The sequence below is a fragment of the Flagellimonas hadalis genome, from assembly GCF_007785775.2.
Classification (GTDB): Bacteria; Bacteroidota; Bacteroidia; order Flavobacteriales; family Flavobacteriaceae; genus Flagellimonas; species Flagellimonas hadalis.
Genome location: NZ_VNIK02000016.1, coordinates 1 through 57,671, shown reverse-complemented (window position 1 = coordinate 57,671; position 57,671 = coordinate 1). Strand labels below are relative to the sequence as shown.

The window sequence follows — 57,671 nt, the reverse complement described above, 5'->3', positions numbered from 1 at the left end:
CCGAGAAAGCCTCGTTGAATTCAAAATAATCGATGTCCCCAATGGAAACCCCGGCCCGATCCAGTGCTTTGGGAAGTGCTTTTGCAGGGGCGGTGGTGAACCATTCCGGTTCGTGGGCGGCATCGGCATATCCTTTGATGACAGCCAATGGTCGTAGGCCCAGTTCCTTGGCTTTTTCCTCGCTCATGAGCACCAGGGCCGCAGCACCGTCGTTTATGGTGGAGGCATTGGCCGCCGTGACCGTGCCATCTTTGGTGAAGGCGGGTCGTAGCGAAGGAATTTTGTCCAGTTTCACGTTCTTGTACTCTTCATCCTCGCTGACCACAATGGGCTCTCCCCTTCTTTGGGGAACTTCTACAGGAACAACTTCATTGTTGAACTTTCCTGCTTTCCATGCATCCGCGGATCTTTGGTAGGATTGGATGGCATAGGCATCTTGATCTTCACGGCTGAATTCATATTTGGTGGCACAGGCATCGGCACAGACGCCCATGGCATTTTGGTCATAGGCATCCACAAGGCCATCCTTTTGCATACCATCAAGCAATGTGGCGGGTCCAAATTTGGTCTCGCTCCTCAAATAGGCATAGTGTGGGATAAGGCTCATATTTTCCATGCCGCCCGCCACCACGATGGAATTTTCGCCGAGGGCAATGGATTGGGCTGCCTGCATTATGGATTTCATTCCAGAGGCACATACCTTGTTTACCGTGGTACAGGGAACGGTATTTGGGATACCGGCATAGATGGCTGCCTGTCTTGCAGGTGCCTGCCCTGTCCCGGCCTGTACCACATTTCCCATCAGCACCTCCTGCACAAGTTCGGGCTTCAAATTGATTTTGTCCAGGGCACCTTTTATGGCCACGGCCCCCAATCTGGGTGCCGGAACGGTGGAAAGCGACCCCATAAAGCTCCCGATCGGGGTCCTGGCGGCTGAAACGATGACGACTTTTTTCATATGTGCATTTTTACTTCTGCGAAAATACTAAAATTAAATGCAAAGCTATAAGAGGGTACAAGCCCATCATGTTCGTTAATATTTTCTATTTTTGATGTTGACAGCACTCGGCTATGGGAAAAACACTGGATAATATCTACAAACACCAATCACTGGTTTACAAGTATTTCCTCTATTTTGTTTCCGTTGCCTTGATTGTCTTCTTTTTTCCGAAGGGAGGAAAGTTCAAATATGATTTCCAAAAGGGAAAACCTTGGCAATACGAGAACCTATATGCCCCCATCGATTTTTCCATTCAAAAGTCGCAAGAGGAAATAGCCCAAGAACAACTCACGATCCGAAACAACAAAACGGATTACTATGCCTTTGAGTCCAATGTGGTGGCAAATGTCAAATCCGAAGTGGAAAAAGGACTTGGTGCCATGTTTTCTTCACAACAAAGGCGGGAACTCTGGGGCTTGGCCGAAGAAGCTATAGATGAAGTGTATGCGGCTGGAGTTTTTGAAGAACTCCCCAAAGCCAGTTCCATTGTGGTAGTGAAGAACAATGAGGCCCTTCCACTGGGTAGCAATGGTTATCTGGATGTTACCGGGGCCAAGCAGAAAGTGTCCAAAAAGTTCTCCAATAGTGGTAATTCAGGGGCCTCCGGAGCGGAGGAACTGGTGAAGCGAAGCATAAAGTCCAATTTAGTGCATGACCGATCCTTGACTGAAAGCGCGTTGAACGATGAACTTTCCAAGATTTCCTATACGCGGGGCGAGGTCTTGCAAGGAAGGCTCATCATTGCAAAGGGCGAGATTGTGGAAGCAGAGGATTTTAAGATCTTGAACTCACTGAAGGATGAATACGAATCTGAACTTTGGAGGGGCAACAATTACTATTTCATTTTGCTGGGGTATATCATTTTGGTGGCTTTGGTGCTTATCATGCTCTTTCTCTTCTTGAAACGTTACCGGAACGATATTTTCAAGAACAACAATAAGGTCACCTTCATTTTTTTCAACATACTGCTCATGGTCATTGCCACGACCTTGATGGTGAAGCATTATGAGAACTATGTTTATATGGTGCCCCTGTGTATCCTGCCATTGGTGCTCAAGAATTTCTTCGATGCCAGATTGGGTCTTTTTGTCCATGTGCTCACGGTACTCATCCTTGGTTTTGTGGTGCCCAACAGTTTTGAATATATCTTTTTGCAGATCATTGCCGGTATCGTGACCATTTTGACGGCATCAGAGCTTTATAAAAGGGCCAATCTCTTCATTTCAGTGGGTCAGATCACTTTGATCTATATCATTGGCTATTTTGCCTTTCATGCCATCCATGAGGGCAATCTGGAGAATATTGAATGGATCTTGTTCGGGGTTTTTGTCGTGAACGGACTTTTGACGCTTTTTGCCCAGCCCTTGATATATATGTTCGAAAAGCTTTTTGGTCTTATCTCAGATGTTTCATTGCTGGAACTTTCGGATACCAATTCCAAATTGCTCAAGGAATTGTCCGACAAGGCTCCTGGAACATTCCATCATTCATTGCAAGTGGCCAATCTTGCAGAGGCCGCGGCCAACGAGATCGGGGCCAATGCCATGTTGGTCAGGGTAGGGGCCCTGTACCATGATATTGGTAAAATGGAGCATCCGACCTACTTTACCGAAAACCAGATCACGAGTGTAAATCCACATGATGACCTGCCCCCCATGGAAAGTGCAAAGATCATTGTGGACCATGTCATTGATGGCATCGAGATTGCCCGAAAGAACAATCTGCCCGATCGTATCATTGATTTTATAAGGACCCATCACGGAACCACTTTGGTATATTATTTCTTCAAGAAGCAGCAAGAACTGGACAAGGATGTGGAAGAGGATGATTTTAGGTATCCCGGCCCTATTCCCTTTTCCAAGGAAACAGCCATTCTGATGATGTCAGATGCAGTTGAGGCCGCTTCCAAGAGTCTTAAAAACCCAACTTTTGTGGTCATAGATGAGTTTGTGGAAAAAATTGTGAAGGGGCAGATGCAGACCAATCAGTTTTTGAATGCCAATATTACCCTGAAAGAAATAGAAATGGTCAAGAAAGTCTTGAAGCAGAAGCTCACGAATATCTACCATTTGAGGGTGGAATATCCAGAATAGCAGAGGGATGCAAACTATTGGGTCAAAAAAATGGAAAAATAGTTGCGATCTATTGGATGAAAAGGTACATTTGCATCCGCATTTTTGGAGTGCACGTTCAGGAAAAAAATTAATAGGAGAGGTGCCGGAGTGGTAACGGAGCAGATTGCTAATCTGTCGACGGGTAACCGTCGCCTGGGTTCGAGTCCCAGTCTCTCCGCTTTTCCCAACTACTAGTACGGGGTGTAGCGTAGCCCGGTTATCGCGCCTGCTTTGGGAGCAGGAGGCCGCAGGTTCGAATCCTGCCACCCCGACTTAACTTATTTAAGTAAAATCAAAACACTGTTAATCTTATGATTTTCAGTGTTTTGTGTTTTTAAGCATATCGTTTGAATTCATTTAATACCATTTAAAATCATATCAAGCGTGTTCCCATCGGGAGCAAACACCTACAGTTCTTGTTGTAACTTTAAATGACTTTTAGAACCATTTTTCTTGTGTTTTGACTTTCACAGTATTCACACTCTAAAAGGTTACAACATGCAGAAAAACAATCGTTTAACAATCAATTTCTTTACGAGGAAGCACAAGGTTCAATCCGAGAACCGGATTGTCTATTGTAGGATCACCATCGATGGTGAGCGCACCGATTTTAGCATAAATCGGGAGATTAAATCTAATTTATGGGACAATAGCCGTAAAAGGGGAAAGGGATTTTCCAGTTATGTAATCTCCCTTAACAAGTACCTGGACCATATTTATACAGGTCTACATGAGGCCCATAGGCTATTGATGGTGGAAGAGAAGGTAATAACTCCTTTAGCCATAAAAGCAAGGTTCTTTGGGGAAGATGATGGGGGTAAAACATTGAAACAATTGATTGCCTACCACAATGGAACCATGCACACCTCATTGCGCCCCGGAACCAGAAAGAACTACCATATTACCGAACGGTGCATAAATCTCTTTTTAAAGGAGGAATATGGTGTGGAGGATATAAAGCTCAAAAAATTGAATTACCGTTTTATATCCGACTTTGAACAGTATCTAAGAAAATACAGGCCATCAACCCGTACCAAGTGTACCAATAACGGGGCCATGAAGCACATGGAACGGCTTAAGAAAATGTCAAGGTTAGCAGTAAGGATGGAATGGCTTTCAAAGGATCCCTTTGAGAACTATAAACTGCACTTTGTCAAAGCCCAAAGAGAACATTTGACGAAAAGGGAACTTGGACTCATAGAAGAAACCAGTTTCACAAAACAAGGCGTTGAAAAGACGAAGGATGTATTCCTGTTCTCCTGTTATACAGGCCTATCCTATATAGATGTAAAAGCACTTAGTCCCGACAATGTTATCAAAGGAATAGACGGCAATGATTGGTTGTTTACCACAAGGACGAAGACAGATGAAAGACTCAAAATACCATTGCTGCCTCAGGCAAGGGATATCATCAAGAAGTATGAAGGATCTTCTGAAAGGAAAATAAACAATATCCTTTTACCCGTTTTCAGTAACCAGAAGGTGAATTTCTATCTAAAGGAGATCAGTAAAGCCTGTGGAATCCGTAAAAGGGTCACATTCCACACAGCAAGGCACACTTTTGCGACAACGGTAACCTTGTCCAATGGAGTCCCAATAGAAACAGTCTCCAAACTGCTCGGCCATACCAAACTGTCCACTACCCAGATCTATGCAAAGGTACTGGAACACAAGATTGGTGAGGACATGCAGAATCTAATGGAACATATGCAGACAAGCCGATCAGCCGAAGGATGATTAGGTAGTATTCATTCAGTCCCGCTTGCGGGACGTAGGGAATAGCAAGAGGGTGATGCGCAGATTGCGCCATCACGGTTGTTTTCGGGCTTTCAACAAGTTGAAAACCAGTTGATTGAATAGATTTTGGAATACTGTAGAAAATCAGGGGCTACAGTAGACTTTTCCGAAATCTACAGTAAACCCTTAGGGAAGTCCTATAAACACTGGAAATTTTTGACGCAAAAATTGATGCAATTTGACGAAAAAACAAAATCGCACCTATGGAAAAGCAAAAAACAAACGGCAGAACAAAGAAAGGGACAGGAGGTTATTCCAATATCACCGTAAATAAAGAAACGGCCACACGCTTTCGCGCTTATTCCAAACAGTTCAACAAGTCCCATAGCGAGGTATTGGATGGAATGGTACAATACTTCAAGGAGAACAACCTTTATCCTTTTGGGGAGGGAACCAAGATCATCGTTGACAGTATCAAAAAGCTGGAGCGTCAGATGATGAAAAAATTCGATAGGCTCATCGCCATTATCAAGAATATGGAAAAGACCAGTATCAGGCCGACCTATGAAATGATGCTCATACTTTACGAGGCGTATGTAAAGGATGGGAGGAAACCTAAACGTGAACCCGTCAAGATACAGGAAGAGCGAATAGATTTTTTGGAGCCTAGGAATACCGTTCCGAAAACAGAACATGACAGAATGCTAAAGGAATTTGAAAGCTATAAAAAGCATTGCAATGAAATCCTCAACAATGTGGAGAAGGTGGAACCCATGATGGGCAAGACCTATCTCAGGGTCAATATGGACATCGGGGAGTTTGAAAAATTAAAGTACCATTTAAGATAACGGCTATGTACCTTACCATCTCGGCACAGAAAATGGGCAGCACCTACGACTCCAGTGTAGGGAACTATGTGGATNAAAGAGAATTACAGGCAATTGGAAATGATCCAAATATGCTAAGGGAATACACAAGGAAGCTCATGGAGGACTATGCCAAGAGTTTCCATCGCAACCAAGAGGTAAAGGCCGAAAACTTGAAATATTATGCAAAGATAGAGCATGAACGCACCTATCGAGGATTTGATAAGCAGGTGCAAGAGAATGCACCGTACCGGGGAGAAATAGCAAGGCTCAGGAACGAGATACGGAAAGTGGAGCGTGGAGAATCCATCGGGAATGTCAAGGAGCTTGAAAAAAGAATCAAAGAGCAAACGAGATTGGCCCCGCATAAACAGAACGGACAATTGGTGGCCGCAGGGATGCAAAAGGAAGGGCCACAGACCCACATCCACATCATAGTAAGCAGAAGGGACGTGACGAACACCTATACGCTTTCCCCAATGGCCAAGCACAAGGCATCCGAAGTGGAACTGAACGGAAGGACGGTCAAGAGGGGATTTGATAGGGACAGTTTTTATCAAGCAGCGGAGAAAACTTTTGATAAAACAACGGGGTTCAAACGAAACTATGTGGAATCCTATGCAGGGAGAAAGGCCCATGCCAAGGAACCGGGGAAGTTCTTTGCCAAGGTCATGGGACTGCCCACCAAGGAAAAGGATATGGCCTTTAAACTACTTAAAACAATGGGGGTCAAAGCTCCCAGTATCCCGACCAATAAAGTGCAGATTGCGGCCAAGATTATAAAGGCACTTGGGAGGGGTATCGATAAAGCTAGGGGCACAGGTGAGGACATGGGTTATTGAAATCCAAAAAGTAGGTGCGCCCTATCGTGTTTTTGCTTTACGCTTATCTACCGGAACACTACAAAAACCCGATAGGATCCATGCGCAAAAGTTGGGGTAAGATTTGGGGCTATTATAGTTCTATATTTAAACAGTTCGGCTTTAAGTGGGACCTTACAGTATATGGAAAATAGATATTTTAGGACACATTGACACGATTTTAATGTTTTGATTGAATTTTTGTCAGTGTTTTCGTGAAAAACAATAAAATCATCAGTTGGTCTAACAATTGACTTAAAAAAACAAATTAATGGATTTATGAGCACTGTAGTTGTAATTGGAACCTATCATGTTGAAGAAGGGGCATGTACATCTGAAAAATTGCTCAAAATCATAGAGGAGATTTCACCTGAGGTAATTTTTTGTGAAGCAGCACCAGAGGTATTTCCTGAAATGATAGATGCAACGGAGAAATTTAACCCTCCTGAAATAAAAATCATTAGAGAAATTTTAGCAGACCACTCCATTAAAATAGTTCCTGTTGATATTCATGGTATTGTTGTAGGTGATGAACGCATTGATGAAATTTTTGATTGGATCATTGAAAAAATGGAGAATTATAAGAATGCAACGCGTATTCAAATAGATGAAACTTACAAAGAGGGATACAAATTTTTGAATAGTAAAAAAAACGATAAAATCAACTTTGACAAGGCATTAATGGAGAGAGAAATAATAGCCAAAGAAAACAATAGAGAACTCACTTTGGACTATGTTAAATGGGTAAATTGGAATAACTATCGTGAAAATCACTGGATAAAATTAATTCTTGAAAATTTTCATGAAAATAAATTTAATACTGCTGTTTTAATGGTAGGCTCAGCACATAGAGTTGGGTTGCAACATAAGACAATTGAATTAGGGTTCACTGGTAAATTAGATCTAACCTGGAAATTCGATTATTTGAGTAATTGATTTCTTTCCGATTTTGGGTATCATATAATTTTTTCCCAAAAAGAGACTTATAGAAAGGAGCGTGTAAATCTAAAAGTGTTTAAAGACAATAGGAATTTTTCAATATTAAAAGAATACCTGTTATTCGCAGATTCTACATGGCCGATTTTATGAATAAAAGCACGTTGTAAGTCGCTCATTTATTATGATTTATCTTTTCCAGTTAAAAATCCTTTTTCTTTGGCATAAAAAATTATAGTGCCAAAGGATATTGTTGATGGTAAATCCAACTTCCTATTGTTATAACAATATTGAAGGATATTTTTACTTTCAATTTCATCGTGCTTATCTTTATCTAGTTCACACAATTGCAAATAATATTTTTCACCAAGATCATAACTAAAGGTAGCGGCAATAGCAACTGCAACTCTAAACCACTCATCAAAGGTATTAGTAATTGATAATTCTTTCCTTTTCAAATATTTAATGATTTGCCCAATAATTCTTCTATGCTCTCTTTTATTCAGACCTTCCGTTGCGTATGCACTTTTTGTAAGTGATACATTTTTTCTAGTTGTTTTTATTCTATTGTTTTTGCGCTCTATTATTGGGTTGAATTTATCAGTAAAAACTTCGGAATTATTATTGTGATACAAGTTCTCATCCCATGAAACAAAACACAGTCTTGTCACATCACTTCCACTGTTATCTAGTTCAATGTTGTAATTTAATTTATAGTAATTTTTTATTGCCTGAAAACTTGCCCTGTGTTCTTCGGGACTACTATCAATTCTAACTAAGGCTTTCAAACCTTCTCCTGATGGAGATAGCCAAACTGCAAAAGTGTATTTATCGCTCTCTATTTCTCTTTTAAACTTAAATATGTCTTTAGCTTCAATATGATCCACATCCAATATCATCAAATTGTTGTATTGCACTAAATGTTCAAGCTTTCTGCCGTTTACAAATGTTCCACAAAAAGTTACTAACGGTAATTTTATTTTTAATGAATTGTAAGAATCATAGTTGTTTTTAGAAGTAAAATATCTACACTTTTCAATGATATTTTTGTATTTTCCTTTTTTAATATCCAAAAGTTCCCCCATCAATTCAGACTGGATTGCACGTTTTGAATAAATATTATCGAATTTGGAAACATTCATATTTAAACTTAAAAAATAAAATAATAAATTTAGTTCATTTTGATTTAAGGCGTAAGGAAGGGTGGGAACTCTCTCATCATATTGAACAGGTACGGAGGTTTTACCTCCTAGGTGCGAGTAAGGCGTAAATTATTGCTTTGAAAGTGCTGAAACAATTTACAAGACCTAATAATCCTGATGCTAATGGTCTTCGCTGTATTTTTTTGTATGGCCATGTATCTCAATCAAATTGATTACTACGCTTACGCCTTATTTCAATAGTGGACGATTTCTTAGAATATTATGCTGAATCTTCTCTTGTAAAAATGCTCTGCAAGCATAGGGCAAGAATATCTCATCAAAGACATAAAAAACATATGATTAGAGATATAAGCCTACATGATAGAACAAATAAAATATCAATTCCGAAAACTGATAAAGAGTTCATTTTCTTACAATCAATTTTTCCATCAAGAAGAAATTGGAAAAAGCTTAATCAATACGAAAGATTGCATAAAACAAAGTTTACCAATAGTATTGAACGAAATCAGCACAGACTTTGGAAGTCATACAAACACGAAAAATACTTAGTTGAAAAAAAAGCTAAGAAGCCTGAAAATTGGTATCAAAACCTGACTGATTTTTGTAAATCAATTAGGGAAAAGGTCGATAAAATAGAAACTAATGGCTATAAAATTGACAAGCCGACTATATTTCCATTACCTAAATCGTTGAAAAGCGGAATTTTTGAATACCGACCAATTGCCAAATATAAGATTGAAGATAAGATAATTACATCGGCCTTTGCAAGGTATCTTACCGTTAAGTTTGATGATATCTTTTTGGATTGCTCTTATGCGTTTAGAGCAAGAAGAAATGGTGAAATTCCAAATCACCACGATTCAATTATTAGAATATTGAAGCATAAAAAAAAATTCAAAAAACTGTGGGTAGCGGAATGTGATATTCAAAAATTCTTTGACACGGTTCAACATATTCATTTAGAAAAGATTTTCATTGAGGCAATTAATCGTCTAAGAAAGAATGGCATAGATATTTCACCAAAGGCAATGAGATTGTTTCATTTGTTTTTAAATTCATATTCCTTCAATAAAGACGTCCTTCCTAAAAATCTTGATCCTAACTATTTTAAAAAGAATGGAGTGCCACCGGGTATATTTAAATGGGTAGGCGGCTATTTAAAAACATGTTACGATAAAGATTATGTTAACAACTATAGGATAGGTGTACCCCAAGGAAACGCCGTTTCATGTTTCATTTCAAATCTCATTTTAAGCAAGATAGATGAAGAAGTTCTTAGAACGGATGAAAATCTTATGTATGTAAGATATTGCGATGACATGGTTATTGCTCATACTGATAAGGTGATTTGTAAAAAAGCCCTTGAAACATACAAGAAAGGCATAAAAGATAATTTTTTGTTATACCATGATTCTGAAAAAATTCAGGACTACAAAAAATCACCAAAGGTTTTTTGGAAATTCAAATCGAAAGAACCTTATTTCTGGGGCAATAAACATGAAGGCGTGAACAATGTTCCATGGTTGTCATTTGTTGGTTACCAAATAAATTATAAGGGAAATATACGGGTTAGAAAGAGTTCGATTAATAAAGAAATAAGAAAACAAATTAAAGAAACCCAAAGGATTTTACATGCCTTGGGAATGGATAAGAATAGAGAATTAGCCGATATTGATAAATTTTCAAGGAAGAGTCAAAACCAAATTATTTTTAGCCTTCAACAGCGCCTTATTTCAATGTCAGTTGGAAGAATGACACTCTATAATTATGAACTTGAAGATTTTAATCAGGGATTATGTTGGACTAATGGCTTCTTTCTATTGTCAAATAATACTATATCAAAAAAGCAACTGAAAAAACTGGACAAATCAAGAGAACAACAGATTTCATATATAAAAAGGAAGATAAAGAAATTACAAAAGGAAACGGAAGATATAGATGATATTCCAAAACATTTAAGAGATATTTATTTCGGCAAACCATTTAGTTATTTTCAATATATAGATAAATAAAATTGAAAGTGAAGGCTAGACGAATATGCCTGCCAGAGGGGGGTATTGAATTTGTGGCTATTACAAAGAGATATTGCCTTGGGCTTTGTGTGGATAAACCGGACATAATATACCACCTTCGCCGGATAAAATTGAGCACCCTCAATCACGACACAAAAATATGGATTTCAAATCACTACCACCAAATATTGGATGGCTAAAATTTTTCGTTTTTGGTGGCCTCAACAATTCGGCTCATCCACACTTTTATTGGAATGACAAAAAAAGTTGTTGGCCGAAAGAAATTATTTCTTGCCCAAGAGTTTTTCCAAGTATTCAACCTTATCCTTTTCAGCTTGAACAAGACGCTCATAAAGTTCAACTACTTTATCAATTGGATTAAAGGTTGGTTGATGTAAAATTGCATTTAATGCTGATTGGTCATGGAAAGAATTTGAAATAATGTTTAAAACAGATTCTTCGGAAAAATTCTCGATACCTTCTTTAGTAACTCCCAACGCCTTTGCGATTTCTTCAAGTTTCTTATCCTCTAAGGTTTCACTTTTTTCCAAGGTTGAGACACTCTGCTGACTGATTCCCAATTCCTCAGCTAGGGTTTCTTGCTTCATTCCCTGGAGTTCCCTGATTCGGGCAATCTTTCTTCCTATATGATTAGTTTTTGTCTCTGTCGGCATAACTTAAAGATATTTAAAATATTCCTTTGTTTACCCCTTTTGGTAAAATACAACCTCATACGGGTAATTTACAATGGGTTGTGGTGGGTTACATTTTTCTACACGACTAATTTAAACGAAAATTTCAGCTTGGAAAAATTCCAAACTAAAGAATAAGAAATTCATCAATACCTAAGAATCTCAAAAAAACAAATAAATGGAAAATCAACATTTCCTAGAAGAATGCTATGAACGCCTAAAAAAGGGTTGTGCCATTTCCTTTTCTGAAATCTACACAAAATATAACAGACAGATTTTCTGGTTGGGCAAGAACTTTCTCGATGATAGTTTTGTTGTGGAGACATTGGTTCAGGATGTATTCTTGAAGTTGTGGGTTAATAGGGACAGTTTGGAATCACCCAAGCACATTTATTTTTTCCTGAGGTTTGTGATGAAAAGGGAGTGCATTACATACTATATACGCCCAAGGAACAAGTTTTTCAGGAAAGTCCACTCGTTGGAGAGTTTTGAGAATTACCAAGACTATATGGTCGGGTATGACCCCGCTGAAGACAATAACAATGTTAAACTACAGGAAGGGGAACAAAAGAAGTTCCAAAGTATCGAACGCGTCCTGCCCCTATTGGATGACAGCAAAAGACATGTAATCAATCTTTGTTTAAAATACGGCTTTCAATATAAAGCCATTTCCAAAGTAATAGGGAAAAGTATCAATGAAACCTGTAGAGAAATAAAGGAAGCTATTGAAGACATTAAAAACATCCTTCATCAAGGTAGTAGGCTCGATTCCAGAAATAACAATACGGGTGAGATAAAGTTTACAGGCGAGATGACGGCAGAGCAGACAAGGGTGCTTAAAATGCGTTGTGAACTAAGATATTCCTTTTCCAAAATAGCCAATGAGCTTAACCTCTCCCAAAAGGAGGTGCATCAGGAATTCATGATAGCCTATAGGCTAATGGAAGCAAAACATCAATTGCAATCAGCCTAGTATGGAAAAGTCAACCCTAAAACTCACTCGAAAGATCCAAATACTGATCGACCTCCCTACCAAGGAAGAGAAAAAAGAGGCCTTGGATAAACTTTACCAGTGGCAGAACCGATGCTTTAGGGCGGCCAACCTTATAGTGACCCACCTTTATGTTCAGGAAATGATAAGGGAATTCTTTTATCTATCAGAGGGGATAAAATATAAATTGGCTGATGAAAAGAAGGATGAACAAGGAATGCTTAACCGTTCTAGAATAAACACTACCTATCGAGTGGTATCAGACCGTTTCAAAGGAGAAATCCCCACAAACATATTGTCCAATTTGAACCAGGCCTTGATTTCCTCTTTTAAGAAGAACCAACCAGAGTATTGGAACGGTGAACGTTCTTTGAAAAATTTCAGAAGGGATATGGCCTTTCCCTTTGACTTGGAGGGTATGAGTGGATTATCCTATAACGATGAGAAAAAAGCCTTTTGTTTCCGATTATTTCAAATTCCATTTAAAACCTACTTGGGAAAGGATTTTACGGATAAACGGACATTGTTGGAGCGGGTAATGGAGGGCAAGACTAAGCTGTGCACATCACACATAAAGCTAAAAGATGGCAAGATTTTCTTATTGGCAGTATTCGAAATTGAAAAAGAAAACCATGACCTAAGACCTGAGATTATTGCAGAAGCCTCTCTGTCCCTTGAATATCCCATTGTCGTAAAGGTTGGGAGGGCAAGGCTTACCATTGGCACAAAGGAAGAATTTTTATACAGAAGACTGGCGATACAATCTGCACACAGACGGGCAAAGATCGGTGCAACCTATTCCAAATCGGGTAAGGGAATCAAAAGAAAACTAAAGGCAGTTGAAAGACTTGGTCAAACGGAACGTAAATATGTCCATAACCGTTTGCATGTCTATAGCCGGAGGTTGATCGATTTTTGTGTTAAACATAGGGCAGCAACTCTCATACTTTTGAATCAGGAGGAAAAAACTGAGATTGCTAAGGGAGAGGGATTTGTGATGAGAAATTGGAGCTATTGTGATTTGATTACCAAAATAAAATATAAGGCCAATAAAGCAGGTCTCGAAGTTATAATTGATTAACAAAACCGATGGAGGGTGCTTGTACACCCGTAAGGTGAGGTCAATGACACTCACTAAATGCTAACTGCATATACAACGCGTGGGCTCTCTTATTTTAAAGAAGGTGCTTGAATTCGAGGCCTCGAAAATAAATTTATAACTTTAAAAAATTGAAGGCCTTTTAAAGCTTACTTTCCGCAACTAAATCACTTCAAAGTTTAAATATCACTGTGCAAATAGTGGTTAGGTAAATTGTCCTGATAAAAACACAAAGTAAAACGGTGTGTTTATACAAAGTAAATTCTATATTTAGAATTTAAACTCTCCTATGAATCGTATTAAAGAAGTTTTAGAAGAAAAGGGCATTAAACAAGTATGGTTGGCGGAAAAGCTCGGCAAAAGCTTTAATTCGGTAAATGCCTATGTCCAGAATCGTACTCAACCAAGTTTGGAGGTACTTTATGAAATAGCAGAAATATTAAACGTAAAAGTGACTGATCTTTTAATAGAGAATTAATTGAAGAAGAAATAATATGTCAAATATAGACCAAACAGACTTAACGTTTTTTACTAATGAAGAAGGTCATAGTTTATTAAATAGATTCAAATCAACTTTACGTGATACACAATTGTTCGATGTGTTAGTTGGCTATTTCAGGTTAAGTGGTTTTCATAGATTATATGACTCTCTTGAACCTTTAGAGAAAATTAGGATACTGGTAGGGTTAAATGTAGATAAGGACTCTTATGATATTATTTCACATCACCAAGAAATGGCGATGTTGGATTTAGAATCACATAAAAGAACCAAGAAAGTATATCAAAAGAATTTACTTGAAGAAATTGAATATACTGAAGAACCTGAAAACAAACTACAAGAGGGTATTGAAAAATTCATAGCGTTCTTAAACGCAGATTGTTTAGACCCTGAAATAGATAAAGCATATCACGGAAATGGTAAAAAATTAGAAATAAGAGCTTATCCGTCTAAAAACATACACGCTAAAGTGTATATCGGAAAGTTTAAACCAGAAGATAGAGACTACGGATTTGTTATTACAGGTTCAAGTAATTTTTCTGAATCTGGATTAATTGCAAATCGTGAATTTAATGTAGAGTTAAGAACAAAACGAGATGTGTTATTTGCTGAAGACCAATTCAATAAATTATGGGCTGAATCTGTAGATATTTCAGAAGATTTTATTGATACTATTGAAAATAAAACTTGGTTAAGTGAAAATATCACACCTTATGAATTGTACTTAAAATTAATTTACGAATATCTTGAAGAAGATATAAATCTAGAAGATGAGTTCGACCCATTTTTACCTGATGGATTTATGAAACTCAAATACCAAAGTCAAGCGGCCATTCAAGCAAAAAAAATACTAGATAGGTATAACGGAGTTTTTTTAGCTGATGTAGTAGGTTTAGGTAAAACGTTTATTACAGCCTTATTGTTACAACAGTTAATAGGTAGAACATTAGTGATTTGTCCACCTGTATTAAAAGAATATTGGAAGGATTCTCTTTTTGATTTTGGTATTAGAAGCTTTGAAGTAGAATCACTAGGTAAATTACCTCACATTCTTAAAAAAGGCACAGAGAGGTATGATTATATCGTCGTGGATGAAGCGCACAGGTTTAGAAATGAGGGTACTCAAGCCTACGCAGATTTATTAGAGATTTGTAACAACAAAAAAGTAATTCTTGTTACCGCTACGCCACTTAACAATACCATTAACGATATTTTTGCTCAACTTAAATTATTTCAGTCGCCAAAAAACTCAACCATTCCTGGGGTAGTGAATCTTGAAAAGTATTTTGCAGGTTTACGTACACGTTTGAATAAAGTAGATAAGGCAGACGTAGAATACAAACATCTTATTAAAGAAATATCAGATGACATTCGTAACAACGTATTACGTTATGTAATGGTACGTCGTACCCGTAATGATGTTATGACCTATTTTAAAAACGATATGCAAAAACAGGGTTTAGTATTCCCAACACTAAACGACCCCAGTAAAATTGTATATGAATATGAAGGGGATTTAGAAAATATCTTTAAATCTACCATTCAACAACTGTTAGAGTTTACTTATGCTCGATATACACCATTGTTATTTTACAAAGGAAACAAACAGCTAACCGAGTTTGAAAAGCAACAACAACGTAACGTTGGTGGCTTTATGAAAGGTATTCTCGTAAAGCGTTTAGAAAGTAGTTTTTTCGCCTTCCGAATGAGTATTACGCGTTTTATTAAGTCTTATGAGAATTTTATCGATATGTATAAATCAGGTACAATCTACATTAGTAAAAAAGTAGATGTATATGATTTGTTGGAAAACGACGATATTGATAAACTAGAAGAGTTGGTAAATGAAGATAAAGCGCATAAATACAAATCAGATGACTTTACCAAAAATTACCCTGAATTACTTCAAAAAGACCTTGATATTCTTAAAGGCATAAACGAGTTATGGTCAAAAGTTGATGAAGACCCTAAACTGGAAAAGTTTATCGAAACTTTAAAAACCGATAAAACCCTTAAAAAAAATAAGCTGGTCATTTTTACCGAATCTAAAGAAACTGGCGATTATTTATATGAAGCTTTATTACAAGAATTTCCAGAAAAAGTAATGTTCTTTTCAAGTAAAGGTGGTAGACATACTAACGATACTTTGCTATCCAATCACAATGTGTCAAGAGATATTATTCAATGTAACTACGACCCAAACCGAAAAAAGAAAGACTGGGTTAATGATATCCATTTCTTAATTACGACTGATGTATTAGCAGAAGGTATCAACTTACATCGTTCTAATGTCTTGGTTAATTACGATTTACCTTGGAACCCAACACGTGTATTACAACGTGCTGGTCGTGTAAACCGTTTAGGTAGTGCGTTCCCTTTTGTCTACATCTACAACTTTTTCCCAACTACGCATTCTGATGCGCATTTAGGACTAGAAGTAAACATTACAAATAAAATTCAAATGTTTCATGATATTTTAGGAGAAGATGCTAAATATTTAAGTGATGGTGAAGAATTTGGCAGTCAAGAGTTATTCAACACCTTAAACAATAAAAAAGCGTATTCAGGAGAAGATGAGGTAGGTGATTCCGAGTTAAAATATTTAGAAATCATTAGAAACATTAGAGATAATGAAGCCGACTTATTCGAGCGTATTAAAAAGCTACCGAAAAAGGCTCGTAGTGGTTTTAATAATAATGATGTTGAATTACAGACAATGCTAACTTTTTTCCGTATTGGCAAACTCAAAAAGTTCTATCAGTTTCAAAGTGGTAAATCTAATGAGGTGACTTTCTTCGATGCTGTTCAAGAATTGGAGTGTACACCAAAAACGCCAAGAGCTAAAGTCCCCGAAAACTTCTTTACAATGTTGCAAACCAACAGAGCAAAATTTACGCTCGACACTACATCTAAAGAAGAAACAGGTGGTAACAAAGGACGCTCTAATGCTAAATACATTGAAGACCGCATCATAAAAGATAAGCTATTTAAAAACTTTAAAGGCTTTACTGAAACCGATGAAGAATTTATAACGGCAGTAAAGGCAACGCTTAAAGAAGGTAAAATGGCAAAGAAAACGGCTCAAATTGTAAAAAAAGAATTGGAAAAAGTGATAGAACCTTTACAGGTATTGCAAGTATTACGCAAGTATGGTCGTATTCAGTTGGATATTACCAACAAGGACAATAAAAAATTTCAGAAAAGAGAAGTCATTCTTTCAGGATATATTACCAATAAGTAATTATGGATAAAAATTCAGCTATTAACCTAATTGATAAAACGTTTAACAACGCGTTTGATGAAGCACAGTTTACAAACTTCATTCAAAACCTATTAAACGACTTTGAAATAAAACCGAATAAATATAGTGGCAATACCATTTGGGAAGACCAACGCGAACACGTAAGCTATTATAAGCGCATTGGTAAATACATAGACCCAGAAGGCGAAGCTTTAGATGTCTTGATTGTTCAAGTAAAAAATGTTTCTAAACTGGAAAGAGCCAGAACGGCATTAAGAAACTTTGTGATTAAGCATCTTAATAATTTTGAAAAAGACTATGCTTTAGTGGCGTTTTATTCTAAAGAAGATGATGGATTCGACTGGCGTTTTTCTTTTATAAAAATGGAGCATCAATCCTATTTAGATGAAGAAAAGCAAAAAGTAAAAATGCGTAAGGAGTTTACACCTGCAAAGCGTTATTCCTTTCTAGTTGGTAAATACGAGAAATCGCATACCGCAAAAACGCAATTATTACCGCTTTTACAAAATATTGCTAATAACCCAACCATTTCAGAGTTAGAAAAAGCGTTTAGTATAGAACGTGTAACCGATGAGTTTTTTGAACAATACAAAAGCTTATACATTAAAGTCTATGAGTATTTTGAAAAACAAGATTTATCTATTTTTCAAGACAGCCAATTAGATGCGTCAGGCTTTACTAAAAAGTTATTAGGTCAAATAGTATTCTTATACTTCTTACAGAAAAAAGGTTGGTTAGGTGTACCTAAAAATGAAAGATGGGGTGCAGGTAAAAGACATTTTCTGCAACAACTTTTTGATGAGTCTTTAGAAAAAAATAAAAACTTCTTTAAAGACTATTTACAATATTTGTTCTATGAAGCATTGGCAAAAGAACGGGATAATGAAAATTCATATTACCCACGTTTCAATTGCCGTATCCCATTTTTAAATGGAGGGCTTTTTGAAGCACAATACGATTGGAGAAATGCCAACATTAGTATTCCAACCGATTTATTCCGTAACGATGAGAAAAACAAATCTGGAGATATAGGTACAGGTATTCTCGATGTGTTTGACCGTTACAACTTCACCATAAAAGAAGACGAACCTCTTGATAAAGAAGTGGCGGTAGACCCTGAAATGTTGGGGAAAGTCTTCGAAAATATGCTAGAGATAAAAGAACGCAAAAGTAAAGGAGCATTCTATACACCTCGTGAAATTGTACACTATATGTGTCAAGAAAGCTTGATACATTATTTAGATAATGCACTAAATAATTACAATAACACTTACCAAGAGTTAGGTAATAACCAAGCAAATATGTCTGGAAATCAGGGTGAAAAAGGGCAGCAAACTATACAAGCAGAAACTAATGAAATTATTGTACCCAAAGAAGATATTGAGCAATACATACGCGAAGGGCATTTAGCATTAGAAAACGATGTACGAGTGGCAGAGCGTGGCGAAACCAAAACCTACAAATTCTTATTGCCAGAAAGTGTGCGTAATAATGCCGATGTTATTGATAAAAAATTAACCGAAATACGCATTTGCGACCCTGCTATTGGTTCTGGGGCATTTCCTGTTGGTTTGTTACACGAGTTGGTAACTGCACAATTAATATTAAAACCACATTTAAGCTACAATTACTTAAATAATAAATTAAAGGAGTTTGACTTTCACGAACGAGAAAGCGTTAGCGAAAGTCGTTATGTGTACCGCTTAAAAAAGCACATTATTCAAGAAAGTATTTATGGGGTAGATATAGACCGTTCTGCTATAGATATTGCACGTTTGCGTTTATGGCTCTCTTTAGTGGTAGATGAAGACGATTTAGAACCCATAGAAACTTTACCAAACCTGGATTATAAAATTGTTTGTGGTAACTCGTTAATAGGTATGCCAGATGGCACAATGCGAGATTTGGAGGTTGAAAAAGAGTTAGAAACTTTAAAGGAAGAGTTTTATACAGTTACTAACGAGCAACGCAAAAAAACGTTACGTAACAAGATAAACACTAAAATAAGAGAGCTTTTAGGTACAGCCGAAACTTTTGCCGGTTATAAAATTGATTTTGATTTTAAGCTCTACTTTTCTGAAGTATGGCGTGAAAAAGGTGGTTTTGATGTGGTGATTGGTAATCCACCATATGTTCAGTTACAGGATAAAGAAAGAATTTCCTCCAATTTATTGAAATATTATGGTTTACAAAACTTTAGAACATTTGTAAGGTCTGGAGATATTTATAGCTTATTTTATGAGCAAGGCTTAAAATTGTCATCACCTGTAAATGGAATATTGTCATATATAACTTCAAATCGATTTTGTTTTACAAATTATGGGGAGTCAACGAGAAAGTTTTTATCTGAATATAACTTAAAACAAATCATAAATCTTAACAAGGTAGAGGTATTTAAAGAGGCCAATGTGGGGACCATAATTACCATTGTAGAAAACAATAAATATAGGAAGGGAAAATTAAGAGCTGGAGAATTCAATAGCTATAATACAAACGTTTCATTTATTGATCAACTCTTTGAACAATCTAAAATAATTGATAGTAAATATTATAATTCTTCACAATGGGCATTTTATGATGAAACCATCCTAAATCTTAGGGAAAAAATAATCGGGCAAGGGACTCCCTTAAATAAAGTGAAAGACTTATCAATAAACAGAGGCATTACTACTGGATTAAACAATGTCTTTTTAATACCTGTAGAAAAAGCATTTTCTGTATTTAAAAACGAAAAAAGTTTTGAAATTTTAAAGCCAGTTTTCAAAGGCGCAGAAATCAAAAGGTGGAAATGTAAAGAGCATAATTATTTCCTGTTTTACACTTATTCAGGAATAAAAATAAGAAACTATCCAGAAGTATTTGAGTATTTGTCTGATTATAAAGAAAAACTTAGTAATGTTTATGAGGCTAGAAAAGGGAAAAAGGAATGGTATGAACTGAGGAAATGTAGGTATTATGATTCTTTTGCAAAAAGAAAAATTATCTGGACGCGACTTTCGAATATAAACTCCTTTGCTATTTCAGAAAACGGTGAATTTTCTATTGACTCTACATCCTTTGCTGTCGGAAAAAATCTTGAATATTATTGCGCAATCCTCAACTCAAGAATAGTCTATTTCTATTTTGTGCTTGGTGGAGTAATATGGGGTAAGGACGGAATTAAATGGTTTGGAGATTATTTCGACAAAATACCTGTGCTACTCCCAACAAGTGAGACAGTTAACATTTTTGAAATCCCTTATTTATACCTTAAAACACTTGCTCATAAAGAAGGTTTTAGGTCGCAATTTGATTTTTTTGAAGAATTAATCGATGCGATGGTGTTTGAATTATATTTTCCTACTGAATTGAAATTTTATAAAAAAGAGATTCTTAAACACCTTTCAGACCTAAAACCTATTACAGTAGGTATAAGCGAGGAAGAAAAGTTAGGCGTTATACAAAGCGAGTATGAGCGTTTATATCACCCAGACCATCCCGTACGCTATGCAATAGAAACTTTAGATAGTATAGAAGAGGTACGTATTATTAGAGAGGCATTAAAATAATTAAAAAATGGCATTTAATCCAAAGACAGAATATACAATAGTTCCAGAAAGCTTTCCTATAGAAGATTTTCATAAATACAAAGATGAGTTTGTAACAAGACCACCATACCAACGTAAAGCAGTATGGAAGGTAAAAAAGAAACAAGCCCTAATGGATAGTTTGTTTAGGCGATATTACATCCCCAAGTTAGTTATTCGCAGAGTAAGATTAAGTGATGAACGTACAGTTAATGAAATTGTAGATGGCCAACAACGAATTACCACTGTACAGGAGTTCTTTGAAAACAAATACAAATTACCTAAAACATTGGCAGATTTAGGTGAAGGTATTGCAGGTAAATATTATAAAGACCTTAATTCAGAAGTCCGAAAGTTTATTGATAGATCCTTAACCTACCAAGCCGATGTTATTTTAAACATCGATGAACCAAATAATGTAAACCACCAAATTATTGCTACCGAGATTTTTTGGAGGTTACAACAAGGGGAAACCTTAAACTATATGGAAGTTGCACACGCGCAATTATCAAGTTTAAGTAGAAATTTTATAGTAAAATATGCTGATGACTTAACCTTTGATTATAACAAATACGAGCCAATAGATAGTAATCCAGATAAAATGCCATTTTTCAAACTATTGAATGTAGATAATGATAGAATGAAGCATTTACAATTTATGGCGAGGTTTCTTCTTATTGAAAAAAATGGTGGTTATGCAGAACTAGGGGATAAAAAAATAACAGAGTTTATTGAAGAAGCCAAAACATCTAATGGTATAGGAGATTATACTTTCGAGAATAATAATGAAGCTGTTGCGGTACGTAAAAATTTAAAAGTATTCTACGATATTTTTAAAGATGACCCAATGTTAGACGATAAAAACGGCATAAAGGAGTTTTCAGTAGAGTATTTCATCATTTCTGTATATATGCTCATTCGTCATTTAAGAATGCATTATGTGTTAGATGATGATACCAAAAATACAGTTCGTGAATTTATTTATGCTTTTCATACGCGTTGGAAAACTTACGAAGATTCTGAAGATACTGATATGTTGACGTTTAGTAATCGTAGGCAGCAAGGAGAACACGATTTAGAAGTCAGAGATAGAATTATGAGACAAATCTTTTTCGAGTATTTAAGAGATAAGAATTTTGAGTTAAAAGAAAAAGATGAAAATAGAGCCTTTTCAGAGTTACAAAGAATCATAATTTATCGTGATGGTAAAGGATTATGTCAGGAGTGCCTACGTGAAGGTAAACCCGAAAAAGAAGCTAGAGTAAGTTGGTCAAATTATCAAGCTGACCACGTTTTTCCACACGCTAAAGGAGGTCAAACTATTTTAGAAAATGGAGAGTTATTATGTGTGCATCATAACCAATCTAAAGGAGCTAAAGTAAGTTAATGATGAAAATTCAAAATATAACCATAAATAAATACAAGGCTTTTCAGCGTTCAGAAAATATTAAAGTCGGTGGTAAAAATGTATTCATCTATGGTGAAAATGGCAGTGGTAAAAGCTCGGTTTATTATGCGCTTAAAGATTTTTTTCAATCAAGCGTTGAAAATATTGATATGGCAAAATTGCGTAATTTATATTTAACCGATGGGGAAACTGATTGTGCTATTGAAGTTGAGTTTGATGGTAATGCAAAATTCACTTTAAATGAGAGTACAAAAACCACAAACGTGGTATCAATTACAGACTGTAACAGATTAAAGAGTTTTATCACGTATAAAAATTTAATGGCAGTTCATAATGTTAAGATTAAAGATAAAATTGATGTTTTCGATTTAATCGTTAATGGAGTTTTAAAACATTTCAAATCACAAACCATAACAAATGGTATTGAGCTTAAAACCTTATGGGATGAAGTGATTTTGGAGAGTAAAAAAACAGTAGCTCGTGGTACAGGGGACTTTAATCAGTTTAGACAGAAACAATATGCTGTTCAAGCTAAAGCAGATTTGCTTAACAATGCTCTAAATAAATTGTTTTTAACTGGTAATCCTGATTATTTGGGTCCAGAGATTAATCAAATACTAACTAGGTTAGCGCCAGGTTTAGAAATAGAATTATTAAGGAATACAGTTCAGATAGATAATAAAGGAAATGTTAATGGTTGGCCAAAAATATTGCTAAAAGTAACTAACAACGGTACTTCTTTAGAAAATAAGCAACCTCATTTCACCTTAAATGAAGCCAAATTATCTGCTATAGCAATTAGCATTTTTTTAGGTGCAATATTAAGGCAGGCAAAATTTTCAGGGGATTTGAAAGTATTATTCCTTGATGACATCCTTATTGGTTTGGACAATGAAAACCGTTTGAAGTTGTTGGAATTACTTCAAGAAAATGGTGTTGAAGAAAGTAAAAGACTGTTTAGGGGGTTTCAATTGTTTATTACTACTTATGACAGGCATTGGTATGAAGTAGCAAAAGTTCACTTAAGAGATTGGAAATTCCTTGAATTTTATAAAGGTGATAATGGTCCCGTAATAATAGATAATGACAAGGGAGATTTAGAAAGAGCTGAAGACTATTTCGATGCTTATGATTTTCCTGCTGCGGCAAATTATTTAAGAAAGGTTATAGAACAAAGTTTGTTAGAAAAATTACCTGATTATTATACTGTAAATGAGAAAGTAAGAGGATTAATAAAACCCCCAAATCTAGAAACCCTTATTGATAGATTGAGAATATACTATGAAGAGCTAGAGCTTCAACCACCTATAAATCTCATTGATAGTTTAAAAAAGTATAAAACAATTCTATTCAACCCAATGTCGCATAATGATATTAAGAGTCCAATTTACAAAAATGATTTATTGGATGCTTTTAAGGTTGTTGATGATTTAAACAAAATTAATTTACCTAAAATCGATTTATTGATTGAGAAAAATAAAGTATTTAAAATTGCACTACCGGCAATTACTTATGAGGCTGAATTTACTTTAGCTGGTAATTTATATAAAATAGATAATGAAGGAACGAATACAATAACATCACCAAAGTTAGCACTTTCTTTCTGGAAAAGAGAGGGTGTAGATTATGCAATGGATTCTGGTTCACCACCACAGCAATATTCACAAGCTGAAAGATTAAGGATTGTTTCTAGAGGCCCATATAATTTAACTCAAATTTTATCTTCTTTAAATAGAACATTTACGGACAGAGGTGTAGCGAATATTGTTGAAACTGATTTAAAAAATGCAATGGTCTGTGAAGGAAAAACGCTCACTCAGTGGTTAGTTTAATGGTTAAATAGTCTGCTATTATTATATTTAAAGAATTATTTTTGTTTTATATTTAAAAATAATTATTGCACAAAAAATTTGTGTTCAAAAGTTGTTTTTTGTTTTCCGTGTTCTTAACGGGAATGCCTTTAAGATTAAGGTGTCAATGCATTGATAATTAAATATTTATAAATCGGATGTGGTTTCTGCCACCCCGACTTAAGGAGAAACCAATCAATGGGTTTCTCCTTTTTTTATGCAAATAAGTATCTGTAAATCAAACAATTATTGTCTGGCTATATTTGGTTCGATTTTCACGAACAAAGTTTTCGGACTTTAGTATCGAATTGTTTAAAAAATTGCCCCAGTTCTCTGTTTTGCAGTATTTTCCGAGCAGTTCGATATCCCCTTAAGGTTCTGATATTTTCATCTTCTTTGGTTCCTTGAGGTTCTTTGACATTTAATAGAGAAGGTCCAATATAACAGTCGTCTCATAACGGACGTATGCTCCGTAGACTGGCGGACAACAATATAAGGTGTCAGAAGGGCAATAATTATCCCATTCGCCTAAAACATCGTTTATTCATTATCCCAAAGTCAAACACACAACAGGATTATTGCAACAAATCAAAATCGCAGAATGAAATATCATTATTTTTTAGTTTTACTACTTTTTATCAATAGCTGTAAAACTCCCGAACCGGCCACAAAACAGGTCCCGCAAGTAAATACAACTGCCGGTTGTATCCTTGGCCGCTTACCCAGGACCACCAATTATGAAAACCAAATAGAAGACTACCTATCCATTTATAAGGACACCATTATTGAAATTGAATCCGTTCAGATAGGATCGCACCATTATAAAAGCCTGCTCGATCTGAAAAAATCGGAACGCTATATCTATCTTGTTTCAACTAAAGAGAGTGACCCGGACTCATTGTTGATCCATTGTCTTACCCCATTAAAATCAGTCGATGCCACGTTCAATAGGGAACATTGTGAAATTGAACTGGAAACCAGCGAATTTGATAGGAACGGAACCCCCATTTTTACGAATTATCAAACAGTCCACCTGGCTGATGATAGTCCATAACATGACGTTGTGTGGCCGTGAAGCTACCTATTAACAGTCTCCCTTTATGGGGATGGCATCAAAAATCAATATCTTTAAGCAAATGGTGGCCAAGTAATATATAAACAGCAAAAATGCGTTTTTTAATTGTATCCATATTATTGACATTGTCTATTTCCTGTCGGGATAAACTGGAAACAGAGGGATATAACATTCGAGGTACTGCAAGGAATGTGGTCGACAGCACTAAGATTTTATTATATCTCTACCCCAATACGGCGACAGTTGCTGACTCTACAGTGGTCATAAACGAAGCATTTTCATTTGTCGGAAAGGTCAACCGTCCAACATTGGCCCATTTACGGATCATGAGCAGCAATGATGACAAAACCTTTTGGTTAGAGGACAATGAAATTACCATTATAGGGGAAAAAGGAAAGTTTTCAGAGGCACAAATAACCGGTTCCGAAACACAGAGGGAATCTGAACTTCTTTTGGAAAGAAAGGATTCCATTTATAAAGAAATGAAAAGTCTTGAGGCATTGGTAACGGACAATAACCGGGATTCCCTTTTTGTGATCTATGAACAGATGCAGCATGTTGAAATCGATATCAACAACAAATTTATTCGGGACTATCCTGGATCCTATGAAAGCCTTACCCGCCTGAATTGGTCAAAGGAATTAATGGGAGGTGAAGAAACCGCTAGGGTATTTGCATTATTGGCCCCTGGTTTGCAGTCTACAGAAGAGGGCAGATCCATTGCTACATTTATAGACAAGAACAGAAACCTGAAAATCGGTGATAAGTTCGTTGATTTTACCCAGCAGGATAGCAACGGGCAGATGGTATCACTTTCAAAAATAATGGGGAAATATACCCTGGTCGAATTTTGGGCCTCCTGGTGTGGCCCCTGCCGAAGTTTTAACCCGGAATTGATGGAACAGTACCGGTTGTACAGCGACAAGGGATTTGAAATTCTCGGGGTATCTCTGGATTCCGATGAAAAAAAATGGAAAAAGGCCATTGAACAAGACGGATTGTTGTGGAAAAATGTCAGTGATTTAAAGGGGAATGACAATGAGGCTGCCATGATTTATGGGGTACGGGACATTCCTGATAATTTTTTGATAGATGAAAACGGTACCGTCATTGCCCAGTTCATACGCGGGGAAAAATTGGAAAAAAAACTCAAAGAGCTATTTCATGGCAATACCGACAGGTAGTTGACCGAACAAAACGAAAATCAGGATGAAACGAACAATTTTTGCACTGCTTATCCTAACCATGGTTTCTTGTGGTAAAAAGGAAAAAAATGAATTTTCCCTTGTGGGAAGGACAAATGGTATTGTAAATGGAACGGTATTATATATGGAGGATATTTTGACGAAAGAAACCATATATTCCGCAAGGGTGCGAAGTGATTCGTTCCGTTTTGGCACAAAACTTCCCAGAACACCTGTTCAGGTGGTCTTACGAACAAAGGACTATTCCCATTACCGCAATCTATGGTTGGAAAACAAGGCTATGACCTTCGGCCAGTCCCGGTCAGATTTCAGGAAAGCAACCGTAGAGGGATCCCTGACTAGATGAGCCAGATGGCCGATACCACCAAAAACGGAAAATTTGAGCCACCCGATAATTGGTCTTAGTGGTTTGAAAATCAACTTTTTCTTGTATATATAGCGATGCTCAATTTTATCCGGCGAGTGTGGTATACTATGCCCAGCGTTTCCACCAATGTCCTCCTTTCATAATTATTTATTGTTTTTTAAAATTAAACATTTACTCCGAAAAGGTAGCCGACTAATGCAGAAAGTACCATTGCGATTGTTCCCCAAATAGTAATTCTCAAAATTGCTTTTTTAATACTTGAACCACCAGTTTTAGCCGATGTTGTCCCAAGAATTATTAAGAAAATGATAGTAAAACCATACAGCCAATATTCCATTCCTTTCACTGGAGCAAAGAAGACAACCAAAAGAGGTAGTATTCCGCCAACTGTAAAAGAGGCCCCAGAAGCCAACGCTGCTTGAATAGGGTTTGCCTGACTAATTTCGTTAATCCCTAATTCATCTCTAATGTGCGTTCCTAATGCATCTTTTTCGGTCAGTTCAATTGCCACTTGTTTTGCCGTTTCCTTTTTCAGCCCCCTTTTTTCGTAAATCTGTGCCAGGATGTTCAGTTCTTCTTCCGGCATTTCTTTGAGTTCAATTTTTTCTCGTTCTATATCGGCTTTTTCTGTATCAGTTTGTGAACTTACCGAAACATATTCGCCTGCCGCCATTGATAAAGCTCCCGCTACAAGTCCAGCTACTGTTGCTAAAACTGTAGGCTCTCTTGTTGCACTTGCTGCTGCAATACCGATAGCTAAGCTTGAAATAGAAATTATTCCATCATTCGCTCCTAATACAGCTGCTCTTAACCAGTTACTTCGATGAATATAATGGTTGTCTAAATAGTTATCAATTGTTATTTTTTTATTCATTTCTGTGTTTTAAGTGGTCTCAAATTACGCCCAACGACCTCGCCCCGTATGTTTACGAACGGATAATCAATTATTTATAAATATAGTAGTTTCCCAATAATTAAATCAAGCTAGAATAGAAGGGACAGTGAGGTCTCGGCTAGATGGATGAGCCGGATGGTTGATACCACCAAAAACGGAAAATTTGAGCAGCCAATGATTAGTATTAATGGTTTGAAAATAAGGTTTTAGATTTAACGGTGCTCGATTTTATCCGGCGAGGGTGGTACGCTATGGCTGGCGTTTCCACATATAGAAGACAAACTAAAACAATTAGGAAGAATAGTTAAAAGAATGTCTTAATGATGAAATAATTCTGTCAATTGTGTTTCCTTCTCTCCCCCAATTGTTCAAGAACCTTCCTTCCGTGTTCATTGTTGGGGTCGAGTTGTACGGATTTTCCATAGGCTTCCCTGGCCTTTGACTTTTGCCCATCCTTAAGTAAGGCTTCCCCATAGCTGTCCCAAGTGTTCCCGGAATCGGGATAGTGGATAGTGTTCAGTTCAAATAGCTGCAAGGCTATGTTCAGGTCGCCATTGTTCAGATAGTGGTATCCAAGGGAGTTGATCGTCATCTCGGATAGGTCATAGGACGTAGCTGTTTTTTTAAACTCGGCCTTGATGAAATTGACCAGGCCTTGACCGGACATTTCAGGAACCAGGGTGTGCAGTTTCTTTTTGTTCAACCGGGCCACTTCTTCCCGTTGCTCCGCCAATGTCCTGACATTATAGGCTCTCCTGACATGGTCCGATATGATGGTGGTGTCGATCTGGTACAGTGCGAACTTGTTTCCTGTACTGGCATCCATGATATATTGTGTGCCATAGATTTGGGGCTTTCCCTTACGCATCAGGTCCCGGTCGATCGCTGCGGCCAACAACCATTTGTTCATGGTGGAATCGCTTTGTATGGCCTTTTCCATCATTTGAATGGCCATTTCCGAAGCTATGGTATCGTTACCGTGCTGAAAGATCATAGCGGCATGATAATGGTCATTTGCTGTTTGAAGTTTATCGGCATTGAGCAATTCCCGCAATCGAACCCTTCGCAAACTGTCCCGATGGGTGAGCTTGGCCCAGTCTATCGTTCCAGATGTCCGGTCCTTTTGATCAAGGCGGTACATATCCGCCAATTCCGTATTGTCGGACTGTGCGTTTGTCAGCCCTATGGCCAAAAGGGTCCAAAGTAAAGTGATAAGAATTTTCATAAATCCATGTTTTTTGATGGGTCCAAAGTTGTCCTTTTAAGAGCAGGATTTGGGTTAAGGAATGTTATCTAGTGTTATTTTGGTGGCAAAGATCGGCCGATTCCCATATTTTAGGGCCATGGTTTATCGGAGGCATTATATCATCATTTTGTTGATTTTCACAGTTTCCATTCTTGTTTTGGGTGTGCAACTGTATTGGAACCACAATAACTACCTGTTTGAAAAAAAGCGATATGCCTCGGAAGTTCAGGCCCAGTTGGACAAAGCATTGGAAAAATATATTCAATATGTTGGTGATAATAACATTATCGGGGTGTCTTCGACGGATGGGACGCCGATCATACAAAATGCCCTTTTTGATTCCATATTCCGAAAGGTGGTTGACCCGGGGGATTTTATGGGGAAAATTGACAGCATGGCGCAATTGGGGGGCAATGCGGTCAATACCGTAAAGGGAACCAAGGGAAACCGCATGGACACTGTTCTTGGAAACATACAGGTAACGGGAAGCAATCTGGACCAATTGGAACGGTTCTTTCATGGATCGCAAATGATCTATGGGGACAGCTCGATGCCCGAGGTTTCAAAAATGATTTTTACCTTTTCGGTGGATACCTTGGATGTACTGCCACTTAAAGGTTTTATCGATAGGGAAATAAAGGAGGTCGAGCCCCAGTTGGACTATGGGTTTGTTTTTCGGAACGGGAGGGGGTACAGACAAGAGCTCCATGGGGATATCATCTCCAAAGCGCATTTCAATATTCCGTTGAATGTGGCAGGGTTGCCCAAGGACAGTTCATTCCAGTTCTATTTCAGTAACCGGGAATCCCTGATCCTGTCCCGTAATTGGATGGCCCCTATCATATCCATTATAGTGGTCTTTGTGGTGGTTTCCGCCCTGTTGTATCTTCTCCACGTAATTAGGAGTCAAAAGGCATTGGCCGAAATGCGGAATGACCTGATGAATACGGTCACCCATGAACTCAAGACCCCGATATCCATCATTGGAATAGCGTTGGAAGGCATTCAGGATTTCAATGTGGAAAATGACCCCAACAAGGCAAATGCTTACATAAACACTTCTCTGGAGCAGCTTGATCGCTTGAACCATACCGTGGAAAAGATATTGGAAACCACAGCGTTGGAGACCGGGCAACTACAGATGGACCGAAACGATATCGATCTTCACAAGCTACTGGGGGAGTTGATTTCACGGATCCGTAAACAGGGGACAACCAAGCATATTTCCTATCTTCCATCACCGAGCCTTTCCATGGTACGCGGGGATAATTTCCATCTTGAGCACGCATTCTATAATATTCTTGAAAATGCCTTGAACTATGGTGGACAAAATATCCGCGTTTCAACCGCTGTTGAAAAACATGGAACAAGCATTTGGGTTGAGGATTCCGGTGCGGGTATTTCCCCAGCACAGGCCAAGCATTTATTTGATAAATTCTATAGGGTCCCGTCTGGGAATACACACGACAAAAAAGGCTTTGGGATCGGTCTTTTCTATTCCAAGGCCATTTTTGAAAAGCATGGAGGCAGTATCCAGGTCAAGACAAGGCCACATACAAAGTTTATAATTAGACTTCCCCATGACGAAACGCTATAAAATTTTGATGGCAGAGGATGAACCTGCCCTGGGCAAGATCATCAAGGAAAGTTTGGAATCCAGGGGTTTTGAGGTCCGTTGGGTTGTTGATGGGGTTGATGTGATCCCCCTTTTTCAAGAGGACCGTCCGGACGTACTGGTCCTTGATGTGATGATGCCCAAGATGGATGGGTTTATGATCGCCCATGAAATCCGAAAAAAAAATCGTCAAGTCCCCATTATCTTTTTGACGGCAAAATCCCAGACCATGGATGCGGTCCAAGGGTTCAAGGTCGGCGGAAATGATTATATCCGAAAACCCTTTGGTATGGAAGAGCTCATTGTGAGAATTCGAAACTTGATCGGTCATGGACAGCCACAAAACCACCCCATCCAAATTGGCAAGTATGTCTTCGATTTCAAAAAGCAGACATTGAAGTTCATGGACGAACCGTTTATGGAATTGACGCATCGCGAAAGCCAAATTCTTTATTTTCTGTCAACGGCTACCAATGAAGTCGTTGAACGGTCGTTCGTTCTCAAAAAACTTTGGGGCGATGATGATTTCTTTGCGGCAAGGAGCATGGATGTATTCATTTCCAATCTAAGGAAGAAATTGAAAAAAGACCCTGAGGTACGGATAGTCAATATCAGGGGAATCGGTTATAAGCTTATCCTTTGATCAGGCATAATACAAAACGATATAGGTGTTCCAGATTTTCACGGAAACCAGGGATGAGGCGACAGCACAGTGTTGTGGTCAATTTCGGGGAAACCATTCGATGGAACAAAACATCTTAACGATTTAGGTTGCCGACCAGCGTAGCTAATGCTACGTTTCCGTATAAAGGTTCTTGTAAACCTATCGAAACAGATTATTGTCCGTAATCTTCATCAGAAACCCCTTGCGACCACAATTGGCTTTACTATCTCTTTCGTTCAAGGGTCTTATCGACCCCCTGTTCTGGCTGTTCCATTCTATAGCCTTCTACGGCCCCCTTTCCGTCCAGTATAAATGTATAGGTCACTTCAGGCCAAAAACCGTTTACTTTGAACTTTGTTTCGGAAACTGGGATCAAATCAAAACCGTTGTTGGTCCAGAGGGAATGGTGCTTTAAGGAAATAGGGATGTCCTTTCCTTTTTCGTTGACATAAACGCCCACATATTTTTGTAATGTCGCCTCCGGCAATCTCACATCGTTTTTGTTTGGGATATGATAGAGGATATTACGGGTTTCCACTATCGGCAGTCTTTTTTTTCCGGTCCTGTTCTCGTTGTTCTGCAGTATGATGATGGTCATGTCATGGTCAATGTGCTGTTCCAAATAAGTCAAATACCCTGGAAAATAACCGCTATGGTTGACCATTTTCTTAAAGGGTTCTTCTTGTTCAATGTACCACCCAAAGCCATACCCTGTCTCCTCCCCTGAGTTCAATAGGGATGAGGTGAACATGGATTCCTTGTCTTTTTGGCTGACCAGTAGGTTATTCTTCAAGGCCCTGTCCCATTTCAAAAGATCGCGTACCGTGGAATAGATCTTGGCCTGTCCATACGTGCCGTCGAGTTTCTGGACGTATTCCATATCTTCGGGATTGTCATAATGGGCCTTGGCTATCTGCGGATCCTTTATCTTATCCTTGTGGACAAACAGGACCTTCGTGTCGTCCATGTTCAAAGGACCAAAGATATGCTCGTCAAGATAGGCTCCATAGGTTTGTTTGGAGACACGTTCAATAATGGAAGCCAACAAAAGATACCCCGTGTTGCTGTACTGCCATTTCTCCCCAGGGACAAATCGTAGCTCGGGTCTTTGTTCCCCTAGGCGTTTGATGACCTCTTCGTTGGTGATTGTTTCGATACTGTCCCAGTCCTTTTTGAAAAGGTCAACATAATCGGGGAGGCCAGAGGTATGGTGTATAAGGTTTTCAATGGTCACACCATGATAGGAACCCAGTTCCGGGAGGTATTGTGTGATGGCATCACTGTATTTCAATTTCTTTTCATTGGCCAACAAGACCACCGCCGTTGCCGTAAACTGTTTGGAGACCGAAGCCAAATAGAAAATGGAACGGGGAGATAGCGGGATTCCGTTTTCCTTATCGGAAACCCCGAAGCTTTTACAATAGATTTCCTTTCCTTTTTTGGCGATCAACACATTCCCGTTGAACTCCCCATAAGTGTTGAGTTCGGTGTAAAGGGAGTCCAGCCTTCCCGCAAGCTGTTTTGTTTCCCCGTCTTGTGCAATGAGCATATTGACAATCAAAAGAAAAGAAAATAGGAAGGCCAAATTGGTATAATACTGTTTCATCTGCTATTTTTTTCAAAAGTATGGACCGATATCCTGAAAAAATTGTACGAATGTAAACTAGTGTCCATACATCCATAATACACTGTCCATGATAGTGGCGTCTCTGAAGAACCGTCCCGGTTGCGAGTGTGTCAGTGCTTTAAAATGCTTGTTGAAGTGCGCCTGGTCAAAATACAAATGGTCATAGGCAAGATGGGACAGGTTTTGGTCTCTTTTGTATTCACCGACCATTTTTTTGAACCGATGGATCTTTTGATATTGTGAAGGGGACCTCCCGGTATATTTAAGGAGGAGTTTATGGAGATATTGACGGGAAATACCGCGATGGTCGGCAATGTCCGTTATCTTTAGCCCTTTTTCAATATCATGTAGGATGGATTCGAGCATTCCGAGATCTTTGTTCTTTAACAAGGATAGCCAATAGCTTTCCAATGCATGGATTTTACCGCTATGATCGTTCATGTGCAATATTTTGGACATTTCATCCAAATACTTGGGGAACGGAATTTTTTTGGTGGTGGACAAGAATTCAAAATCTTCCAGGTTTTCCAAGAAGTGTAATATCCCAAGGGGCTTGAAATAGATAGTGATCTCATTGAACGGTTGGGCATATCGTATTTTGACAGGGTTTGTTTTCTTGTGATAGAAATCTGCCACGATATTCTTTGTTGAAGCGGGTAGGATGGAGATCAGGTCTTTTTTAAAGGTGACATCCACATTTTGACAGACCGTCGCAACAAAATAATTGCCGGGAAAGCTTATAAAATGGATAGGGGAGTGGTTGTCCTCCCCTGAGATAAAGTAATACCCCTCCATATACTTTCTTAGCGTCTGGTCCTGGGTTTTGTAGAATCTTATTTTCCGTTCCACGGATTGAACATCATTTAAATAATACGGTAAAGAGTTGGATTTTCTATTGTTGTTACAGAAAGACAAAAAAGATATGGAATTTAAATCATTTTTTGCACCATTCCATTACCTACCTTCGAAGGTATCCCACTTATCTGGTACTGAACTTCACTGAAAGCCTCCCCCCGAACAAATACGGCACTATGGAAAGGGATACCTCGGCCAAGCTAATGGAGGAATTCCACTACCTTATGGACGAGACCCGAGTTCCAGAAGCCAAATTCAATATATTGGCCCGACGGTATTTACAGCAGGCTGAAATTAACTACTCCCCACATGTGTTAGCAATAGCAATACTTCCCATTTTTTGGGCTGAATCATCCATAAGATGGATATATTTCCACTAATTCCCCAATGCAAAATATGCCTAGCCCCTTAATTGCTTATTTTTACGTTATAGATAAAGCCAACCATGATTTAATAGGCACTACATACCAAATAAGATTGTATCCATCAGATCATAATATGTCCGTTAAAGCAATGCCATTGAAAAGCGTCTTTCTACTGTTTTCACTGTTGGGATGCAAGAATGCCCAGGAACATACCAAAACTGATCTCACAGGAGATTTTATGGCCCTTATACCGTAGATTACCAAAATATGGAAATGCATCATATCTGGATTTTCACGGAAAACGTGCGATATGAGTATAATTGGATGAGCCGGTCAAAGTGAGCCACCTGCGCCGGATGAAAGTGAGCAGGGTAAATGAAGTGCTTAAAGTCGATTCATTTGTTGGTTAAAATTACTGTTTATTTCTCATTTTTTTACGCATTGATTCCCCTTTGATGTCGATCCTGTGTGCCGAGTGGACCAAACGATCCAGAATGGCATCGGCCAGGGTCTTTTCCCCGATGATATCGTGCCAGGCCTCCACGGGCAATTGGGAGGCTATTATGGTGGATCGTTTACCGTGCCTGTCCTCGATGATTTCCATAAGGGAGTGCCGGTTTATATGGTCGAGGGGCTTGAGCCCAAAGTCGTCCAGGATAAGCAGGTCCTGTTTTTCAAGCCTGTTTATTTGTTTCAGGTAAGACCCATCGGCCTTGGATGTCTTGAGTACGGTAAAGAGTTTGGCGGCATTGAAGTACATTACCTTGTATCCCTGGCAGCACGCTTGATGGCCCAGGGCTGATGCCATATAGCTCTTGCCGACACCCGTGCTTCCCGTAATAAGGATGTTCTTGCCCTTATCTATAAACCCACAGGAGGCAAAGCGTTGTATCCTGTTTTTGTCTAATTGACGTGAAGGCCCGTAATCGATGGCTTCCATCACTGCACTATACCTGAACCTTGCGGCCTTGGTCAGGCGTTCCATCTTCCGGTTTTGCCTATCGTCCCATTCGGACTGCATAAGGTAGGCCACCAGTTCATCATTGGTATAGTCAATGTCGTGTGACTCCATGGTTGTTGTAAAGGCCCTGAGCATTCCGTGGAGCCTTAACTGTTTCATCTGTTCCAATGTTTTGGTGTTCATGTGATCGTAGTTTTAATGATTGTTATTTGTAATAGTTCCCTCCCCTGATGTTCCCGTGGTCGGGTACTTCGATGTTTTCCTGTGGATCTTCCTCAAGGGTGTCCCATCCTTTTTGCAGGATACGCTCTACCATGTTGTAACTGTACGCCCCGTAGTCCGATGCCCGCCTACAGGCATTGTCCAGGCGCACGTTGCCCACTTTTTTGGCCAGGTGCAGTATGCCCAGGCATGATTTATAGGATTGCTCGGGATGTTGCTTCTTGTCGAGTATCCCTATGATATAACCTTTGCAGTTCTCACCGATGTGCCCTGCCCATGCGATGAACTTCTCGCTGCTCCACTCGCTCACAAAACGATGGTGGGAGGGCATATGTTCGGCCACGGTGGTATACCCGTACTTCTTCTTTTGCCTGGTATGTGCCGCCAGGCGTTCATCCTTGTGGTATATCTCCACGAAGCTGTCCGTAAAGACGATCTTGACCTGCTTGCCGATATGCCTGTAGGACACACTATAGTAGTGCTTGTCCTTTCCCAGATAGATATGGCTGTTCTTGTGTACCGTGCCCTTGGCGTAGGATCTTATCTCGTAGCGCTTGTGGGGCAATGGCCTGAGCTCCTGTAATTCCACTTCCCTGAAGAGCGAGTACCGGGAGTATTCCCTTCCCCGGAAGGACATTTTGTTATGGCTTTCCAAAAGCTTGAGCATTGCCTTGTTGAAATCGGGTATACTATGGAAGGTCTGGTTGCGAAGCGGCGCGAAGACCCTGGTGTAGATGATCCGCACAGCATTCTCCACGATGGCCTTGTCCCTTGGCCGGTACGTCCTGGTGGGCAGCACGGCCGTTTCGTAGTGCTCCGCAAAGTCGGCGAAGGCCTCGTTGACCTTGGGCTCGTAGCGACTGCTCTTGACAACTGCCGACTTGAGGTTGTCCGGCACCAGGGCCCTGGGTACCCCACCGTAGAAGTGGAGGGCGTTCTCCACACAGCGAATGAAGTCCCCCAGTTTTTGGCTTGCGCAGGCCTCCACATAGGTGTACTGGCTGCTGCCCAGTATACACACGAAGACCTCAAGGTCCTGGAGCTCTCCGGTGTTACTGTCCACAATAGTGAGCTTTTTGCCCGTAAAATCGATGAACAATTTGTCCCCCGCCTTATGTTCCAGGTGCATGACCGGGGACACTTCCTTGCGCCATTCGGCATACCAGTACTTGAACTGGGACAGCCTAAAGCCGTCGGGGTGCTTCGCATAATACTCCTCCCATAACAATTGTCGCGTGACGCCCGTCCTGCGGAGTTCTTTGTCAAAATATGGGAAGTACTGCTCAAGGGTCCTTAGTTGTTCGCTCTTGGGTTTTTGGTCCGCTTTGAAGAGCTTGTGCAGTTCCTCCAGGGTCATTTTCTCCACCTCGTAGGCGGTGAGGCGGTAACGCTTGAAGAACTCAATGTACTTGGTCACCGTATTGCGGGAGAGACCCAATTGCAGGCTGATCTGGCGTTTGCTGGTGCCAGAGGTATATAATTTGAATATCTGTTTAGTTTTTCGCATATCTATCTGCTTGTTCGCCATTGTCCTTTTTTACAAAAAAAGGCCTTTGACGTTCCACAAATAGAATCGATCTTAAGGGTGGTTCACTTTGGCCCGGCCAGGGTGGTTCACTTTCATCCGGCGCGCTATGTTCACTTTATCCCGGCGAGGGTGGTATACTATGGCCGTTGTTTGCACCCAACCAAGTCTGTTGGGAATTTAGACGGTTCTTCCCATATGTCCTTTTCCAATTGTTCGATTGATTTTGTTTCCATGTAGATACCCCTAGGTTTTATAAATGTTCTGTTTTTCGGACATGTCCCTAAAAAACTTGAAACGCGCAACAGTCTCTTCTTTGAGAATATTTGCCATGCTATAAAAAATAGCATTCACCACACTATATGCCCCGACCATTGCGCCAAAGTAAAAACTATGGGAACTGTTGATCAAAATGGAGAGGTCGCTATGTTCCAACAATGGGGAGAGATTACTGTCCACAATTGCCACAGTGGTCGCATTTCTTTCCTTGGCAAACTTTAGGGCATCAATGGTCTGGTTCTGACATTTGTCCAAGCAAATACCCACCACCACATCTTTTTCACTGAAATGATCCATGTTCAAGAAAAGTTCACCATGATATTCGGTACTGGCATGGATTTGGGGTACAGCAGACCTGCAGATACGTTCCATATATCTGGCGACCAAGCCAATATGTGCCAGCCCGACGATGTAAGTGTGATTGGAGCCGATTATGGCCCGCGCAATTTTTTCCATGACATCAAACTCCATGGTCTCATAGGTTTTCTGTAGCATCATGATGTCGCCCAAAATCGCATCTTGGGCCACTTTTTGGGGATTGCCCTGGGATTTGACTTCCTGGATCATTCCTGTAAATACAGAATCTACCCTAGTGAGTTGCACTTCTTGTTTCAAGAGTTCCTTCAATTCAAAAAAACCATTCAGGCCAACCGCTTTACATGCTTTTACTATGGTAGCGGGGTTGACCCCCATATGATCGGCAAATTCTTTCATACGCATCAGGACCACCTTGTCCGGAAAGTCCAGGGCAAATTGAATGACCAGTTTTCTTTTTCCGGAAAGTTTTGAAATGCAAATATCCTTGATTTGTTGTGTGCTCATAATTAGCAAGTTAGTTAAATAGATCGATATGAAAAATGGAAAAGCAATATTAATATTGCTTTGTTGTAAAAACCAATTATAATGATGTCAATTAAAGATTTTTTTATAATTTGTTGCATATTTAATCATGTCGGGACCTCAGCGATATGGTTCAATGAACGGGTTGCAATCGGTGCAGACCAGAGAAATCACTGGTGTCTTCCTGTTGTGATGGGTATTGTTTTAAAGTGTTCAAACCCAATTGTAAGAGTCGTGAAAAAATATGATGTCCTAGTCATTGGTGGAGGAATATTTGGTGTCACCGCAGCCGTGGAACTGGCCAAACGAAAATATAAGGTGGGATTGTTGAACCCGGACACATTGCCGCACCACATGGCAGCTTCGACAGATGTTACCAAGGCAGTTCGTATGGAGTATGGATCGGACCGGGAATATTTTAGGATGGCCGAACGGTCCATTCAACTTTGGCGGGAGTGGAACAATGTCTTCGGGAAGGAGCTCTACCACGAAGTGGGCTTTTTGATGCTCTACAGAAAATCCATTGAAAGTGGGGAGCAAAGCTTTGAAAAGTTTAGCTATAGGGAATTGTTGCGCAACGGGTATGAGGTAGAGCAATTATCCTCATCGGAAATCCAAAAAAGGTTTCCTGCGGTAAATGCACAAACATATTCAGAGGCCATATATAACCCGATAGGGGGATATGCAAATGCAACGCTAACGCTAACTACCTTGATGGCACATGCAAGGGAACTTGGTGTACACATCCATGAAGGGCAGACAGTGAACAGGATCGATACCGACGCCAATATGGTGAAAGGGGTAGGGACAATGGAGAATGAAAAATATGCTGCAGACCGCATATTGGTGGCGGCCGGGCCCCATACCCCGGTATTGGTGCCAGAGCTGCAGCCCTATATGAAATCCACAGGGCACCCTGTTTTTTGGTTGAGGCCGAATGACACGAAAAAATTCAGTGGGGAAAACTTTCCGGTTTTTACGGCAGACATTTCCAATACGGGATGGTATGGATTTCCTTACTTGGAAGAACAGGGAATCGTAAAGCTGGCCAAGCATTCAAATGGCAGCGAGATAGACCCGGAAAAGGGGGACAGACGAGTTACCGATGCAGAGGTAGAGGAGATGAGGTCTTTTGTGAAGGAATCCTTTCCCGGGTTGGCAAATGCACCATTGGTATATACCCGTAGGTGTTTATACACGGATACATTGGATGGGCATTTCTGGATAGATAACCATCCAGCTATAAAAGGATTGTCCGTGAGTTCAGGAGGAAGTGGGCACGGATTGAAGATGGCCCCGCTATTGGGCCCGATGGCTGCAGATATCGTGGAAGGGAAAACCCACGAATTCTCCAACAGGTACAGGTGGAGGCATCTTACCAAGGATACAGTTCAAGTGGAAGAAGCAAGATATGTGATAGACCGTAGAATTTAAGAATATATATTCTTGCCCAGATCAAAACCGGTCAATGCTTAAAAAATCGAATGGACCAAAAGGGCTATCATAATGAAAAATACCTCGTTGAGCAGCTAAGAAAGGGCTCAGAGGAAGCCTATGGCCATTTGTTCAAGCAATACCATCGCGAACTGTGCAATTACATTGCAGCCATTTCCGGGGATATGCGGGTGTCGGAAGATATTGTACAACAGGCCTTTATAAAGCTGTGGTCCAATCGGGAAAAGCTCTTTATCAAGGAGAACAGCCTCAAAAAATACCTCTTCAAGATAGCCTACAACTTATTTTTGGACAGCAAAAGAAAAGAAAAAAAGGAATTTCAACTCTTGGAGAGCTTAAAACAAGAAGCTTATCTTGGGTTAATGGAAACCGATACTTCCCTTTTTGAGGAGCGGCTCAAGAAAGTAGAGGCAGAAATTGAAAATTTACCTGAGCAGTGCAAAATGGTGTTCATTCTGAGCAAAAAAGAGGGGCTCAAATACAAGGAAATTTCAGAGAAACTTCATATCTCCATAAAAACAGTTGAGGTGCATATGGCCAAGGCACTAAAACGGCTAAAGGCACAACTTTCCATATTTTTCTAGGCTGGGACTGCATTTTTAGAAATACACCACCCATATCTTTTTTAAGGGTTTGTGGGCCATCTCTATATTTTAAATGTTAAAATTTTACGATGTGGTAAGGGTTTTTTAAAAAACCTGCGTCTGTTTAGTAAAGAGACAACATATATCCGATGACCAAACTCGATATCAGGAGGATTATTACCAAGTACATCAACCAAGAGGCGACCCCTGAAGAAATGACCATTTTATATGAATGGGTCAAGAAAGGGAACAACCAAGAGGTCTTTAAAAAATTAGTGCAGGCTGACTTTCTTATCAATTATCAAAACCGTTCATGGGAAACGGAAGAGGCTTTCCAACAATTCTTGGAAACCATCAAGAAAAAGGAAAACGTTAAGGTCCGCACCTTGCACATAGGCAGAAAGGCCTGGAAGTATGCTGCCGCAGTCGTTGTACTTGTCGCATCTGCCGCCTATTTTATCCTACAAAAAAATTCGCCATCAGTTTTGGAGCCCCGATTGGATTCCGATCAGATAACCCTGCAGCTGGACAATGGGGAAATCATCAATTTTGATCCCGATAGCGACGCAACAGTCAAGAGCAAAAGCGGAAAAACAGTGGTTTCATTGGTAAAAGGGGTATTGTCCCAGAACGACGAAACTAATGCAAGGCCCAATGCCACGAAAAATGTGCTTAGGGTGCCTTTTGGAAAAAGTCTTTCCCTGACCCTTCAGGATGGTTCGGTGGTAAGACTCAACTCAGGGTCCACACTTACATACCCATCCTCATTTGCAGGAATGGACAAAAGAGAGGTACAGTTGGAGGGAGAGGCATTTTTTGAAGTGGCCAAAAACCCAGACCAACCCTTCATCGTAGGCACCAAGAACATGTACACCCAAGTTTTTGGTACCGTATTCAATATTTCGGCCTATGACGAGGACAGTATATCAGAAGTTGTGCTTGTGGAAGGTTCGGTTGGGATTGGTGCTACAGATCGGCCCGCATATGGGGATTTACAGATGCTCAAACCTTCCCAAAGGGCATCGAGCAGGGAAGGCAGTGGGGGACTATTCGTCGTTGAGGATGTTGACGTGACCCCATACATTTCTTGGACGCAAGGCGTACTGTCCTTCGAGAACGAAGAAATGTCGGAAATCATCAAAAGACTTCAAAGACAGTTCAATATAAAGATTGTCAACAAACACGAAAGGCTCGGAGAACGTAGGTTCACCGGGATGTTCGATGAGGAGGACCTGGACCGTATCCTGAGGACCATACAGGCCCATACCCATTTTAGCTACTCCAAAGAAGGAAACACGATAACGATAACAGAACCCGAAAAACAGTAATGCCTATGATGTGAAACATAAAAAAAAACCAAAAATGAATACTAACTGACTAGACTTATTTAATCATGAAAAAAAACCAAACTATATGTGCCTGGGCTAAAAAGCTCAGTAGGAATGTATTGTGTTGTTTGTCCTTGCTGCTTTTTTTCAGTTTTGGCAACGCTACCAATTGTGCACAAGACGATGTCATCACCATGAGCTTTGAAAACAAGCAAGTTGGTGACATCTTTGAAACCATTACAAAATCCACCGGATACAAATTTTTTTATGAAGCCTCGGAGGTCGACCTTAACCGAAAGGTGACCATTTTCCACAAGAATTTGTGCATTGAGGATTTTTTGAAACAACTTCTCAAGGGCTCAGGATTGAGCTATGAAGTGGTTGCTAGGCAAATTGTCATCAAAAAAATTGGCGAGCCCACCCTTCCTTCATTGATTCCACAAAAAAAGATAGAGGTACAAGACCCCCAATCCATGCTTTCAGGGACAGTTGTGGACGAAAACCGGGTCCCTTTACCTGGGGCAAGCATTATTGCCAAAGGGACGACGGTGGGAACTACTACAGATTTTGATGGAAAATTTGAACTGTCATTGCCCTCCGGGACAACCGTTATACAGGTAACCTATATTGGCTACAAGCCGAAGGAGGTCAGTGTTGTTGGTCTAACTTCCATAACTGTTGGAATGGAGCCCGATGCAGCCGCTTTGGAAGAAGTGGTTGTTGTTGGGTATGGTACCCTGGCCAAAACAAAAGTAACAGGGTCCGTAGTGTCCATTCAACCAGAGGCGATTGTAAGTATCCCAACAATTACGCCGGAAGGAGCACTGATCGGACAAGTAGCTGGTGTACAGGTACAGGAAGTCTCCGGTGAGCCCGGGGCGGCCCCCAATATCAGGATTCGGGGTTCAGGTTCCATTTCCGCTGGCAATGACCCATTGTTCGTTGTGGATGGAATACCAATTTCAAGGAACCTTACCTCATCCAGTCAATTGGGCTCCTTGTCCAACCAGTCACAGGCGTTCCAACCACCGACCATCAATCCACTGGGAACCCTTAACCCCAATGATATCGAATCCATGCAGGTGCTGAAAGATGCCAGTGCGGCTGCTATCTATGGATCCAGGGGTGGCAACGGAGTATTGCTCATCACGACCAAAAAAGGGTCCAGTACCGAGGAAGGTGTGTTCTCCTTTGATTCTTATGTGAGTATCCAATCGGTTGCCAATAAGATAGATTTGATGAATTCCGCAGAACTTATAGATTATACAAGGGATGCCAGGAACAACAATTATTTGGTGGATATTCCGGGAGCCTCGGTCGATGATCCCATTGGACCAGGTGATCGTGGGAATACCAACTATGAAATGCCCGCCTCTTATGTGAATTGGGATGGTACGGATACGGATTGGCAAGATTTGATCTTTAAGACAGGAGTGGTCCAGAGCTATAACTTCTCGTATGCTTCCCCAATCAGGAACAAGACAAGTTTCTATACTTCCGCAGGGTATTTCTCCCAAAACGGAATCATAGAAAAATCAAAATTTGAAAGGTATTCTGTGCTAATGAACCTCAACTCCCAATTGACCGAGAAATTGAACTTGGATCTACGATTGGCCCCAACAGTGACCGAAAACCAAAGGGTACCGGCAAATTCACCATACTTTGCCACACCTCCAGGAATTGTATACTCGGCCATAGTGCATTCCCCTGTGGTAAAACCGTACAATGCTGACGGTACCATTAACCAATTGGACAACCAATCCCACTTGGCAGGAGGAACCACCACGGCCAGTAATCCCTTGGCGATCATTGAGGGAGTGGAGGATCAGATATTCCAATTTCAGAACAGGGGAACCCTTGGTTTGACCTACGATATCCTACCCGATTTGAGCTTTAAAACCTTGGGAGGTGTTTACATCAACTTGTTCAATCAGGATTTTTACCGGGCCAATACATTGTTGCTGCGTAACTCCACTGTAGGAAATCCGTATGGGCAGGCATCTACTTCTACCGAGACCAACTGGTTGTGGGAGAATACATTGAGTTGGAAAAAGGAAATTGGGGACCACTATGTGGATGCCGTTTTGGGATATACCGCCCAAAAGGACAATGTAAGATTGGAAAGGGTTGTGGCCAACAACTATCCCGATGATCTGGTGACTACCATTAGCGGCGGACAGGTATATGCCGGAACATCGGTGAAGGAACAATGGTCCTTGCTCTCTTCGCTGTTCAGGGTCAACTATAGTTTTAAGGACAAGTACCTCTTTACTGGAACTATCCGTTCCGATAAATCTTCCCGTTTTGGCAAGAACAACCAAACTGGATATTTCCCTTCTTTCTCCGCAGGGTGGAGGTTGAACGAGGAGTCTTTCCTAGCATCTTCTGAAACCATATCTGAGCTGAAGCTTAGAATGAGTTGGGGACAAACAGGAAACTTTGAAATACCAAATTATGGTGCTGTGGGTCTATTGTCCCCCCAGAACTATAACTTGGCAGGCAACGAGGTGAACGGAATCATCCAATCCACTATTCCAAATCCCAATTTGACTTGGGAAAAATCCGAACAAGTGGATGTGGGTATGGAATTGGGACTTTTCAATAATAGGATATTCTTGTTGGCGGACTACTATGATACCAAAACTAGGGATCTCTTGCTGAATGTGGCCATTTCATCCGTATCTGGCTTTGAGACTACATTGAGAAATCTTGGCAAGGTCCAGAACAAAGGTTTTGAAATTGCTTTGAGCACCAAAAACTTTGTGGGCGATTTTAGCTGGGATACGGATATCAACTTCTCTACCAACAAGAATGAAGTGCTGGCACTCAATGAGGGCAATGAGCCCATATATTCCACAGGTAGCGCGGGTATCCGCCACGTAACAAGGGTAGGGGACCCCATAGGCAGCTACTACGGTTATGTTGTGGAAGGTATTTATCAGACCCAAGAGGAAATTGATAATGCTCCGGTCGATACCCAAGCTCCCAATCCCGGCCCAGGGGACTTCAAGTTCAAGGATATCGACGGTGATGGGCAGATCACCCCTGATGATAGAACGGTTACCGGAAGCTATTTCCCGGATTTCACTTGGGGTATCAACAACAAGTTTAGCTTTAAGGGAGTTGATTTCAGTTTCTTGATCCAGGGAGTCGAGGGGAATGAGATACTCAACCTTACCGGAAGGCATTTGTTGAACGGAGAGGCCAACTTTAACTCATATGCAGCGTTCAATGATCGTTGGCGATCGGCCTCAGACCCAGGAAATGGGTGGGTTCCAAGAGCGGACAGGGGAAGTGGTAACCACGGTAACAACCAAAGGCCATCATCTTTCCAAGTTGAGGATGGATCCTATATCCGTTTGAGAAATGTTACACTTGGGTACACTTTGCCGACCGATAATCTGTTCGGCAACAAGATCCAAAAACTACGTTTCTACATCACCGGTACCAACTTGTTTACCATTACAGACTATATGGGCTATAACCCTGAGGTTAGTAGCATTACTACCAATAGTTTGACTCCGGGAGAAGATTATGGCGCTTTTCCATTGACCAAGTCCTTTACAATGGGAGTAAACCTAAAGTTCTAACCTAAAAACGGAAAAAAATGAAACGAATTCTATATATAATGCTATGTACGGGACTATTTACCGGATGTAGCGAAGATTTTACCGATCTCGCACCGATCTCCAACAGAAACGAGGCCGATTTCTATAAATCCGCGGATGATTTCGAAGTGGCCATCAATGCCAGTTATAGAGGGTTGCAGAGTACAGGCATTTATGGACGGGGCTATTGGACCATGTTCGAGATGAGGAGCGATAATACCGATCAAGGACCTGATGCAACGGGTCTTGCACGACAGTATACCGAAATCAATGCTTTTACCGAGGATGCCTTGAACGAACAGGTGTCAACGGCTTGGAGCGAATCCTACAAGGTAATTGCAAATTGCAATGTTATTTTGGAACGCATTCCAACGGTAGAAATGGATGCTGCCACTGGAAATAGGATAGCAGGAGAAGCCCTTTTTATCCGTTCCCTGATGTACTATCATCTAGCCATTGCCTTTGGGAATGTACCATTGCAGTTGGAGCCCTATGTGGCCGGTGATGAATTGGTGCAGGTTCCCGAAACCGTTGTTTTGGAACAATTGGTCACCGATTTGGAAACAGCGGAAGGCTATCTTCCGATCTCATACCCTTCCAGTAGTGTTGGTAAAGCCACAAAAGGAGCAGCGGCCACATTATTGGCAAAGGTGCAACTTACCTTGGGCAACAATACAGCTGCAGAGACGGTTTTGCGTAGAATCATCTCTAGTTATGGATATGATTTGGTACCTGAATATGCAGATCTGTGGGGTGTTGACAACGAGAACAATGAAGAATCCATATTCGAGGTACAGTTCATGAGTGGGGGAATAGGCCAAGGGAGTTTTTTTACCAATGATTTTTCCCCAAGTTCAGCTTTACAGGCGGGAGCAGGTTATGGAAGGAACAGGCCAACGGTATCCATGCAAGAAGCTTATGAAGAGGGTGATTCTAGATATGAAGCCTCTATGGGAGATTCATTTATAAACTTGGATGCCGAGGTGGTAGAGGCCCTGTACATTAAAAAGTACCAAGCGGACATAGCCATAGAGAATGATTCGGACATCAACTTTGTCGTCTTTAGGTATGCCGATGTACTACTCATGTTGGCCGAGGCCCTTGGCGAGACCGATGAAAGTTATGATTTGATCAATGAAGTACGGGAGAGGGCAGATTTGGGAGAGATAAATGCCGCCACTTCAGGTACCTTCGAGGAGAAACTGCTCCATGAAAGAAGGGTAGAACTCGCCTTTGAAAACCATAGGTGGGCAGATTTGAGACGTTTCAATGCCATGAACAAGGTGATTGAAGCAGAACCGATCATTACGGGAACCCGTGAATATTTCTTTATACCCCAGCGGGAGATGGACATCAATCCAAATTTCACGCAGAATTAGGATGTAAAGAATTAAAAGTTAGCGTTTTCTATATGTTGAGTTAGTTTGATTGATGGCCCCAACCATGGATTGCCTACTTATGGTTCTATGGATTCCTGCTCAATTCGAAAACGTACCATTTTTAATAAGAAAGTTGCTTTAAAAAGAAGTGATTCAGAGTTTGATTGCAATAAAATAATAAACCAAATACACACAAAAGACAATGAGAAAATTGACAATGGCAATATGCCTGTGCCTTGCCTTCGTGGTAATGCAAGCACAAGAAAAGAAAGTATTGAACATCATAGCCATTGGGGCACACCCCGATGATTGCGATTCCAAATTTGGAGGTACGGCGGCCCTTTTTGCAAAAATGGGACACAACGTAAAATTCCTTGCATTGACCAACGGTGATGCGGGCCACCAGAGCATGGGAGGCGGACCATTGGCCAAGAAGCGTAGACAAGAGGCCAAGGATGCGGCAAAGGCTTTGGGAATCGCCGAATATGAAGTGTTGGACAACCACGACGGGGAATTGTTTCCTACTTTGAATGTTAGATTGGAAGTGATCCGTCGTATACGCGGATGGGACGCTGATATTGTTTTGGGTCTTAGGCCAAATGATTACCACCCAGACCACAGAAATGCAGGTTCTGTAGTGCAGGATGCGGCCTATATGAACATTGTTCCCAATGTGGCACCCGACACTCCGCCCTTGAAGAAAAACCCAGTTTTCCTTTACATGAGCGATCATTTTCAGAAACCTTATCCATTCCAAAAGGATATTGCCGTAATCGTTGATGAGGTCATCGATACCAAAGTGGCCGGATTGGCGGCCCACGATTCTCAAATGTTCGAGTGGTTGCCCTGGACCAACGGTACAGATTTATCTACCATCCCTACAGGAAAAGAAGAACGCTTGGCTTGGTTGAAGAACAGATGGATGAACAGAAAGCCAGATGCAAGCACCTTGGAAGCTGCCAAAAAATGGTATCCAGGCAGGGACATGTCCAAAGTACAACAAGTTGAGTTCTTTGAGATATGTGAGTACGGTAAGCAACCTACCGAAGAAGAGATCAAACAATTGTTCCCTATGTTGGGGAGCAAATAGAACCCAAACCAAGCAAACCAAACCAAGCCCAGGAAGAGCATCCAATTAATAACCAACTAACTACCAATGGAGAATAGCAAGCCCACGACCAAGAGATACTATCATATCATTGGGTTGGTAATGCTGGTATTCTTTGTAATATCATTCATTACCAACATACTCAATTCTATTATAGTCGACGTAAAGGACAGTTTTGATCTAAGCCTTACTTTAACGGGCTTACTGCCTTTCACTTTCTTTATCGCATATGGGATCATGTCCATTCCGGCAGGATTCCTCTCCGAGAAGTATAGTGAAAGGACCTTGTTGTCCGTATCGTTCTTGGTCATGGCGCTTGCTTCCCTGGGTTTTGCCCTTGTGCCACAATACGGCATGTTCAGTATCACATTGTTCACCTTGGGTTGTTGCATGGCCGTTTTGCAGGTCATTATTAACCCAATGCTGAGGGTTGCTGGCGGCGAGGAACACTTTGCGTTCAATTCGGTACTGGCACAGTTGGTGTTCGGTGCAGCTTCATTTTTGAGCCCTTATCTATATAAATATTTAGTGGATAGGGATGGTACTCAAGGAGATGCCATAGCGGAAACATTACGTTCGTGGGTGCCGGAAAACCTGCCATGGGTGTCATTGTATATTGTGTTTGCAGCCATATCGGTCTTACTCTTCATCTATGTTTTTATGACAAGGTATCCCAAGTTTGAAAAAACTGAGGATGAAAAGGCAGGAGATGGCAGTTCCTATTGGGATCTGTTGAAGAACAAATGGACCATCCTCTATTTCTTGGGCATTTTTTGTTATGTGGGCACGGAGCAAGGAGTGGGCAATTGGATTTCCCAGTTTTTGTACCAGTATCATGGGCTTGATCCCCAAACAGTGGGAGCGGATACCGTATCCTACTTTTGGGCCATGTTGACCATAGGTTGTCTTTTGGGGCTGGTGCTCTTGAAATTTATGGACAGCCGTAAACTGTTGATATTCGCAACGGCCATAAGCATGGTTTTCTTGGTATTGGCCTTGACAGGCTCTTCCCAAATGGCCTTGATCGGGTTTCCGATGGTCGGTTTTTTTATTTCGGTCATGTATTCCATCATCTTTTCTCTGGCCCTCAATTCGGTCAAGGAACACCATGGCTCCCTGTCAGGAATCTTGTGTACCGGAATTGCTGGTGGGGCGGTCATCCCGTTCATTGTTGGAGGATTAGGTGAGATGACTTCCTTAAAGTCTGGAATGTTCTTCTTGCTGATTCCACTGGCATTCATATTCACCATAGGCTTTTGGGCAAAACCATTGGTCAATAACAAGACCATTAGCCTTAAAAAACAAAATTAGGCCCATGGAAAAGGAATTCATAGGGGTTGATATTGGGGGTAGCAATATGAAAGCAGGGAAGGTGGTCAATGGATCGGTAGTGCAAAGCCATTTGGCTGAGGTTGACCGAAATGACACGGAAGAAGCAACCCTTGATAAACTCTTTGAAATTATAAATAAAGTAATGACCAACGCTGTCGAGGCCATTGGTATTGGAGTCCCGGCAGTGGTGGACCCAGAATCCGGTATTGTGTACGATGTGCAGAACATTCCTGCGTGGACCAAGATAGCACTGAAGGATATGGTATATCAAAAGTATAAGGTGCCTGTGTTCATAAACAACGATGCCAATTGTTTTGCACTGGGCGAAAAATACTTCGGAAAGGCGCAAGCATATACCAATTGCGTGGCACTTTCCTTAGGTACGGGACTCGGTATGGGTATTTTAATAGACAACAAGCTGTACAATGGTGTTTTGTGCGGTGCAGGGGAAATAGGCATGCTTCCCTATAAAAATGGTATCATGGAGCATTACACGGGCAGTTTTTTCTTTGGGGAAACATATGGGCAATCCGCCAAAGCACTTTTCAATAAAGCTTTGGAAGATGATTCTGTGGCCCTGGAAGCATTCAACGAATATGGAAAGCATTTGGGAGAGGCCATAAAGGCCATTCTCTACCTGTTTGCACCCGAGATGATCGTTCTTGGGGGGTCCATCAGCAATGCATATCCCTTTTTTAAGGATGCCGTAATGGATTCCCTTGGTTCATTTGCCTATCAAAAACAACTGGAACATTTTAAAATTGAAACATCAGATCTGGTGGATTCGCCCATTTTGGGTGCAGCTGCACTATGTCTGTAAAACAAATAACCTTATAAAAAATGAGAATAGTTATAACAGTACTGCTCGCATGTTTCTTGCTAAAGTCCTGTGCGAAACCAGAACCTGGCAAACAGGTAAGCATCACCATTGAGAACAACAAAAAAGGCGCACCCGTAACGTTGGGTATCCCCTTTCCCAAAGGGGCACTGTACTCAGTGGACAACCTAAGGTTGTTGACTGCCGATGGCACGGAGATCCCATGCCAGACCACGGAGGTATCCAATTGGGGTCCAATAGATGAGAGCATCAAGTGGGTTTGGGTGTTCTTTTTCTCTGAAGAAGGGTCTGATTATGTGCTGGAGTATGGGGATGGTGTGGTGCCCATGCTTCCAAAGGAAAAGATCATATCCACCAATAACATGAGACCACAGGGTGGGATAGATGTGAACACCGGGCCGCTCTCTTTTTCCATCCATAAGAGGGGCAACGGATTTTTGGATGCGGTTTATCTGGATTCCGACCAAGACGGAAAATTTGCGGAAAATGAATTGATCGGGTCATCAAAAGGAGAGAACAGGGGATCGTTCTTCGATATTTTGGACGATGCCGGGATAGATGCATCCAAAGCCGTCATCAATGAGGTTTTTAGGGAAAAAGGCTCGGGACCGATGCATTCCATTTTTAGGATAGAGGGGACCTATACCTACAATAGGGCGGACAACAACATATCGCCTTTCTCCATTTGGTTGCACACCTATGCGGGAAAAAGCTACATCAAAGTGCTCCATACCATGACCTATACGGGCATCCCTGACAAGCATAAGATTCAGGAAGGCCAGCATGCCAACATTGCAACACAAAATGATAAGATCTTATCAGAACAAACGGCGGACGATCCAGGGTGGACCCAACCCAATGACCAGATAGCAGGGGTCGGTCTTCAAATCAAATACCATTTGGATGACAATGTGAGCGTCACTATGCCTTTGTATGATGGGGATTGGAAAGATGAACAGGCCAAGGCTGTCATGGAGGAAGTGACCGTTATTGGCGATGAAACCATACAATTGTTACAGAAAGGACCAGGGGACAAAAAGAGCCCTAGTCTTAGAAGTCTTTATTTAAGCGGATTTAAAAAAGATGAAGGCCAAGATACAACCGATGCAAAACCAAGTTTTGTGGCCACTGTGGACAAGGCCGGTGAAAATATCGCCCAGGCCCAAAAGGCAAAGGGATGGATAAATGTTTCCGATGGGAAAAGAGGGGTTGGTGTCGGTATCAAGAATTTCCTGAAGGAATATCCCAAAGGAATAGCATTGGACGCTTCCACATCTACGTTGATAGGAAGTATTTGGCCCAAGGAAAATGGCCCAAAAAGTTTTGCTAGGGCAAACACTGAGAGCGATGGCGAAATGTTGGACAATTTTGCCCAGGGCATCACCAAAACAACAGAGTTCATTTATTATTACCATGACAATGACTCCCCTGAAGGAGTGGGTCAGAAAATGGACTATGTTTTGGATGCCCCTGTGGCCCATGCTTCCCCGGAATGGTACACCGGGTCCAAGGTATATGGCAATATGGCCCCTTTTTCTGAAAAACATCCAGAGTTTGAAAATGCCCTTCAATATAAATACCAGTGGTGGGCCTATAACCAAGAGAACGAACCATGGTATGGGATATTTGACTACGGGGACGGCAAGACCTATTTCTTCAATGGTAGATGGGTCATGTGGACCAATAACGAGCCTACAGTGGATTTTATGCTCTGGACCAATTTTATGCGAACCGGTGATCCCAAATTCTTCAATCTGGCACAGGCCATGAGCAGGCATACCATGGATGTGGACAATATCCACTGGCCCCGCAAGCGGACTTATTATGGCGAGATCAATGATGCGATAGATTTTTGGAACTATGAGGAAGAGCCAGAATCCACACCTTATCTGGGTATAGGCAGAAGGCACGCCAACGAACATTGGAACGCCCTTTTGAGCGCACACGTTTGGATCCAGGGATGGATAGCGGATTACTATCTCGCAGCCGACCATCGGGCTCTTGAAGTGGCTAAAATGACCGGGGACACTTATATCAACCGAATTTGGGGGGAACATGACCTCAGGGGAAGGAGGCTCTATCTGTCCGTTCTCAATTTGGTAGAACTTTATGATGCCACCAAACTCAAAAAATATAAGGATGAACTGGATGATAGGGTAAACATAATGCTGGAACTACAAGAAAGGCAAGGAGGCAACCTTCTATTGGACAGGTATGGATATAGCCAGACCTATGTGGCCCAAGGATTATACAAATACCAACAGATCACAGGGGATGAAAAAGTTAGAAAGGCCCTGGTCAACCATGCAAGATGGGTGCGGGACGTGCCCCCATTGAACCACGAAATGGAATCTTACCTGGCAACTATATACCCATTGCTGATCGGGTATGAGTTCAGTGGGGAGAAAGTATATCTGGATGAGGCACTTGCCAGGGCAAGGGTTCTTAAGATAGGCGAGCTGCCCAAAAAACCGGAAGATTACCAAAACGCTGTGGAGTACAGCGAAGATTTGGTCAAAATTTCCAATCTCCCAGCTAGTATGGGACGCTTTACGAACTGGCAGACCAATCAGGGACTCCGTGTATTTGGTTGGACCCATGCCTATAACATTCCCTATTTGTTGTACTGGTTGGACCAAGAGAATATCGACTAAAAACAACGGATTAAAAAAAAGGGAGCCCCGGTCATGGATTGGGATGCTCCTTTTTTTATTGTGCACATGTACTGAACAACTCGTAATATAATGCTCTACAAACGTTTAGGCTTTTTCCTTGGCCCGCTACTATTCATCCTCATTCATATGTTTTTTAAAGGAGATGGCCTTTCTGATCAAGGAAGGGATCTACTTGCAGCTACCGTGTGGATAGGTATTTGGTGGGTCTTGGAAGTATTGCCCATTGCCGCCACTGCCCTGTTGCCGATTATTCTGTTCCCTTTGTTGGATACAATAAGCCTTGGGGATACCACGGCCAGCTACGGGCATAAATATGTATTTCTATATATGGGTGGGTTTATGCTCGCAGTGGCCATTGAAAGATGGAACCTTCACAAGCGGATTGCCTTGAACATTATAAAGATCATAGGAACCAACATGTACACCATCGTCCTTGGATTCATGGTGGCTACCGCATTCCTTTCCATGTGGATCTCAAATACGGCGACCACTGTGATGGTCCTGCCCATGGCAGTATCCATCATCAAACAGTTAAAGGACAACCCCATAACCCCGCAGGACGAGAATGAGATATTCGGAAAGATGTTGATGCTCGCCATTGCCTATGCCGCTTCCATTGGGGGTATTGCCACATTGATAGGGACCCCGCCAAATCTAGTATTTGCCGGATTTGTCCAAAAAACCTATGGAGTGGATGTGAGTTTTTGGCAGTGGATGAAGTTTGGGCTTCCCGTGGCCTCCATATTGCTCGTTCTGGCTTGGCTGTACCTTACCCGAATTGCTTACCCCTTGAGACAGGGAAGATTTCCCGGGGGGAAAGAGGAAATAAACCGGCTTCTAAATGAACTGGGACCAATGGGCAGGGAAGAAAGGATTGTGCTTGGGGTCTTTGTGCTCACGGCCTTTTGTTGGATTGCCCGTTCCTTCCTGTTACAACATTTCATACCGGCCATAGACGATACCATGATAGCCATAGCATCTGCAGTGGTGCTTTTTGCATTGCCCACCGGAAATGGAAAAGGCTCCATACTGCGCTGGGAAGAAGCGGTTCAGATTCCTTGGGGCATTATTTTGCTCTTTGGAGGTGGAATGGCCATTGCAAAAGGGTTTGAAGATACAGGGCTGGCAAGTTATATAGGAGCCCAGATGGCTTTTTTTGATGGACTACCATTGTTGGTTTTGTTGTTGTTGGTCATTACCTGCATCAATTTCCTGACAGAGGTCACATCGAATCTGGCCACTACGGCCATGATGCTTCCGGTTCTTGCACCTTTGGCCCTTACCTTGGGCATAGACCCCTTTATATTGATGGTGGCCTGTACTTCTGCCGCATCCTGTGCATTTATGTTGCCTGTGGCCACCCCGCCAAATGCTGTGGTCTTTGGATCGGGTTACCTAAGGATTCCCGATATGGTCAGGGCAGGATTTTTTATGAATCTTGTTTCCATTCTGGTATTGGGAATGTCCATTTATTTTCTATTGCCTGTGTTATGGGACTTATGAAAGCAAACTTAACCAAAGAATTTTCCCAAGGCTTGTCCAAGGTAGGGCTAGATATTATACTTTGCGGTACGAACACCTATTTATAAGGGAATCACCGATTTGAAATCCACTTCCCGATTGAAGAAAGCGGGGGGAACCAAAAGGGACTGGACCAAGAATAGGAGCATGCCCCCATATCAATCTTTTTCCTGGGAAAACAACAAGTATTGGGGAGTGTGATTTGAATTTTATAATTTTATCCCATGAAGGGGAGCGAATCTTTACAGGAATTTTACGAAAGGGTACCGCAATTGGGGAATGGGGTTAGGAGTTTGGATCCTATTGGTGCTGGACACATCAACGTGTTCTCCAGGGCCAAGTGTAGGCTGATCAGTCCTTATATGCGACGGGATTTTTACAAGGTCACCCTGATTATTGGGGAGGGAACCATTCAATACGCCAACAAATGGATTGCCATTGACCGTCCTGCACTGTTGTTTTCCAACCCTATGGTGCCCTATGCCTGGGAGGCCACCTCAGAAGAGCAAAAAGGATGGTTTGCCCTTTTTTCCGAGTCCTTCCTCCTTAATGGGGCCCAATCGACCAGTCTAAGGGAATCCCCTTTGTTCCGTGTGGGCAGTGACCCTGTCTTCTTTTTGAATGACGGGCAGTTGGATGAAATCTCCAGGATTTTCCAAAGAATGGAAAAGGAAATGCAATCGGATTACCAATTTAAATACGATGTGGTCCGAAGCCATTTGCACTTGATCATCCATGAGGCCATGAAATACAATCCGGCGAATAGTTTTGAAAGGAGCTACAATTCCTCGGAGCGGATCGCCTCCCTGTTTTTGGAACTGTTGGAACGGCAATTCCCTGTAGATTTTCCAAATGCCCCGTTGAAGATGAAATCTGCCAAGGACTATGCGGCTCATTTATCGGTGCATGTGAACCATCTGAACCGAATGGTCAAAAAGCAGACCCAAAAAACCACTACGGAACACATTGCGGATCGAGTGGTGCGGGAAGCATTGGCCTTGCTGCAGCATAGTGACCAAAGTATCTCGGAGATTGCCTATAGTCTCGGATTTGATAACCCAGCCTACTTTACCAATTTCTTCAAGGGTAAAATGGGTTTTTCCCCCAATCAGACACGGGAATCCCATGTTTGAATTTTATAAATGATACTTTGAATTTTATAAGCCATGACCATAGGTTTGCAAATACCTTTGGTTCAAAAACAGGAACTATGGTTTATAGAAATTTAGGAAATACAAATGAAAGGTTGTCCGCATTGGGATTGGGTTGTATGGGGATGAGTTTTGCCTATGGCCCCACCAATGACAAAGAAAGCATCAAGGTTTTGCACAAGGCCTTGGACCTGGGCATCAACTTTTGGGATACGGCGGATATGTATGGCAATGGTGCGAACGAACTTTTGCTTTCACAGGTACTGAAAGAACATAGGGAGGAGGTGTTTTTGGCCACCAAGTTCGGTTTTCGGTTTCACTCCAATAAGGCCACGGTCAGCAATTCACCCAATACCTTTTTTGACGGTTCTCCCGGATATGTCAAGCAGGCTGTGGAAGCCAGCTTGCAACGATTGGGCGTGGATGTCATTGACCTCTATTATGCCCACAGGGTGGACCCACAGGTTCCGATAGAGGACACGGTAGGGGCCATGGCCGATCTGGTCAGGGAAGGCAAGGTGCGTTATCTGGGATTGAGCGAAGCATCACTGGAGTCCATACGACGGGCCAATGCAGTGCATCCCATTAGTGCCCTGCAGAGCGAATATTCCCTGCTCACAAGAGGAGTGGAAGGGGATATCTTGGACACCGTAAGAGATTACAAAATGTCCTTGGTGCCCTATTCCCCTTTGGCAAGGGGCTTGGTAACGGACACTTTTAAGGTGGATGCCTTGGATGGGAACGACTATAGAAGAACCTTGCCAAGATACCAAGGGGAACACTTGGACAACAATCTCCATCTTAAATCCGAACTCCAAGCATTGGCAAGCCAAAAGAGAATTACCATGGCCCAATTGGCCTTGGCCTGGGTCTTGAACCAAGGAGACGATGTATTGCCCATACCCGGTACCCGAAATATCGATAGGTTGGAAGAAAACGCAAAGGCCGTTGAGGTGGTATTGTCGCAAGAAGAGCTCGACTCCATTACACTCCTATTGGAAAGATACCCCAATGTGGGCGAACGCTATAACGAGAGGGCCATGCGCCTAGTGAACAATTGACCCTATGCAACAAAAGCATACAGACCGTTGATCCATGTTTTATTTTTTAACACCTAAAATAGAAAGATTCCCTTGGTGACAAAATCCTATACCCAGGTCAAGAGACTACACGAGAACCACAAAAAAAAGGCAACCTTGATCTCGTTTTTGATGATTCCCTTATCAGGTTTGGTGACCGATATCTATGCACCTTCCATGCCCACCATGGCCTCTGAGCTCCAACAGTCGGAAGGGGCTGTTCAACTGACTCTCACTTTTTTCTTGCTGAGTTATGCCGTGGTCCAGTTTTTTGCAGGAAGTATCATGGATAGCTATGGGCGCTATCGCATAACCCTGATATCGCTCGTCCTCTTTATCCTGAGCAATCTGGTCATTGCAATGTCCACCAGTTTGGGCCCTATCTATGCCATGCGTATCCTACAGGGGGTGGCCATTGGCTGTATTGGGGTTTCCAAACGCAGTTTTTTTGTGGATGTGCACGAAGGGGAGAAAAGAAAGCATTATTTGAGCCTCATGTCCATTGTATGGTCCATCGCTCCCATAGTGGCCCCCTTTATTGGAGGGTATCTGCAACATTTTTTTAATTGGCAGGCCAGTTTTTATGTTTTGGCCGGGTATGCCTCCGTACTCTTGCTTTTGGAATTGCTATTTTCCGGAGAGACCTTGCCCGAGTTCAGACCGTTCAAACGAAAAACCATACTTAAGGATTACGGCATTATGCTGCGGACACCCATGTTCATTTACGGGGTCATCTGCAGTGGTCTGTGCTATGGGACCATAATGGTCTTTAACCTATCCGGGGCGTTCATAGTGGAGCACCGTATGGGATTTCCGCCGGTGGTTGCCGGATATGTGTCCCTGGTTATGGGAATGGCATGGCTGTTGGGCGGATTTTTGGGCAAGGCCCTTATCGATAGGCCTTTTGTCCCTAAACTTAGAGCCGCCAATATGTTCGGGATCATAACGGCAATCTTGATGATCTTCAGTGTGGCGGTTTGGGAAAACCTATACAGTTTGGTTGTTTTTGCCTTTTTGGTCCATGTGGGGGTAGGATTCATCTTCAACAACTATTTTGCTTATTGCATCGGAAGGTTTCCAAAAATGGCCGGGATTTCAGGTGGCTTTATCGGGGGTTCCGCTTTTTTTATCACTTCCATTTCCAGTTTTGCCATCGTTGGATTGGTGCATCCCCAAGATCAGGCCGGTCTGGGTACTGCTTATCTAGGTATGACCATGTTGATTATGATAATCCTATTGTTCCTGATAAGGCCTGGTAAGGTAAGAAAGGATTAAACATTTAAGGCTTTATTCAAGAAGTGAAGGGATAGAAAAAAACCTTGATTTTCCATTTTACACATCCAAATGGGTTTTCCAGTGAACGGAACGCTACGGCGAACCCCCCCCCCATTTTTTATCCACTCGGTTGAGAATTATATTGTGCCAGTGGAAATGCATTTATATCCCGGTGGTGGGCACCGGTATGCAGTTGGTGCTATGGATGAACATTTGAAAGGATGGTTCAATGTTGTTCCCAGGTAGACCAAAGACTATTTTTTAATCAAATGGAAACGTAATATTTGAGTGTTGCATTACGATGGGATTCCTGTATGGGACGGATAAGGGGAGCCACTGAAAACGGCAAAATGAACCATCTCGTATTTCGTTGTAGTATATTGAATTTCAGCACTTTGTTGGTTATTTTGCTGTATTCATTTTTTTCTGGCGAAGATGGTATGCCATGCCCGTTTTTTGCAGGTGTTCAACGAAAGGGTGTCAGCGGACGCATCCTTGTTGGAATTTGCGGTATTGGGAGTATAAATTACAAGGGCGGATTA

General features: G+C 41.0%; 42 protein-coding genes and 2 tRNA genes (1 of these 44 running past the window's edge). 34 read left to right on the top strand and 10 right to left on the bottom strand.

All coding sequences use genetic code 11. The annotated features are described in order from the left end of the window. Window positions 1–958, bottom strand: partial view of an acetyl-CoA C-acyltransferase gene (locus FOT42_RS16685; protein WP_151891658.1) — the 5' portion only. Its footprint begins 218 nt before the window's first position; only the first 958 of its 1,176 coding nucleotides appear in the window; its start codon is at window positions 956–958; its stop codon lies off the left edge, out of view. Between the two features lie 113 nt (window positions 959–1,071). Between FOT42_RS16685 and FOT42_RS16680 the strand changes: the two genes are divergently transcribed. From FOT42_RS16680 to FOT42_RS16650, 7 genes are all read left to right on the top strand, one after another. Continuing rightward, window positions 1,072–3,093, top strand: a complete 2,022-nt coding sequence (locus FOT42_RS16680) for an HD family phosphohydrolase (RefSeq protein WP_151891657.1) — start codon at window positions 1,072–1,074, stop codon at window positions 3,091–3,093. A gap of 115 nt (window positions 3,094–3,208) precedes the next feature. Beyond that, a tRNA-Ser gene (locus tag FOT42_RS16675) sits at window positions 3,209–3,292 on the top strand. Window positions 3,293–3,311: 19 nt separating this feature from the next. After that, window positions 3,312–3,386, top strand: a tRNA-Pro gene (locus FOT42_RS16670). 226 nt (window positions 3,387–3,612) lie between these two features. After that, window positions 3,613–4,851, top strand: a complete 1,239-nt coding sequence (locus FOT42_RS16665; protein WP_151891656.1) for a site-specific integrase — start codon at window positions 3,613–3,615, stop codon at window positions 4,849–4,851. Between the two features lie 263 nt (window positions 4,852–5,114). Continuing rightward, window positions 5,115–5,699, top strand: coding sequence for a BfmA/BtgA family mobilization protein (locus FOT42_RS16660; protein ID WP_151891655.1), 585 nt, complete (start codon window positions 5,115–5,117; stop codon window positions 5,697–5,699). Window positions 5,700–5,704: 5 nt separating this feature from the next. Continuing rightward, a complete protein-coding gene (mobB, locus tag FOT42_RS16655; RefSeq protein ID WP_151891654.1) occupies window positions 5,705–6,559 on the top strand; it encodes a MobB family relaxase in 855 nt (284 codons plus the stop codon). A 297-nt stretch (window positions 6,560–6,856) separates the two neighbouring features. Continuing rightward, window positions 6,857–7,513 (top strand): hypothetical protein, encoded by a 657-nt coding sequence (locus FOT42_RS16650; protein ID WP_151891653.1) that lies wholly within the window; start codon window positions 6,857–6,859, stop codon window positions 7,511–7,513. 182 nt (window positions 7,514–7,695) lie between these two features. Here the strand turns inward: FOT42_RS16650 and FOT42_RS16645 are convergent, their stop codons facing one another. Then, window positions 7,696–8,655, bottom strand: a complete 960-nt coding sequence (locus FOT42_RS16645; RefSeq protein ID WP_151891652.1) for a BT4734/BF3469 family protein — start codon at window positions 8,653–8,655, stop codon at window positions 7,696–7,698. Window positions 8,656–9,011: 356 nt separating this feature from the next. On the opposite strand from FOT42_RS16645, the gene FOT42_RS16640 reads away from it, so the two are divergent. Next, the gene (locus FOT42_RS16640) at window positions 9,012–10,688 is read left to right on the top strand and encodes a reverse transcriptase domain-containing protein (protein WP_192938428.1); all 1,677 of its coding nucleotides are present in this window, start codon (window positions 9,012–9,014) and stop codon (window positions 10,686–10,688) included. 284 nt (window positions 10,689–10,972) lie between these two features. Here the strand turns inward: FOT42_RS16640 and FOT42_RS16635 are convergent, their stop codons facing one another. Next, on the bottom strand, window positions 10,973–11,362 hold the full coding sequence (locus FOT42_RS16635; RefSeq protein ID WP_151891650.1) for a helix-turn-helix domain-containing protein: 390 nt from the start codon (window positions 11,360–11,362) through the stop codon (window positions 10,973–10,975). A gap of 196 nt (window positions 11,363–11,558) precedes the next feature. Between FOT42_RS16635 and FOT42_RS16630 the strand changes: the two genes are divergently transcribed. From FOT42_RS16630 to FOT42_RS16585, 10 genes are all read left to right on the top strand, one after another. After that, a complete protein-coding gene (locus FOT42_RS16630; RefSeq protein WP_151891649.1) occupies window positions 11,559–12,353 on the top strand; it encodes an RNA polymerase sigma factor in 795 nt (264 codons plus the stop codon). 1 nt (window position 12,354) lies between these two features. After that, window positions 12,355–13,452, top strand: a complete 1,098-nt coding sequence (locus FOT42_RS16625; RefSeq protein WP_151891648.1) for a hypothetical protein — start codon at window positions 12,355–12,357, stop codon at window positions 13,450–13,452. A 307-nt stretch (window positions 13,453–13,759) separates the two neighbouring features. Then, on the top strand, window positions 13,760–13,948 hold the full coding sequence (locus tag FOT42_RS16620; protein ID WP_151891647.1) for a helix-turn-helix transcriptional regulator: 189 nt from the start codon (window positions 13,760–13,762) through the stop codon (window positions 13,946–13,948). Window positions 13,949–13,964: 16 nt separating this feature from the next. After that, a complete protein-coding gene (locus FOT42_RS16615; protein ID WP_151891646.1) occupies window positions 13,965–17,210 on the top strand; it encodes a helicase-related protein in 3,246 nt (1,081 codons plus the stop codon). Window positions 17,211–17,212: 2 nt separating this feature from the next. After that, the gene (locus FOT42_RS16610) at window positions 17,213–20,779 is read left to right on the top strand and encodes an Eco57I restriction-modification methylase domain-containing protein (RefSeq protein WP_151891645.1); all 3,567 of its coding nucleotides are present in this window, start codon (window positions 17,213–17,215) and stop codon (window positions 20,777–20,779) included. Window positions 20,780–20,786: 7 nt separating this feature from the next. Beyond that, on the top strand, window positions 20,787–22,184 hold the full coding sequence (locus FOT42_RS16605; RefSeq protein WP_151891644.1) for an HNH endonuclease family protein: 1,398 nt from the start codon (window positions 20,787–20,789) through the stop codon (window positions 22,182–22,184). Continuing rightward, window positions 22,184–24,037, top strand: coding sequence for an AAA family ATPase (locus FOT42_RS16600; protein ID WP_151891643.1), 1,854 nt, complete (start codon window positions 22,184–22,186; stop codon window positions 24,035–24,037). The genes FOT42_RS16605 and FOT42_RS16600 overlap by 1 nt, the downstream gene beginning before the upstream one ends. Before the next feature lie 619 nt (window positions 24,038–24,656). Beyond that, the gene (locus FOT42_RS16595; protein WP_151891642.1) at window positions 24,657–25,109 is read left to right on the top strand and encodes a hypothetical protein; all 453 of its coding nucleotides are present in this window, start codon (window positions 24,657–24,659) and stop codon (window positions 25,107–25,109) included. Window positions 25,110–25,222: 113 nt separating this feature from the next. Beyond that, window positions 25,223–26,314 (top strand): TlpA disulfide reductase family protein, encoded by a 1,092-nt coding sequence (locus FOT42_RS16590; RefSeq protein ID WP_151891641.1) that lies wholly within the window; start codon window positions 25,223–25,225, stop codon window positions 26,312–26,314. A 25-nt stretch (window positions 26,315–26,339) separates the two neighbouring features. Next, on the top strand, window positions 26,340–26,681 hold the full coding sequence (locus tag FOT42_RS16585) for a DUF4369 domain-containing protein (RefSeq protein ID WP_151891640.1): 342 nt from the start codon (window positions 26,340–26,342) through the stop codon (window positions 26,679–26,681). Window positions 26,682–26,865: 184 nt separating this feature from the next. On the opposite strand, the gene FOT42_RS16580 is transcribed toward FOT42_RS16585, so the two are convergent. Next, window positions 26,866–27,576 (bottom strand): VIT1/CCC1 transporter family protein, encoded by a 711-nt coding sequence (locus FOT42_RS16580; protein ID WP_151891639.1) that lies wholly within the window; start codon window positions 27,574–27,576, stop codon window positions 26,866–26,868. 358 nt (window positions 27,577–27,934) lie between these two features. Then, window positions 27,935–28,822: a tetratricopeptide repeat protein gene (locus FOT42_RS16575; RefSeq protein ID WP_151891638.1), complete on the bottom strand. Its 888-nt coding sequence runs from the start codon at window positions 28,820–28,822 to the stop codon at window positions 27,935–27,937. A gap of 118 nt (window positions 28,823–28,940) precedes the next feature. On the opposite strand from FOT42_RS16575, the gene FOT42_RS16570 reads away from it, so the two are divergent. Both FOT42_RS16570 and FOT42_RS16565 read left to right on the top strand, forming a co-directional pair. Next, window positions 28,941–30,440: a sensor histidine kinase gene (locus tag FOT42_RS16570; protein ID WP_192938427.1), complete on the top strand. Its 1,500-nt coding sequence runs from the start codon at window positions 28,941–28,943 to the stop codon at window positions 30,438–30,440. Further along, window positions 30,424–31,101 (top strand): response regulator transcription factor, encoded by a 678-nt coding sequence (locus tag FOT42_RS16565; RefSeq protein ID WP_151891636.1) that lies wholly within the window; start codon window positions 30,424–30,426, stop codon window positions 31,099–31,101. The genes FOT42_RS16570 and FOT42_RS16565 overlap by 17 nt, the downstream gene beginning before the upstream one ends. Before the next feature lie 244 nt (window positions 31,102–31,345). Here FOT42_RS16565 and FOT42_RS16560 read toward each other — a convergent pair whose 3' ends face one another. The 5 genes from FOT42_RS16560 to FOT42_RS16540 form a co-directional block, all read right to left on the bottom strand. Beyond that, window positions 31,346–32,728, bottom strand: coding sequence for a serine hydrolase domain-containing protein (locus FOT42_RS16560; protein ID WP_151891635.1), 1,383 nt, complete (start codon window positions 32,726–32,728; stop codon window positions 31,346–31,348). Window positions 32,729–32,785: 57 nt separating this feature from the next. Beyond that, window positions 32,786–33,598: a helix-turn-helix domain-containing protein gene (locus FOT42_RS16555; RefSeq protein ID WP_151891634.1), complete on the bottom strand. Its 813-nt coding sequence runs from the start codon at window positions 33,596–33,598 to the stop codon at window positions 32,786–32,788. Window positions 33,599–34,381: 783 nt separating this feature from the next. Continuing rightward, window positions 34,382–35,113: an IS21-like element helper ATPase IstB gene (gene istB, locus FOT42_RS16550; RefSeq protein WP_151891633.1), complete on the bottom strand. Its 732-nt coding sequence runs from the start codon at window positions 35,111–35,113 to the stop codon at window positions 34,382–34,384. A gap of 22 nt (window positions 35,114–35,135) precedes the next feature. Further along, complete coding sequence (gene istA / locus FOT42_RS16545) at window positions 35,136–36,659, bottom strand: IS21 family transposase (RefSeq protein WP_226789932.1); 1,524 nt, start codon at window positions 36,657–36,659, stop codon at window positions 35,136–35,138. A gap of 264 nt (window positions 36,660–36,923) precedes the next feature. Next, window positions 36,924–37,778 (bottom strand): MurR/RpiR family transcriptional regulator, encoded by an 855-nt coding sequence (locus FOT42_RS16540; protein WP_151891631.1) that lies wholly within the window; start codon window positions 37,776–37,778, stop codon window positions 36,924–36,926. A gap of 252 nt (window positions 37,779–38,030) precedes the next feature. On the opposite strand from FOT42_RS16540, the gene FOT42_RS16535 reads away from it, so the two are divergent. The 14 genes from FOT42_RS16535 to FOT42_RS18360 form a co-directional block, all read left to right on the top strand. Then, a complete protein-coding gene (locus tag FOT42_RS16535; protein ID WP_192938426.1) occupies window positions 38,031–39,230 on the top strand; it encodes an FAD-dependent oxidoreductase in 1,200 nt (399 codons plus the stop codon). Window positions 39,231–39,280: 50 nt separating this feature from the next. Next, window positions 39,281–39,835, top strand: coding sequence for an RNA polymerase sigma factor (locus FOT42_RS16530; protein ID WP_151891629.1), 555 nt, complete (start codon window positions 39,281–39,283; stop codon window positions 39,833–39,835). A gap of 149 nt (window positions 39,836–39,984) precedes the next feature. Further along, window positions 39,985–41,163 (top strand): FecR family protein, encoded by a 1,179-nt coding sequence (locus tag FOT42_RS16525; RefSeq protein WP_151891628.1) that lies wholly within the window; start codon window positions 39,985–39,987, stop codon window positions 41,161–41,163. 65 nt (window positions 41,164–41,228) lie between these two features. After that, window positions 41,229–44,753 carry a TonB-dependent receptor gene (locus tag FOT42_RS16520; protein ID WP_151891627.1) on the top strand — a complete coding sequence of 1,175 codons (3,525 nt, stop codon included), beginning with the start codon at window positions 41,229–41,231 and terminating at the stop codon, window positions 44,751–44,753. A 17-nt stretch (window positions 44,754–44,770) separates the two neighbouring features. After that, window positions 44,771–46,150: a RagB/SusD family nutrient uptake outer membrane protein gene (locus FOT42_RS16515; protein ID WP_151891626.1), complete on the top strand. Its 1,380-nt coding sequence runs from the start codon at window positions 44,771–44,773 to the stop codon at window positions 46,148–46,150. Between the two features lie 202 nt (window positions 46,151–46,352). Then, complete coding sequence (locus tag FOT42_RS16510; protein ID WP_151891625.1) at window positions 46,353–47,240, top strand: PIG-L deacetylase family protein; 888 nt, start codon at window positions 46,353–46,355, stop codon at window positions 47,238–47,240. Between the two features lie 66 nt (window positions 47,241–47,306). Further along, the gene (locus FOT42_RS16505; protein ID WP_151891624.1) at window positions 47,307–48,569 is read left to right on the top strand and encodes an MFS transporter; all 1,263 of its coding nucleotides are present in this window, start codon (window positions 47,307–47,309) and stop codon (window positions 48,567–48,569) included. 4 nt (window positions 48,570–48,573) lie between these two features. Further along, window positions 48,574–49,410: an ROK family protein gene (locus FOT42_RS16500; protein WP_151891623.1), complete on the top strand. Its 837-nt coding sequence runs from the start codon at window positions 48,574–48,576 to the stop codon at window positions 49,408–49,410. 20 nt (window positions 49,411–49,430) lie between these two features. Then, window positions 49,431–52,082 (top strand): exo-rhamnogalacturonan lyase family protein, encoded by a 2,652-nt coding sequence (locus tag FOT42_RS16495; RefSeq protein ID WP_151891622.1) that lies wholly within the window; start codon window positions 49,431–49,433, stop codon window positions 52,080–52,082. 90 nt (window positions 52,083–52,172) lie between these two features. Next, window positions 52,173–53,606: an SLC13 family permease gene (locus FOT42_RS16490; RefSeq protein WP_151891621.1), complete on the top strand. Its 1,434-nt coding sequence runs from the start codon at window positions 52,173–52,175 to the stop codon at window positions 53,604–53,606. A 242-nt stretch (window positions 53,607–53,848) separates the two neighbouring features. Beyond that, window positions 53,849–54,757 carry a helix-turn-helix domain-containing protein gene (locus FOT42_RS16485; protein WP_151891620.1) on the top strand — a complete coding sequence of 303 codons (909 nt, stop codon included), beginning with the start codon at window positions 53,849–53,851 and terminating at the stop codon, window positions 54,755–54,757. Between the two features lie 77 nt (window positions 54,758–54,834). Then, entirely contained in the window at window positions 54,835–55,836 is a 1,002-nt protein-coding gene (locus FOT42_RS16480; protein WP_151891619.1) for an aldo/keto reductase, read from the top strand. Between the two features lie 75 nt (window positions 55,837–55,911). Beyond that, entirely contained in the window at window positions 55,912–57,129 is a 1,218-nt protein-coding gene (locus FOT42_RS16475; protein ID WP_226789931.1) for an MFS transporter, read from the top strand. Between the two features lie 350 nt (window positions 57,130–57,479). Beyond that, window positions 57,480–57,671: hypothetical protein (locus tag FOT42_RS18360; RefSeq protein WP_226789930.1), on the top strand; the 192-nt coding region annotated here is incomplete at its 3' end.

What these genes read in the sequence shown, in the direction of transcription:
- istB (WP_151891633.1), bottom strand. Translation starts at nt 35,113, where the DNA reads ATGAACACCAAAACATTGGAACAGATGAAACAGTTAAGGCTCCACGGA.
- FOT42_RS16620 (WP_151891647.1), top strand. Translation starts at nt 13,760, where the DNA reads ATGAATCGTATTAAAGAAGTTTTAGAAGAAAAGGGCATTAAACAAGTA.
- FOT42_RS16680 (WP_151891657.1), top strand. Translation starts at nt 1,072, where the DNA reads ATGGGAAAAACACTGGATAATATCTACAAACACCAATCACTGGTTTAC.
- FOT42_RS16585 (WP_151891640.1), top strand. Translation starts at nt 26,340, where the DNA reads ATGAAACGAACAATTTTTGCACTGCTTATCCTAACCATGGTTTCTTGT.
- FOT42_RS16610 (WP_151891645.1), top strand. Translation starts at nt 17,213, where the DNA reads ATGGATAAAAATTCAGCTATTAACCTAATTGATAAAACGTTTAACAAC.
- FOT42_RS16640 (WP_192938428.1), top strand. Translation starts at nt 9,012, where the DNA reads ATGATTAGAGATATAAGCCTACATGATAGAACAAATAAAATATCAATT.
- FOT42_RS16665 (WP_151891656.1), top strand. Translation starts at nt 3,613, where the DNA reads ATGCAGAAAAACAATCGTTTAACAATCAATTTCTTTACGAGGAAGCAC.
- FOT42_RS16625 (WP_151891648.1), top strand. Translation starts at nt 12,355, where the DNA reads ATGGAAAAGTCAACCCTAAAACTCACTCGAAAGATCCAAATACTGATC.
- FOT42_RS16520 (WP_151891627.1), top strand. Translation starts at nt 41,229, where the DNA reads ATGAAAAAAAACCAAACTATATGTGCCTGGGCTAAAAAGCTCAGTAGG.
- FOT42_RS16515 (WP_151891626.1), top strand. Translation starts at nt 44,771, where the DNA reads ATGAAACGAATTCTATATATAATGCTATGTACGGGACTATTTACCGGA.
- FOT42_RS16530 (WP_151891629.1), top strand. Translation starts at nt 39,281, where the DNA reads ATGGACCAAAAGGGCTATCATAATGAAAAATACCTCGTTGAGCAGCTA.
- FOT42_RS16500 (WP_151891623.1), top strand. Translation starts at nt 48,574, where the DNA reads ATGGAAAAGGAATTCATAGGGGTTGATATTGGGGGTAGCAATATGAAA.
- FOT42_RS16505 (WP_151891624.1), top strand. Translation starts at nt 47,307, where the DNA reads ATGGAGAATAGCAAGCCCACGACCAAGAGATACTATCATATCATTGGG.
- FOT42_RS16490 (WP_151891621.1), top strand. Translation starts at nt 52,173, where the DNA reads ATGCTCTACAAACGTTTAGGCTTTTTCCTTGGCCCGCTACTATTCATC.
- istA (WP_226789932.1), bottom strand. Translation starts at nt 36,659, where the DNA reads ATGCGAAAAACTAAACAGATATTCAAATTATATACCTCTGGCACCAGC.
- FOT42_RS16600 (WP_151891643.1), top strand. Translation starts at nt 22,184, where the DNA reads ATGATGAAAATTCAAAATATAACCATAAATAAATACAAGGCTTTTCAG.
- FOT42_RS16645 (WP_151891652.1), bottom strand. Translation starts at nt 8,655, where the DNA reads ATGAATGTTTCCAAATTCGATAATATTTATTCAAAACGTGCAATCCAG.
- FOT42_RS16615 (WP_151891646.1), top strand. Translation starts at nt 13,965, where the DNA reads ATGTCAAATATAGACCAAACAGACTTAACGTTTTTTACTAATGAAGAA.
- FOT42_RS16540 (WP_151891631.1), bottom strand. Translation starts at nt 37,778, where the DNA reads ATGAGCACACAACAAATCAAGGATATTTGCATTTCAAAACTTTCCGGA.
- FOT42_RS16590 (WP_151891641.1), top strand. Translation starts at nt 25,223, where the DNA reads ATGCGTTTTTTAATTGTATCCATATTATTGACATTGTCTATTTCCTGT.
- FOT42_RS16660 (WP_151891655.1), top strand. Translation starts at nt 5,115, where the DNA reads ATGGAAAAGCAAAAAACAAACGGCAGAACAAAGAAAGGGACAGGAGGT.
- FOT42_RS16575 (WP_151891638.1), bottom strand. Translation starts at nt 28,822, where the DNA reads ATGAAAATTCTTATCACTTTACTTTGGACCCTTTTGGCCATAGGGCTG.
- FOT42_RS16480 (WP_151891619.1), top strand. Translation starts at nt 54,835, where the DNA reads ATGGTTTATAGAAATTTAGGAAATACAAATGAAAGGTTGTCCGCATTG.
- FOT42_RS16630 (WP_151891649.1), top strand. Translation starts at nt 11,559, where the DNA reads ATGGAAAATCAACATTTCCTAGAAGAATGCTATGAACGCCTAAAAAAG.
- FOT42_RS16605 (WP_151891644.1), top strand. Translation starts at nt 20,787, where the DNA reads ATGGCATTTAATCCAAAGACAGAATATACAATAGTTCCAGAAAGCTTT.
- FOT42_RS16525 (WP_151891628.1), top strand. Translation starts at nt 39,985, where the DNA reads ATGACCAAACTCGATATCAGGAGGATTATTACCAAGTACATCAACCAA.
- FOT42_RS16595 (WP_151891642.1), top strand. Translation starts at nt 24,657, where the DNA reads ATGAAATATCATTATTTTTTAGTTTTACTACTTTTTATCAATAGCTGT.
- FOT42_RS16635 (WP_151891650.1), bottom strand. Translation starts at nt 11,362, where the DNA reads ATGCCGACAGAGACAAAAACTAATCATATAGGAAGAAAGATTGCCCGA.
- FOT42_RS16650 (WP_151891653.1), top strand. Translation starts at nt 6,857, where the DNA reads ATGAGCACTGTAGTTGTAATTGGAACCTATCATGTTGAAGAAGGGGCA.
- FOT42_RS16560 (WP_151891635.1), bottom strand. Translation starts at nt 32,728, where the DNA reads ATGAAACAGTATTATACCAATTTGGCCTTCCTATTTTCTTTTCTTTTG.
- FOT42_RS16510 (WP_151891625.1), top strand. Translation starts at nt 46,353, where the DNA reads ATGAGAAAATTGACAATGGCAATATGCCTGTGCCTTGCCTTCGTGGTA.
- FOT42_RS16495 (WP_151891622.1), top strand. Translation starts at nt 49,431, where the DNA reads ATGAGAATAGTTATAACAGTACTGCTCGCATGTTTCTTGCTAAAGTCC.
- FOT42_RS16485 (WP_151891620.1), top strand. Translation starts at nt 53,849, where the DNA reads ATGAAGGGGAGCGAATCTTTACAGGAATTTTACGAAAGGGTACCGCAA.
- FOT42_RS16570 (WP_192938427.1), top strand. Translation starts at nt 28,941, where the DNA reads ATGGTTTATCGGAGGCATTATATCATCATTTTGTTGATTTTCACAGTT.
- FOT42_RS16580 (WP_151891639.1), bottom strand. Translation starts at nt 27,576, where the DNA reads ATGAATAAAAAAATAACAATTGATAACTATTTAGACAACCATTATATT.
- FOT42_RS16565 (WP_151891636.1), top strand. Translation starts at nt 30,424, where the DNA reads ATGACGAAACGCTATAAAATTTTGATGGCAGAGGATGAACCTGCCCTG.